The 57,671-nt window shown below is 50.0% G+C and carries 42 protein-coding genes (1 of these 42 cut by a window edge); 1 reads left to right on the top strand and 41 read right to left on the bottom strand.

Annotated features, from left to right (window positions below; genetic code table 11):
• Positions 1 to 149 precede the first annotated feature (149 nt).
• From IPK84_03870 to IPK84_03795, 16 genes are all read right to left on the bottom strand, one after another.
• Complete coding sequence (locus IPK84_03870) at positions 150 to 818, bottom strand: 50S ribosomal protein L25 (protein ID QQS15479.1); 669 nt, start codon at positions 816 to 818, stop codon at positions 150 to 152.
• A gap of 94 nt (positions 819 to 912) precedes the next feature.
• A complete protein-coding gene (locus IPK84_03865; GenBank protein ID QQS15478.1) occupies positions 913 to 1,233 on the bottom strand; it encodes a hypothetical protein in 321 nt (106 codons plus the stop codon).
• A 99-nt stretch (positions 1,234 to 1,332) separates the two neighbouring features.
• Positions 1,333 to 3,384 (bottom strand): DNA topoisomerase (ATP-hydrolyzing) subunit B, encoded by a 2,052-nt coding sequence (gyrB, locus tag IPK84_03860; GenBank protein ID QQS15477.1) that lies wholly within the window; start codon positions 3,382 to 3,384, stop codon positions 1,333 to 1,335.
• 22 nt (positions 3,385 to 3,406) lie between these two features.
• On the bottom strand, positions 3,407 to 3,820 hold the full coding sequence (locus IPK84_03855) for a hypothetical protein (protein ID QQS15476.1): 414 nt from the start codon (positions 3,818 to 3,820) through the stop codon (positions 3,407 to 3,409).
• Between the two features lie 186 nt (positions 3,821 to 4,006).
• Positions 4,007 to 4,564, bottom strand: coding sequence for an elongation factor P (gene efp, locus IPK84_03850; GenBank protein ID QQS15475.1), 558 nt, complete (start codon positions 4,562 to 4,564; stop codon positions 4,007 to 4,009).
• A 79-nt stretch (positions 4,565 to 4,643) separates the two neighbouring features.
• Positions 4,644 to 4,853, bottom strand: coding sequence for a 30S ribosomal protein S18 (locus IPK84_03845; GenBank protein QQS15474.1), 210 nt, complete (start codon positions 4,851 to 4,853; stop codon positions 4,644 to 4,646).
• 101 nt (positions 4,854 to 4,954) lie between these two features.
• The gene (locus IPK84_03840) at positions 4,955 to 5,446 is read right to left on the bottom strand and encodes a single-stranded DNA-binding protein (protein QQS15473.1); all 492 of its coding nucleotides are present in this window, start codon (positions 5,444 to 5,446) and stop codon (positions 4,955 to 4,957) included.
• 18 nt (positions 5,447 to 5,464) lie between these two features.
• On the bottom strand, positions 5,465 to 5,956 hold the full coding sequence (locus IPK84_03835) for a 30S ribosomal protein S6 (GenBank protein ID QQS15472.1): 492 nt from the start codon (positions 5,954 to 5,956) through the stop codon (positions 5,465 to 5,467).
• A 161-nt stretch (positions 5,957 to 6,117) separates the two neighbouring features.
• A complete protein-coding gene (locus tag IPK84_03830) occupies positions 6,118 to 7,302 on the bottom strand; it encodes a hypothetical protein (protein ID QQS15471.1) in 1,185 nt (394 codons plus the stop codon).
• 230 nt (positions 7,303 to 7,532) lie between these two features.
• Entirely contained in the window at positions 7,533 to 10,049 is a 2,517-nt protein-coding gene (locus IPK84_03825; protein QQS15470.1) for a DNA translocase FtsK, read from the bottom strand.
• Between the two features lie 200 nt (positions 10,050 to 10,249).
• The gene (gene rpoC / locus IPK84_03820) at positions 10,250 to 13,864 is read right to left on the bottom strand and encodes a DNA-directed RNA polymerase subunit beta' (protein QQS16260.1); all 3,615 of its coding nucleotides are present in this window, start codon (positions 13,862 to 13,864) and stop codon (positions 10,250 to 10,252) included.
• A gap of 62 nt (positions 13,865 to 13,926) precedes the next feature.
• A complete protein-coding gene (locus IPK84_03815) occupies positions 13,927 to 17,238 on the bottom strand; it encodes a DNA-directed RNA polymerase subunit beta (protein ID QQS16259.1) in 3,312 nt (1,103 codons plus the stop codon).
• A gap of 461 nt (positions 17,239 to 17,699) precedes the next feature.
• Positions 17,700 to 18,860 (bottom strand): tRNA guanosine(34) transglycosylase Tgt, encoded by a 1,161-nt coding sequence (gene tgt / locus IPK84_03810; protein ID QQS15469.1) that lies wholly within the window; start codon positions 18,858 to 18,860, stop codon positions 17,700 to 17,702.
• Between the two features lie 49 nt (positions 18,861 to 18,909).
• Positions 18,910 to 20,826 carry a hypothetical protein gene (locus IPK84_03805; protein ID QQS15468.1) on the bottom strand — a complete coding sequence of 639 codons (1,917 nt, stop codon included), beginning with the start codon at positions 20,824 to 20,826 and terminating at the stop codon, positions 18,910 to 18,912.
• Between the two features lie 136 nt (positions 20,827 to 20,962).
• Positions 20,963 to 23,113, bottom strand: coding sequence for a fibronectin type III domain-containing protein (locus IPK84_03800; GenBank protein ID QQS15467.1), 2,151 nt, complete (start codon positions 23,111 to 23,113; stop codon positions 20,963 to 20,965).
• Positions 23,114 to 23,164: 51 nt separating this feature from the next.
• Entirely contained in the window at positions 23,165 to 25,372 is a 2,208-nt protein-coding gene (locus IPK84_03795; GenBank protein ID QQS15466.1) for a LamG domain-containing protein, read from the bottom strand.
• 141 nt (positions 25,373 to 25,513) lie between these two features.
• On the opposite strand from IPK84_03795, the gene IPK84_03790 reads away from it, so the two are divergent.
• Positions 25,514 to 28,033: a fibronectin type III domain-containing protein gene (locus IPK84_03790; protein QQS15465.1), complete on the top strand. Its 2,520-nt coding sequence runs from the start codon at positions 25,514 to 25,516 to the stop codon at positions 28,031 to 28,033.
• A 122-nt stretch (positions 28,034 to 28,155) separates the two neighbouring features.
• On the opposite strand, the gene IPK84_03785 is transcribed toward IPK84_03790, so the two are convergent.
• The 25 genes from IPK84_03785 to IPK84_03665 form a co-directional block, all read right to left on the bottom strand.
• Complete coding sequence (locus tag IPK84_03785; GenBank protein ID QQS15464.1) at positions 28,156 to 28,632, bottom strand: prepilin-type N-terminal cleavage/methylation domain-containing protein; 477 nt, start codon at positions 28,630 to 28,632, stop codon at positions 28,156 to 28,158.
• 230 nt (positions 28,633 to 28,862) lie between these two features.
• Entirely contained in the window at positions 28,863 to 29,918 is a 1,056-nt protein-coding gene (locus tag IPK84_03780) for a type II secretion system F family protein (protein QQS15463.1), read from the bottom strand.
• A 10-nt stretch (positions 29,919 to 29,928) separates the two neighbouring features.
• Positions 29,929 to 31,641, bottom strand: coding sequence for a type II/IV secretion system protein (locus IPK84_03775; GenBank protein QQS15462.1), 1,713 nt, complete (start codon positions 31,639 to 31,641; stop codon positions 29,929 to 29,931).
• Between the two features lie 33 nt (positions 31,642 to 31,674).
• Positions 31,675 to 32,136, bottom strand: coding sequence for a response regulator (locus IPK84_03770; protein QQS15461.1), 462 nt, complete (start codon positions 32,134 to 32,136; stop codon positions 31,675 to 31,677).
• A gap of 18 nt (positions 32,137 to 32,154) precedes the next feature.
• Positions 32,155 to 33,300: a PAS domain-containing protein gene (locus tag IPK84_03765; protein QQS15460.1), complete on the bottom strand. Its 1,146-nt coding sequence runs from the start codon at positions 33,298 to 33,300 to the stop codon at positions 32,155 to 32,157.
• A 79-nt stretch (positions 33,301 to 33,379) separates the two neighbouring features.
• A complete protein-coding gene (locus IPK84_03760) occupies positions 33,380 to 34,036 on the bottom strand; it encodes a 3'-5' exonuclease (protein ID QQS15459.1) in 657 nt (218 codons plus the stop codon).
• Between the two features lie 307 nt (positions 34,037 to 34,343).
• Positions 34,344 to 34,691, bottom strand: a complete 348-nt coding sequence (locus tag IPK84_03755) for a hypothetical protein (GenBank protein QQS15458.1) — start codon at positions 34,689 to 34,691, stop codon at positions 34,344 to 34,346.
• Positions 34,692 to 34,791: 100 nt separating this feature from the next.
• A protein-coding gene (locus IPK84_03750) for an IS5 family transposase (protein QQS15457.1) occupies positions 34,792 to 35,573 on the bottom strand; the annotation gives its coding sequence in 2 pieces (ribosomal slippage) (positions 34,792 to 35,189 and positions 35,189 to 35,573; 783 coding nt in all).
• 19 nt (positions 35,574 to 35,592) lie between these two features.
• Positions 35,593 to 35,970, bottom strand: a complete 378-nt coding sequence (locus IPK84_03745; GenBank protein ID QQS15456.1) for a hypothetical protein — start codon at positions 35,968 to 35,970, stop codon at positions 35,593 to 35,595.
• Positions 35,971 to 36,068: 98 nt separating this feature from the next.
• Positions 36,069 to 39,086, bottom strand: coding sequence for a class I tRNA ligase family protein (locus IPK84_03740; protein ID QQS15455.1), 3,018 nt, complete (start codon positions 39,084 to 39,086; stop codon positions 36,069 to 36,071).
• A 608-nt stretch (positions 39,087 to 39,694) separates the two neighbouring features.
• Entirely contained in the window at positions 39,695 to 40,234 is a 540-nt protein-coding gene (locus tag IPK84_03735) for a DUF4349 domain-containing protein (GenBank protein ID QQS15454.1), read from the bottom strand.
• Between the two features lie 33 nt (positions 40,235 to 40,267).
• Positions 40,268 to 40,801: a hypothetical protein gene (locus IPK84_03730; GenBank protein ID QQS15453.1), complete on the bottom strand. Its 534-nt coding sequence runs from the start codon at positions 40,799 to 40,801 to the stop codon at positions 40,268 to 40,270.
• Positions 40,802 to 40,902: 101 nt separating this feature from the next.
• The gene (gene atpC, locus IPK84_03725) at positions 40,903 to 41,349 is read right to left on the bottom strand and encodes an ATP synthase F1 subunit epsilon (GenBank protein ID QQS15452.1); all 447 of its coding nucleotides are present in this window, start codon (positions 41,347 to 41,349) and stop codon (positions 40,903 to 40,905) included.
• Between the two features lie 5 nt (positions 41,350 to 41,354).
• On the bottom strand, positions 41,355 to 42,734 hold the full coding sequence (gene atpD, locus IPK84_03720; protein QQS15451.1) for a F0F1 ATP synthase subunit beta: 1,380 nt from the start codon (positions 42,732 to 42,734) through the stop codon (positions 41,355 to 41,357).
• Between the two features lie 722 nt (positions 42,735 to 43,456).
• The gene (gene atpG, locus IPK84_03715) at positions 43,457 to 44,371 is read right to left on the bottom strand and encodes an ATP synthase F1 subunit gamma (GenBank protein QQS15450.1); all 915 of its coding nucleotides are present in this window, start codon (positions 44,369 to 44,371) and stop codon (positions 43,457 to 43,459) included.
• A gap of 163 nt (positions 44,372 to 44,534) precedes the next feature.
• A complete protein-coding gene (locus IPK84_03710; GenBank protein ID QQS15449.1) occupies positions 44,535 to 46,037 on the bottom strand; it encodes a F0F1 ATP synthase subunit alpha in 1,503 nt (500 codons plus the stop codon).
• An 18-nt stretch (positions 46,038 to 46,055) separates the two neighbouring features.
• Positions 46,056 to 46,463 (bottom strand): HAD-IA family hydrolase, encoded by a 408-nt coding sequence (locus IPK84_03705; protein ID QQS15448.1) that lies wholly within the window; start codon positions 46,461 to 46,463, stop codon positions 46,056 to 46,058.
• A gap of 17 nt (positions 46,464 to 46,480) precedes the next feature.
• Positions 46,481 to 46,891 (bottom strand): F0F1 ATP synthase subunit delta, encoded by a 411-nt coding sequence (locus IPK84_03700; GenBank protein ID QQS15447.1) that lies wholly within the window; start codon positions 46,889 to 46,891, stop codon positions 46,481 to 46,483.
• Between the two features lie 3 nt (positions 46,892 to 46,894).
• Complete coding sequence (atpF, locus tag IPK84_03695) at positions 46,895 to 47,386, bottom strand: F0F1 ATP synthase subunit B (GenBank protein ID QQS15446.1); 492 nt, start codon at positions 47,384 to 47,386, stop codon at positions 46,895 to 46,897.
• 65 nt (positions 47,387 to 47,451) lie between these two features.
• Positions 47,452 to 47,700 carry a F0F1 ATP synthase subunit C gene (gene atpE, locus IPK84_03690; protein ID QQS16258.1) on the bottom strand — a complete coding sequence of 83 codons (249 nt, stop codon included), beginning with the start codon at positions 47,698 to 47,700 and terminating at the stop codon, positions 47,452 to 47,454.
• Positions 47,701 to 47,755: 55 nt separating this feature from the next.
• Positions 47,756 to 48,502 (bottom strand): F0F1 ATP synthase subunit A, encoded by a 747-nt coding sequence (gene atpB, locus IPK84_03685; GenBank protein QQS15445.1) that lies wholly within the window; start codon positions 48,500 to 48,502, stop codon positions 47,756 to 47,758.
• Positions 48,503 to 48,674: 172 nt separating this feature from the next.
• Positions 48,675 to 49,148: a hypothetical protein gene (locus tag IPK84_03680; GenBank protein ID QQS15444.1), complete on the bottom strand. Its 474-nt coding sequence runs from the start codon at positions 49,146 to 49,148 to the stop codon at positions 48,675 to 48,677.
• Positions 49,149 to 49,314: 166 nt separating this feature from the next.
• On the bottom strand, positions 49,315 to 55,575 hold the full coding sequence (locus IPK84_03675) for a tail fiber domain-containing protein (protein QQS15443.1): 6,261 nt from the start codon (positions 55,573 to 55,575) through the stop codon (positions 49,315 to 49,317).
• On the bottom strand, positions 55,496 to 57,163 hold the full coding sequence (locus IPK84_03670) for a hypothetical protein (GenBank protein ID QQS15442.1): 1,668 nt from the start codon (positions 57,161 to 57,163) through the stop codon (positions 55,496 to 55,498). The genes IPK84_03675 and IPK84_03670 overlap by 80 nt, the downstream gene beginning before the upstream one ends.
• On the bottom strand, positions 57,109 to 57,671 hold the end of the coding sequence (locus IPK84_03665; protein QQS15441.1) for a hypothetical protein. The gene runs 5,380 nt beyond the window's last position; 563 of the gene's 5,943 nt are visible here — the last part of the coding sequence; its start codon lies off the right edge, out of view — the gene reads right to left on this strand; its stop codon occupies positions 57,109 to 57,111. Before IPK84_03665 ends, IPK84_03670 begins: the two co-directional genes overlap by 55 nt.

The raw sequence follows: 57,671 nt of genomic DNA, 5'->3' as shown, positions 1-57,671 counted from the left end.
CGCCAACAAAGAAAAGCGGGTGGAAAGGTTCAAGAAATATTTTGCCGCCACTGAAAGCAGTTCCTTCCTGACATTCAAAACTAGCAAAAAAATAGAAGTCTGTCAAGAAGAAAGTCCCTCTAGTGTCAATTAATACGGACAAAAATCATCTACTCTGACTTTTTCTCGGCACTCGGAGCGCCTTCTGTTTTTACCACACCTTCCACTTTATTCACATCAGCCTCCACTTTTGTGTCCAGAGATGCCATCTCTTCATCTGTTCTTGGACGTTCCACAAGCGCAACAACCGCTTCTGCATCGCTTAACATTTCCACCCCGTCAGGAACAGCAATATCCGAGACATGAATCTGATCGTCGAAAGTAGCCAGAGCTGCAATATCAACAAGGAACTCGTGAGGGATATTCCCGGGAAGGCACGACACTTCCACTTCATCAAGCGCTTTTACAAGCACCCCTCCCGACCCGCGGACAGCCAAAGATTCCCCGGTAAATACCAACGGAACCGTTGCCTCCACTTTCTCATTCATGCGCACTCGATAAAAATCGACATGCAGAAATTTCCCAGACAAAGGGTCGGTCTGTACATCATAGATCAGCGTATTAATCGGCTTTCCCTTTGGGAGGATAAGCTCTACCAGTGTGTTCTCGCCAGCTTCTTTATATGCTCGAGAAAATTCAAGAGCGGATACGGTCACCATCTGCGATGTATCCCCGTGCCCGTACAATACTGCCGGAATTCGACCACTCTTTCGAATACTTGAAAGTGTTGACCCCGTCTTCATTCGTTCTTCAACCGAAAGTTGTATTGATGCGCTCATAAGTACGTTTCAAAAAGACGACTGCTAAAAAAGAAAGCGGGAGAATTCCCCGGGAAGTCACCATCGCGAGCATCGACTTCGCACCACTGAACTCTTATAGAATATCGCTCAAATGCCCCGACCGATCTTTCAGAAAGATGTAAGCGTCGAGCACCTGATCAGTCGAGACAATTTCTCGACCAAAATGCCTCTTGGACTCCTCGCCGCCAAGATCTGTCAGGATGCCCACACTGGCAATTCCCCACTGATTCATCGACACAAACAAGATGCTCGACACACCACATGACGGACATGAGATATGCATTGTCGAACGAGTCTCATTCTCGGCAAGAGGCGTCACAACGGCGGAGGTGTACTTCTTATTGCACACCGGACACTTTGCCAGCGACTTCAGATTTCCGATTGACCCATTCATATGTCGAGTATACGGGAAAAGAACCGCTCAAGCAAAGGATTCCTTCGCTCGAAAAATCGTAGCATAAACAGAGGGAGGAAGTCAAGAAGCACATCCCATCTACACGTCCAGGTTTTTCACACTTTTTGCGTGTGTCTGAATGAAGCGGCGGCGAGGTTCAACTTCGTTACCCATGAGAATATCGAAGATTCTATCTGCTTCTTCGGCATCATCGAGAGAGACGCGAAGCATCTGCCGATTCTCCGGATTCATAGTCGTTTCCCAGAGCTGCTCGGGATTCATTTCTCCCAAACCTTTATAGCGTTGAATATTCACTCCATGAATCGTCTCAGATCCATCTGTTGATGAAGATGTGCCGCTCTCGACGTTTTCTGAACCGGATTCTTTGCTTCCCGAAGACTTCGATTTCTCTGCTTTTGCAGCAGCATCTTTTGTCATACTTGACAACATACGATCCTTTTCCTCGTCCGTAAAAACATATTCTATCCGCTTCCCTTTCTGAAGCCGATAGAGCGGCGGCTGAGCGATATATACATATCCCTCCTTCACCATATCTTCGAAATATCGATAGAAAAATGTGAGAAGAAGCGTGCGGATATGCGAACCATCCACATCAGCATCCGCCATGATGATGATTTTGTGATAGCGAAGCTTCGCCAAGGTAAGACTCTCACCGATACCGGCGCCAAGCGCAATAATGATTGGCTTTAGCGTATCCGACTTCACCACCTTGTCAAGACTGGTTTTCTCAACATTGACGAGCTTCCCCCGCAGCGGAAGAATCGCCTGGAACATTCTATCTCGACCCTGCTTGGCACTTCCACCAGCAGAATCTCCCTCAACAATATACAGCTCCGACTTCGAAGCATCGCGACTCGTACAGTCAGCAAGCTTCCCGGGGAGCGTCATGCCATCGAGCGCCCCCTTTCGAAGCACAGCATCTTTCGCAGCACGAGCCGCAATACGCGCCCGAGCTGTCAGAAGACATTTCTCAAGAATCGCCTTCCCGTCGTCGGGATGAGTCTCAAGAAACTCCGCAAGTCCCGCCGAAACCACGCCCGACACAATGCCGCGCACCTCAGCGTTTCCCAGTTTCGCCTTTGTCTGTCCCTCGAATTGCGGCTCCGGAAGCTTCACGGAAATCACTGCTGTAAGCCCCTCGAACACATCTTCCGAAGAAAGCGACCCGTCTTTTTCCTTGAGAATTCCTCGCTTCTTCGCATAGTCATTGAGTGAACGAGTCAGGGCGCTGCGAAAGCCGGTCACATGCATTCCACCCTCGGGATTGAGAATATTGTTTGCAAAGGAAAAGAGATGCTCTTTGAACGTATCGACATACTGAAGCGACACCTCAACATAGGTATCGCCAACGGTCTTCTCAATGGAAACCGGCGTCGCATTCTTTATCTCCTTGCCACGATTAAGAAATTTTACAAAGGAGATAATGCCCGAATCAAAAACAAATGAGTATTGTTTGATCTTGTATGCTTCATGAACACCTGATGCATCACGCTCATCAGACACGCTGATACGAATCCCCTTGGTTAAATATGCCTGATAGCGAAGATAGTCTAAGATTTTGCTCCAACTATATCGAACCTCTGAGAAAATTTGACTGTCCGCCTTAAAAGAGATCGTTGTTCCGGTCCGCTTCGACGGTCCGATCGGCCGAACATCGCCTCGAGGCTTTCCTCGATCGTACTCCTGCAACCATACCTTGCCTTCTCGATGCACTTCGACACGTGTCCATTCTGAGAGCGCATTCACCACGGAAACACCCACGCCATGCAACCCTCCGGAGATTTTGTACCCGCCACCGCCAAATTTTCCTCCGGCATGCAGCACCGTAAGCACGGTTTCAAGCGTGGACTTCTTCGTTTGCGGATGAACTTCCACAGGAATGCCGCGCCCATTGTCCGTCACTTCAACAACCTCGCCCGGCAAGAGCCGTACAACAATATGATTGCCGAATCCCGCCATTGCCTCATCGATGGAGTTATTTACCACTTCCCAGATGAGATGATGGAGTCCTTCGAGAGACGTGCCGCCAATATACATGCCCGGACGCTTCCGCACCGGGTCAAGTCCTTCGAGAACCTGAATGGAAGCGGCGCCGTATTCGTTCTTGTTTTTTGATTCGGTTGGAGACATAGCAGTAAGCAAAACTGAAAAATCAATGACTTCCCCGAGCAGGTACCGATTCAATACCTTTCACTCTAAATTTTCGCAAAAAGAAAAGCTCTACTAAGAAAAGAAATCCGAAAAAAAGCGCAGCATCCCACCAAGCGAGCCATCCGGATCGAGCTAAAAATAATACTCCCACGCAAAAGAGAGCGAGAAATACTCCCTGACGGACACTGGTGCCGATGCGCGCCACGGCATATTCAATCCCAAAAAACATTCGCCGCGCCATGAGAACCAGCAGAGAGCATGAACCCGTAAGCACAAGAAGAAGCGTGAAGATAAAAGCGGTCCATTCGAATCCGGTTGCATCCTCCGGATTCACAAAGAAAAGCACTGCTCCCCACGCAAAAGCTGAGAGTACCGTACTCAAAACCAGTCCCCACAAAACAAGCGCCCACCTCATAACACCTGCCATCAAAAAAACAAAGGAACTCTTCCCTTCTCCACTCCCTATTATAGCCAAAACTCTGTTTTTTCGCAAACAGAAAGAGAAGCCAGGCAAATCAGACGCCAAACCTCCTCCTCAAAGATAATTTTGGAACAACTCCGGAAATTTTTAAAATGAACTCGCAATACAGAACCCGCGCCCCTACGCGCGAGACACGTATGTCCCCTTCTCAGTATTTACAATAATCCGATCGCCCTCCTTCACAAAGAGTGGCGTTGTCACCTCAAGTCCGGTCTCGAGTTTGACCAGCTTGTCACCGGAAGATACGCTATCACCCTTGATTCCCGGTGGCGCATCAACCACGGTAAGCGTTACTTTGGGCGGAAGTTCGATAGTCAGTGGCATCCCTTCAAACTGCAGGAGTATCACCTCAGTTCCCTCGACAAGATAGCGCTCCGCGCCGGCAAGTGTCTCGGCCGACAAAGAAACTTGGTCATACGACTCCATATCCATAAAGGCATAGGAATGTCCTTCTTGATACAAATACTGCGCCTTTGATTTCGTTACATCTGCCTCATCTGCTTTGTCCGATCCCTGAAAGGTTCGCTCCAAGACTGCGCCTGTCCGAAGATTCTTCAATCGAGTCCTCAGTACCGCTCCAGCACGTCCTGTTTTGGAATGCTCATGATAAAGCACTGCGTACGGATCACCCTCTAGTACAATTTTCTTTCCTGTTTTAATATCACTGATATTCAACATAATTCACCGCTCACAATAAATACACCCTGAGCAAACAGAAAGTAAAAAGAATTCCCACAGGTCAGCCCCCATCTCTGCCCTACTGAATAACATACGGGACAAGCGCCATATACCGAGCGCGCTTAATCGCAACAGAAAGATGACGCTGTTCTTTTACTGTTAATCCGAATTTCTTCGGAGGGTAAATCTTTCCCTGCGAATTGAGAAATTTTCGAAGAAAATACGCGTCTTTGTAGTCGAGTGATTCCAACTTCTTGCGCATTGCTTGTTCTTGTTCGCTGGTTTGCATAATACAAAATGTTACCGGAATAAATTCAATCGCACTACTATTTCTGTTGTGCAGTCAAAACTTGGAAACCAAAGAAAAATATGGGTACTGTAAACAAGTTCTCAGAACGGGACATCCTCAATCTTAATTTCTTCCTTTTCATCATCAAGATTAATCGTCGGGATATCATCATCAGCAGACACCGGCGTTGACCTTGATTGGCCATGATTCGCAGGTTGCGATGCATGAGCTGAATCAGACCGAGATGAGCTACTGCCCTGCCCCATCGGGCGACTTCCAAGTTGCATATTTTCCGCCACAATTTCTGTCACACGACGCTCAACGCCATCTTTCCCTGTATAACTCCTCGTCTGGAGCCTCCCTTCGAAATATGCCTCCTGTCCTTTCGTAAGGTATTGCGCAGCCACTTCCGCTGTCCGACCCCACAGGATAATCGTATGAAATTCCGTTTTTTCTTGTTTCTGACCGCTTTTGTCACTCCAACGATGACTCGTCGCCAGACCAATCGTGGCAACGGTCTGTCCGTTTGGCGTTGTCCGCGTTTCAGGATCACGTGTCAGCCTCCCAACCAGAATCACTTTGTTTACATTCATATGCGAGAGGAAAATAAATTAGATATCCAAAACCTCGCCAAGTTTTTTATCTATTTCCGTATCGGAAATAACTGATTTTGCTTGCTCCGGATCGGGCACGACCGGCGCCACTCCTCCCTGGAGGGAACGCTGGCGAGCAAATGCCGAGCGTCCCTGAGGCTTCCGTCTTGCATCCGGAACACGTCTCACTCGTTCCTGAGAATCTTCAAGTGTTGGCAATCCCTCAGCGCGAACAACCATGAACCTCACAATGTCTTTGTTGAACGAAATTGCTTTTGTAACCTCCGCAGGAATATCTCCCGCGCCCTCTTTCACTGTGAAACGCTTCGCAACATAGACCCCGCGAGACTCACCCTTGATTGAATATTCCATCCGACGCTCATCAACAAACTCCCCCGGTTGCACTTCTCCTCCCGATGCAGCGATTGTTTCCTCGATGCCCTTCTTAATCATCTCAAGCTGCGACTTCTTCGATTCCCCTACCAAATACAGAATTTCGTACTCCATCATATATGCACATTAAAAACAAAAGCCCGCAACGCAAAAAGACGCCACGGACTCTCTTCGAGCCTCGAACCTTGCCCGTATCCCCGCGGCACAATACCGTATCGGGGCGGAGCAAGAATGGCCTTTTTGGTTGTCCTCCCAACGTACCACATCCAGTATTCTTGTCAATATGACACCGTATCTGATGGGAAAGGTACGGGATATACTGTGTTTTTCTTCAGAACAACCGCCTCAGATTTGCAATTTCTTCCCGCCGAGTGAGCATTCCACTTAGAAGAAGGTTGGGAAGAATACATACCGCCGCCAGACTGCAACTGGATATTCTCGCTCGAATCCAAAGCAAATACCGCACACAATTCAAACTCTGCCTCACTCCCATCTTGGAGCGACAGAAAATCTTTGATGGGGCGATATTCATACGGAGCTTCTGTTTCGGGATCCTGCAAGGAGAGACAGTATCCAAACTGACTTGACCGATCCAGATCCGAAAGCGTGCCCGGCAAACGAGAGAACTCTTGCGCATAGCCGCTGATGCATCCCGCAAGCGTCACCAAATTACTGGCGCGCCGAACATCAAATGTCCGCATTCTCTCTGTGGCCGGAGACCCCACTGCCAGAAATCCCAGCACAATACCAAGCATTGCCACACTCACAAGCCCCCAACCAAATGACTGGAATGTCTTCCGGGGGACATCTTTCTTGTATTGAACCTTCCTTCTCTCGAGAAAATAAAAACCAAAGACCATACCGGAAATTCCCAGAATCACCAAAGCTTTCAGGAAAAATCGAGCGCTGATTTCACCCTGAAGAAATGTAAAGAGAATAGCAATAAAATCACCGACAATAGTGATAGCAGCGATAAGAAGCACGAGATATGTCACCCATTTCGTAAGACGGGATTCTGCCCGGGCATCATCTTCGCGAAAACGGCGAAACCACAGGCGAAGCGCGAAAAGATAGAGCGGCATCCCCACTATAAGAGCAGCGGTCGAATAGTGCACTGTGTCCGATGAAACAGCCGATCCAAGCGCTCCGTTTACCAAACGGTCGGGAAAATACTTATCGATTATCTCAAAGAACAGGGAACCGATTGCTGACAGAATAATACCAAGCAAAATAAACGCAAAGAACCCAATCATCACATCTGCCGTCGATGCTTTTCTCATAGCAAGCGATTTTCCATCCCCTTCCGGAACCGGCACGCCGGACGCAACCAATGCGCGGGCATAGGCCATGCTCACATCGTCTTCCGACCACCCAACAGCAAGCAATGCCTCTTGAATATCTGCCTTTTTCGCACCAGCCCGCACCTGACCCTCAATATACGATATAAGCGTTTCATTTTCCATATAACACATTGAAATAACATGACTACCCGCATTCTACCTCTTTCTCATCGTATACACCATGAAGGATAGGCCGATTGTTTAGGAAAATAAAAGGAACAGAAAATTGCAAGCGCTCCCAGCTCCACAAGAGCACCTCTCGCAGATATCATTCTCCCAGAACTCAAGATCGGGCCACCGCAACACCATACAGCAGCACTATCAATTGAAATATTCCAAAGAAGAATCCGTCATCACATCTGCCACTTGTCTTCCTGAGTATCTTCTGGGGAAGATGCCCCTTGTTCATCCGCTACATCGGCAATACCAGCTGAATTCTCCGGAGAAGACGCTTTGGCTGGAGAAATGCCATTGAGCGCAATAATTTCCCGGGGCTTGGAACCATCCTTTGGACCGATAACCCTGTTCTTCTCGAGACAATCGATAATCTTCGCTGCGCGGGAATATCCAAGTCCCATACGCCGCTGAAGGAATGAGGTGGATGCTTGGCGGAATTCAAGCACTACGCGACGAGCTTCTTCATATCGAGGATCCTGATCCTCTTCCAGATTCTCTTCATCATCAAGTGAGAATACAATGCTATCAGAGAACCTCTCGGGATGCGCAGGCGATTCCGGATCGGGTCCAACCGGAGCCGCCTCCAGATCGCCATTCGACCGAGGAAGTGGCGGCAAAGCGAATTCCCGCTCGCGTATGGGGGATCCGGTTGATATTTCCCCATCGATCGATTCTTCAAAACCGGCAGCGCGTTTCTGATCCCGGATAAACTCCACCACATTGTGCACTTCATCTTCGGACACAAACGGCCCCTGAATTCGCCGCGGCTGAGGGTAGCCAGCCGTCGTAAAAAGCATATCTCCCTGTCCGATAAGTTTTTCAGCACCACCCTGGTCGAGAATCGTACGAGAGTCGATCTGTGTCGCCACCTGGAAAGCAATACGCGTCACAATATTCGCCTTGATGAGTCCTGTGATAACTTCAACGCTCGGCCGCTGTGTCGCAAGAATCAAATGAATGCCAACTGCTCGAGCCATCTGCGCCAAACGCACAATCACGCCCTCCACCTCACGCCCATGCGACATCATGAGATCTGCCATCTCGTCAATCACGATGATAATATAGGGGAGCTTCGGCAAATCTTCTTCCCGCTGTCCGCCTCCGGGCAACGATACCGTTCGCTTTTCACCACGAGCAGAACGTACATGATAGGATTCGATATCTCGAGAACCGACTTGTTCCAAAAGCTTGTACCGACGATCCATTTCTCCCACCATAGAACGAAGCGCGTTCACCACTTTCTTCGGCTCAACAATCACGTCAGTAATGAGATGTGGAATACCATTGTAAAGTGAAAGCTCCACACGTTTCGGATCGATCAGGATAAGACGAAGATCGTCAGGCGCATTCTGATAGAGAAGCGACAGGAGAATCGCATTAATAAACACGCTTTTCCCGCTCCGAGTTGTTCCCGCGACGAGCAGGTGTGGCATTTTCCCGATATCAGCAACAGCATAGTCTCCATGCACGTCCTTTCCGAGTGCAACCGTCAACGGAGAATTCCGCTTCAAGAACGCCGAGCTCTCCAGAATATTCCGCAATCTAACCACTGCCTGCACTTGGTTCGGCACCTCAATGCCAATAAGAGCCTTCCCGGGAATCGGCGCCTGAATGCGAATGGAGGGCGCCTCCATAGCAAGCGCCAGATTATCCGACAGCGTTGTGATGCGAGAAAGTTTCACACCGCCCGCAGGACTAAACATGTATTGCGTCACCGTCGGTCCAACCATTGTTGCATGATGCACGACTGGGATGCCGAAATTTTCAAGCGTCTGCCGAATAATTTCCGCGCGCGATTCCGTATCACCGCCAAATCCCTCTTCGCTTGAAGCATCCAAAAGGTCCGGCGTCGGCAACTGCCAAAACGTTCGCTTTCTCGATGACCGGCGAGGTTCCACTGAGAACGGCTTTCGCTCGCCGGAAAGAAAGTATGCCGGAACCGATGCAAGATCCGAACCTTTTCTCATGTCAGCTGATGCTGTTCCTGACTGCTTCTCATTCTCCTCTTGCGGAAAATGGATATGTTTTATATTCTCTTGTTCTAATTTTTCTTTCTCGATAACCACCGGGTCAACGGTTGCCGGCGCCTCCGTCCCGACCTGAATTTCAGAGATTGGCTCATCCGGAGAACCTGATTCGGCTACAGTTCCTTCTCCGTCTTTCTCGAAATCAGGTCGGTTCGCATCCCGACGCTTCGCCCACTCGCCAAACGAATCCGAAAATTGAAGCAGTGAAAAATTAAACGCCGCAATAGTGCCTACCAAGAAAATCGCTACAAACAAAATCGTTCCCCCGACCGTTCCGGCAAGTTTTTCAAAAAGCATTGCCAGCCAAAACCCGATATACCCCCCGCCCCGACCCTCCAGAGCCAGCTGCTCCAAATCGCCACTTTGAAACGAATGCAAAAGCCCGAGAAAACTTAGGAATGCCACCGTGAGTCCTCCCAATTTCACAACATCTGACCACGAGCTTGTTCGACGACGAAAGAGAAAGACGCCCGCAAGAAACAGTAGAAATGGAAAGACCCACTTTCCCCACCCCAGACCGAGCCCCGCCATACGATCGAAGAACAATCCAAGCATCCCCGCACTCTTGAAAAACCCAAGCGCGAAAAGAATGCCCGCTGTAAAAAGAAGAATAGCAACAATGCTTCGCTTCACATCATGATGAAGGATGCCCGGAGATTCATTCATCTCCGTTTCCTCTTCGGGATCCTGAGAGATGTCTTTTGTTTTCTTTTTCCTTCCCATAATGGGGATATTATACCAAATACCTTACAGAAAAGAAAAAATACGACCTGCGCCGAGAGACATACCTACCCACAAAAAATGAAAACGATCCCAACTTGGGATCGTTTTCATTGTGTATATTCTCTCTTTGATTCTTCCCCTCACTATTTCACAGAAGAATCCGCTTCCGGAGATAGTGAAGAAGCTGTCGCCATCTGGCGATCCAGAAATCCTGTTCCCGCAGGAATCAACCGACCGATAATCACATTCTCCTTCAAACCACGGAGTTTGTCGGCACGACCAGTCACCGCCGCATTGATCAACACGCGAGCCGTCTCCTGAAAAGATGCGGAAGATAAGAATGATTCCGTCGAGAGAGCCACTTTGGTGATACCGAGGAGGAGTTGTTCCCCGACAGCCGGTTTCCCGCCAAGTGTTACTGCTTCCTCATTTGCCTCTTCGAATTGGTCTTTCTCGACAATGTCTCCCGGCAAAAGATCGGCATCTCCGGAATCCAGAATACGGACACGAGAAAGCATCTGACGAATGATGACCTCGATATGTTTGTCGTTTATGCCCTCGCCTTGCGAAGCATAGATCTCTTGAATTTCCCGAAGAATATAGCGGTGCAATGCCTCGCGACCCATCACTTCGAAAAGCTTACGAAGATCAAGGCTCCCCTCGATAAGCGCCTGCCCCTTTGCAATGAGGTCTCCCTTCTCAACGCGAATACCGCTTCCGTTCGGCACAAGATACTCTTTCATCTCGCCATCAGTTGTTTCCACTTTAATAGACGTGGTCTTGGAACTTTCACTCAAGATAGAGATGACTTTCCCATCTACTTCAGAAATCACCGCCTCACCCTTCGGCTGGCGAGCTTCGAAGATTTCCTGAACACGCGGGAGTCCTTGCGTAATGTCCGACCCGGCAACACCTCCGATGTGGAAGGTCCGCATCGTAAGCTGCGTTCCCGGCTCACCGATAGCCTGTGCCGCGACGATACCAACCGCCTGCCCCTCTTGCACCAGAGATGCTCGTCCCAAGTCAACGCCGTAACATTTCTGACAGACACCTCGACGTGTCCGGCACGTCACCACGCTGCGAATATGCACTTTCGGAATCTCGCGACGCTCAATCTCTTGAGCCTGCATTTTGGTAATGAGTTCGCCCTTTTTCACAAGAATCTTCCCGGTTTCCGTTTTGATTTGCTCGAGAGACACGCGACCCTCGACTCGAGAAGCAAAAGAAACACCCACGCTATCGCTATCTTCACGATACAGCGTCGCACCTTCGGTGTCGCCGCAGTCTGCCTCGCGAACGATAACGTCTTGCGACACATCAACCAATCGGCGAGTCAAATAGCCAGCGGTCGCCGTGCGAAGCGCGATATCCGCCATACCCTTTCTTGCGCCGTGTGTTGAAATAAAGTATTCCAACACATTGAATCCTTCTTTAAAGGAGCTCTTTACCGGAAGTTCAAGCGTCTCACCGGTCGGACCCGCCATAAGTCCCTTCATACCGGTCATCTGCACAACGACAGATTCGGTACCACGAGCCTTCGAGTAAATCATGGAATAGACCGGTCCGTCTTTGTCGATCGACTCCCGAACCAACTCGGTAATCGTATTCTTCGTCGCATTCCAGATTTCAATCACTCGATTCCGACGCTCTTCATTGGTGAGCAATCCCATCTGATACTGCTCTTTCACTTCGGCAATCTGTCGCTCTGCCGCTTCGATCGTCGATTTCTTCTCAGCTGGCACTACGAGATCATCCATTCCCCAGCTAATACCGGAATGCGACACAGCCTTGAAACCAAGATCTTTGACGCGATCCGCAAAGAGCGCCGCCTGCTCGCTTCCTTCGGTTGCCAATATTTGAGCTACCAAACCCTTCAAATCCTTTTTGGTCATTTCCGCATTTACAAAGCGAAGCGACTCCGGCAAAATGTCGTTCAAAAGAATCCGCCCGATAGACGTATCGATAACCTCATCGTTGAACAAAAGTTTCACCCTCGCATTCGCATCTGCCAATCCTGAGTTGTAGAGATAAACACCCTCCTTCATGGAGCTCAGTATTTTCCCCTCTCCCTTCGCGCCTTTCTTGATGTGTGTCAGATAATAAATTCCAAGCACCATATCAAGCGACGGAGTCACAACCGGTTCGCCAGATGCCGGCTTCAGAAGATTCTTCGACGACAGCATGAGGTTGGCACTCTCCGCACGCGCTTCATCGGTCAACGGAACATGAACCGCCATCTGATCACCATCGAAGTCCGCATTGAACGCCGAGCACACCAGAGGATGCAAGCGAATCGCCTTCCCCTCGATCAAAACCGGCTGGAACGCTTGAATCGACAAGCGGTGAAGCGTTGGGGCGCGATTCAAAAGCACATAGTGATGCTCGATGATCTCGTCCAAAATTTCGTAGGCTTCTTCCGTCTCCGCATCCACCATTCGCCCTGCCGTGCGGACATTGTGCGCATACTCCTTCTCGATCATCTTGTGAATGATGAAGGGCTTGAAGAGTTCGAGTGCCATTTTCTTCGGCAATCCCGCTTGATGCAGCTTCAGCTGCGGACCAACGACAATAACCGACCGACCGGAATAGTCAACGCGCTTTCCCAAGAGATTCTGTCGGAACCGACCTTGCTTTCCTTTGAGCGCATCGGCAAGTGATCGAAGCGGGCGACGCTGCCCCGTAGAGGCTGCCGTCGACGCCTGGCCGCGCCGGGCACTGTTGTCAAAGAGCGCATCCACCGCCTCCTGAAGCATACGCTTCTCATTGCGCGTAATTACCTCTGGCGCATTGATCGAAAGGAGTCTCCGGAGACGATTGTTTCGATTGATAATACGACGATAGAGATCATTCAGATCGGATGTTGCGAAACGTCCACCGTCGAGCGCCACCATCGGGCGAAGATCCGGAGGAATAACCGGGATCATCGTTGGCAACATCCACTCAAGTTTCAGTTCCGATTTCTTGAACCCTTGAAAGAGCTTGAGTCGCTGAAGCGTCTTCTTCTCATCGTTCATACCGTTCGCCTCGAGTTCTTCTCTGAGGCGTTCGATTGTTTGATCAATATCAAGATTCTCCAGAACTTTGCGAATTGCCTCAGCGCCGATACCGGCTGTAAACATCTGTCCAAAACGCGTCGAGAGATTGAAATATTCCACTTCGGACAACACGCGGAAGAGTTCGATTCCCTTAATATCGTCTTTTGCTGTCCGGTATTGATCTTTCAGCGCATTGAGACTCTCTTCGAGATGCTTTGTTGTTCCAGACTCTTCTTTCACGTCGCCTTGTTTCGATTTGTACTCGCGCTCAAGCTGATTAATCGCTTGCTCTCGAGCTTCCTCGTTGACCGACGTGACAATATAAGACGAGAAATACACAACCTTCTCCACCTCCTGCGGAGAAAGGCCCAGTGCCAGACCGATCTTTGATGGCACGCCGCGCAAGAACCAGATATGCGAAACAGGCGCTGCCAGCTTGATATGACCCATCCGCTCGCGACGCACCACCGACCGTGTCACCTCAACACCGCACTTGTCACACACGATACCCTTGTAACGCACGCGCTTGTACTTGCCGCAATAGCACTCCCAATCTTTCGACGGACCAAATATCTTTTCGCAGAAAAGTCCGTCGAGTTCATATCGCTGAGTTCGATAATTGATCGTTTCGGGCTTTGTCACTTCTCCGCTCGACCACTCGAGCATCTGTTCCGGAGAAGCAAGCGTGAGCCGCACACTCTCGAAGTCGCTTACCTTAGTAATGCCAGTTTCTTCCATCATAGTGTTGGAAAATTAGAGTTGAAGAATACGAAGTGTGTATTGTTTTATGAATGATCATCCTCTTCGGAGGCGACCGGTGTCGCGCCCACCAAATCAACATTGAGACACAGACCCTTCAATTCATTCACCAACACATGGAATGACGCCGGAATATTCGGACTCTTAATCGGCTCTCCCTTGATAATAGACTCGTACGCCTTCGATCGACCAAGCACATCATCGGACTTGATGGTCAGCATTTCCTGCAGCGTATGCGCGGCTCCATATCCTTCGAGCGCCCACACTTCCATCTCTCCAAACCGCTGCCCGCCAAACTGCGCCTTGCCGCCCAAAGGCTGCTGCGTAATAAGTGAGTACGGTCCAATGGAACGCATGTGGAGCTTGTCATCAATCAAGTGATTGAGCTTCATCACATACATAACGCCGACAGTTGATTCATTGTCAAAGTATTCCCCCGACTTTCCGTCACGAAGTCGGACCTTTCCGTTTTCGGGGAGTCCGGCTTTGTGGAGCTCGGCCTTGATATCCGCTTCAGTCGCGCCATCGAGCGCCGGCGTCGCCACTGTATAACCAAGCTTCTTTGCCGCCCATCCGAGATGTGTTTCAAGAATCTGCCCGATGTTCATACGACTCGCTACGCCGAGCGGATTCAAGATCATGTCAACCGGCGTACCATCTTCGAGATACGGCATATCTTCGATCGGCGCAATGCGAGAAACCACGCCTTTGTTTCCATGGCGGCCGGCAAACTTATCCCCTACCGAAACCTTTCGAAGCTGCGCCACCGAAACCTGCACCTGCTGAAACACGCCCATGGAGAGCTTGTCGCCCTGTTCTCGAGAAAATATCTTCACATCCACTACCTTTCCGCGCTCACCGTGTGGAAGGTACAGCGACGAATCTTTCACATCGCGCGACTTCTCACCAAAGATAACGCGAAGCAATCGTTCTTCCGCCGTGAGGTCACCCTCCCCCTTCGGGGAGATTTTCCCAACCAGGATGTCACCGGAAGACACCTCGGCACCGATACGGATAATTCCCTGTTCATCCAAGTTCTTCAGACGATCTTCACCGATATTCGGGATATCGCGCGTCACTACCTCGGGACCAAGCTTCGTGTCGCGCACATCAAGAGAAAAGTCTTCGATATGAATAGAGCTGTAGCGATCCTCATGCAGCAATCGCTCCGACATGATGATGGCGTCCTCAAAGTTGTAGCCCTGCCACGGAACAAATGCGACAACCACGTTCTGCCCGAGCGCCAACTCGCCGCGATCCGTCGAGGCACCGTCCGCAATGAGATCACCTTTCTTGAGCAGTTGCCCTTTCGCGACACGCGGCACTTGGTTCATGCTCGTGAAATTGTTTGACTTGGCAAAACTCTTGAGCGCGTATACATAATCAAAATGAGCCTTCTTCGAACCGATCGGCGCCGATTCCCTTACCACCACATGACTCGCATCCACCTCGATTACTTCGCCATCTTGCCGAGCAAGAATCACCTGTCCGGAATCAGCCGCCGCCTTATCCTCAATACCCGTCCCCACGAGCGGCGCGTCAGGAACCACGCAAGACACCGCCTGGCGCTGCATATTCGAACCCATGAGCGCGCGGTTTGCATCGTCATGTTCCAAAAATGGAATGAGCGAGGTTGCCACGGAAATGCACTGCTTCACAGAAACATCCACATAGTCTACGCGCTCCGCCTCAATCATCTCCGGATGACCATTCACACGAGCTTCAACAAGCGGCTCCAGAATATTGTTCTTCTCGTCAGTTTCGATACCGGCATGTGCGATAATTTTTCGATCTTCGACAATAGCATTGAGATAATCGATAGCGAGAGTAATGAACGGTTTTACTCGAACCGTGCCACCCTTTCGCTCCCTTGCGATTTTCCCGGCAAGTGATTCGTCGATCAATGTACCGACTTCATTGCCGGCAATTGGCTCGTTCAGAATCCTTCCTACCAATTCCTGAGCATCTTCAACAGCGATATCTTTCTGGACGCGCAAGTAGGGAGTCTCGAGAAATCCGTATTCATTGACGCGCGCATAGGTCGCCATATGTCCAACCAAGCCGATATTCGGTCCTTCCGGCGTCTCCACCGGACAAATACGCCCATAGTGCGATGAGTGCACATCGCGCACTTCGAAACTCGCTCGCTCACGCGTAAGTCCGCCCGGCCCCATTGCCGAGAGACGGCGCTTGTGTTCAAGCTCTGCCAGCGGATTCACCTGATCCATAAACTGCGAAAGCTGCGAACTCGAGAAAAATTCTTTCACCGCTGCCGCGACCGGTCTCGGGTTGATGAGCTGTCCCGGAATCACCGTCTCAACATCACAAGTACTCATGCGATCCTTGATATTTCGCACCATGCGATAGAGCCCTACGCGTAGCTTGTTCTGAATAAGCTCACCCACGGCGCGCACGCGGCGATTGCCCAGATGATCGATATCATCCGGTCTCGCCTCCGGATCGTTGTTAAGCCTGATGATTTCGCGGATAATAAGCACCAAGTCATCGACATTCAGCACGCGATTTGCCTCGAGGTCTTCACGGTTCGTTTCGAGCCGCTGATTGAGGCGATACCGCCCAACACTTCCAAAATCGTAGCGCTCGTAATTGAAAAACATCGAGTCAATCATCTGCTTCGCATTTTCTTCGGTCGCCAAGTCACCCGGACGAAGTCGCTTATAGACTTCCTTGTATCCTTCACCCTGGGTGCGAGTCGGATCCTTCGAGAGAGTTTCCTCGATATAGCGCACCTCCCCCGTATCCGTATCGGCAAACAAACCTCGGAGCGTCTCGTCATTGCCGCAGCCAAACGCCTTCAAGAGCGCCGTCACCGGCACCTTCCGCTTCCGATCTATCTTCGCAGAGATCACTCCGTCGAGATCGGTCTCGAGCTCAAGCCACGCGCCACGATTCGGAATGATTTTTGCACCGAAAAGCTTCTTACCTTTCTGATAGTTCATGGTGAAGAACGCTCCCGGAGAACGAATCAACTGACTCACAACGACGCGCTCAACACCGTTTATAATAAATGTCCCCCGATCGGTCATGATCGGAAATTCGCCAAGATAAATCTCCTGATCTTTCACTTCTCCCGTTTTCTTGAAAGTAAGCGTCGCCTTGGCGCGAAGCGGCGCCTCATAGGAAATGTTCTTTGCTTTGGCGGTCACTTCATCGTATTTCGGCTCGTCAAGATAGTAGTCACCCAAGCGAAGCTCCAGATCTTTATTGGTAAAATCACGGATAGGATTCACTTCTTCGAGCAATTCTTTGAAACCCTTCTCCCAAAACCACATGTACGAACTTGTAAGCACGTCGATAAGGTTCGGAAGCGACACCATAATGCGCCGCTTGAAGAATTTTCGCGTCGAAAGGGACGATCCCGAACGAAACGAATCGCGAATCTTCAGTACCTTCTCTTCTTTTCTGACCGCTTCTTTTTTGGGCATAGAAAGACGCTCATCCCTTCTCCCGCCTCTCGGAGAACAAAAAACGCTCCCGAAAGACGGCAGGAGATGAGAAATTAGATTCGCTTACAATGAATTGTTATATCTCCGAGACAGAAGCGTTGACATTCGCTTGAAAAAGACCCTTTCGTACACTTCCTCCTTCTATCATATCTTCCCCTTCCTTGCTTTGCAATCTTTTCCTTTTCCGGCTCCACTTCAAACCGCTGCGAATTCCGAGGGGCTTCTGTCCATGATCGTGATTCCCTGAGAGTTCGCTCTCATTTCGACTGTCATGGGAGTATAGAGTGTTCCTTTCAGATTGTCAAATCCCAGACACACTGAGACAGTCCCTCTCAGAATGTCTTTTTCTCATTCTCACCAACTGCCTTCCCGCGCAATTCATCCATGAGTTTGGCATAAAATCGAAGATTGTGAATCGACAGCAGCCGAGACCCAAGCACCTCTCCGGTCGCAAAGAGATGTCGGATGTACGCGCGAGAGAATCCGCCAGTACACGCCAAACAATCGCACGATACATCAATCGAGGCCGTGTCATCCCGAAATCGTTCGCCGGTTATATTGGCAACCTCATAAAAAGACTCCTCAAAGATACTTCGTCCGAAACGACGGAGGAAGGCGCGTCCATGCCGCCCTTCTCGAGTCGGAATAACACAGTCGAACATATCCCAACCAATCGAGTGGCAGCGAACAATATCTCGCGGCGTTCCAACGCCAAGCGCAAACCGGATCGCGCCGGACGGGATGCTCTTCGCCGTCTCACGAAGCACTTCCTCAAGAAAATTCCCTTCCATATCAAGGTGTCGCGCCCCAAACCCATATCCATCGAAACCGATCGCAGCAAGTGCATCAACACAATGCCGGCGAAGCAATATATCCATACCGCCCTGCACAACCGAGAAGAGAAGTGGCCGACCTTTTTCCGGATGAGTCCCCGCCCGCTCAGCCAATCGCTCTTCATATCGAGCCTTACACCGTTTCGCCCATCGAAGCGTCCGCTCAACAGCAAGTATCGCCTCATCGCTTGGCGCATCATTCGGACGAGGATCGTCAAGACACACCATCATGTCAACGCCGAGATCGAATTGGATATCAATCGCACGCTCAGGAGTCAAGAGGTGGTTCGAGCCATCAATCGGGGAGCGGAAGAGCGCGCCTTCTTCGGACACCGCGCCGTATTCCGGATGTCGATGAATGAGCGAATATACCTGATATCCTCCGGAATCAGAAAGCACCGGAGCATCCCAGTTCATAAACTTATGCACACCGCCCAGTCTGGCGATATAGTCCGATCCCGGACGAAGTAGGAGATGATAGGTATTCACAACAAGCGCTTCAATCCCCAACTTGGCAACCGTCGCCGGCTCAATGCCACGTACTGCCGCGCGAGTCGCGTCTGGCATGAAAAATGGCGTCTCCAAAACGCCATGTTCCGTGTGAATCTGACCCTTTCGCCCGAATTCGCTTGTCGACAAAAGGTTAAAATACGAACTCATATGCCTTCACCCTACCCCGAAACAAAAGTCTCGGTCAAGAACCAGATCACTATTCTCCATTCACGACCCGAGAGCTATTCGAAGGAAGAGAATCGTCTTCTCGGAGGTTCGTTGTTTTCTCCGATGCAGTCGATTGAATCGTCTCATTCGTGAAGACGTCTGTTGCCTTGGCAGATGACATACCGAGCAACAACGGTGACGTATCCACCTGGTTTACCTCCGGACGGATTGACACCTGAAAAACCACGGTTCGCTTTGGCGAAAGGATTCCCTCTCCAACACCAAGACTCCCGACATTCCATATAATCTTATTTGTGCGTTCGTTATAAGAGATGTTCTCAGTATTCGGAAACGTTTTCCCGGTCCACGCGACGCCGGTTGGAAGATCAGCCGACACCTCCACTCCCGTCACATCATTTGTCGTATTCGACAACAACCAATGCATCGTATAGGTAGTGCTCTTGCCGACTGCCGGAGGAATAGGACCCGTGTTCGGCAGCGTGCTGTCCTGGTAATACCCAGCGGTTTCGAGAAGGAGTCGGGAATTCACTTTTTCCCACATTGTATCGGTTGCAACAATTTTATTGGCTCCGGCTGGATTGGGAACATCGGGACTCTCAATTCTTGCTATTGTCCTTATTTGGAAGTTCTTTGTCAGCACACTCTTCGGGACAAGATCATCTCGAACTGGCACAGCAAACTCGACTTTCCCTGAAGCACCCGAGGTAAGATTTGCGAGTTGTTGGATATCAGAGGCTTTCCAAGTAATCGTTTTCCGAAGACTATCATAAGCCCCTTTCTCCGGACGAAGCTGGGAGAAATCAAGGGCATCCCCCTCCAATTCCACGGTGATGATAGCTTCTCGCAAGGCTATCTCGCTGTCATTTCGATAGGACACCGTATACCGCAAAGAATCACCGGGATTTACCGCTCCCGGCATCGAACCATTCAAAGACTGTCGAATACTGAAAGGTGCTGCCACTATTCTTGTTGTACGCTCAGCATCGCTATAGGCAAAGAATGTATTATCACCCTGAAAGGTTCCAAACTCAACTTTGAGCGTCTTCGTTTCATTGGGCACGCCACTCATATTTCCGGTCAGGCGAATTTTCCCGCGTTCGCCCGCAGCAATACTTCCCAGATACCATACTACTTCCCCTTCAGACGGCTTCGGATCGGAATCATTGAGAGAAAAACCTGAGGGAAATGCCGCTTTCATGCGTATGTTCGAAAGCGTTGCATCGCTCGTATTTTCGTAATTCACTAAATAATTCACTTCTCCCGATGGCGGTACCGAAAGCGGCGCTTCCAGCTCTACTGCAAGTGATGCGCTCCTCAAGTTGACGCTCTTCTGTCCGGCTGATGAGAATTGACTCTGCACGTTGTTCGGTCGATACCGCAATTCAGCGTGAATATACGCGATTGAATCTTTTGACCCATAAAACTTCCCGGAGAAGTCAAGCGTCTTTTTCTCAAAGGCATTAATAGTGCCGATCGTAACCGTGCTCGATGAAGCGTCATTGCGGAAGGTGCTTTCATTCCCTTCCGGAATAAATCCCGGCGGATAAGAAACGATCAATTCCGCATCAGCAAGTCCCGATCGGTTGGCATTCTCGTAGGAGATGACGAAATCCGTGATATCCGAACTATTCACATTGCTCGGTCCCGTCACGGAAACAGTCACACGATCTTGCGAAAATAAAGACTGTTGAATCCGAACGAATGTTCCCGCAAGAAGCGCTACCAGGGTAATCACGCCGATTGCCCACATACCGAGATGAACCGCCTTTGTTTGATCGACTGCAAACCGCTTACGAACAGCGCTCCATCCGCTTGTTTTTTCAAGTGACAACTTTTCAACGTCATTCGAAACACGACTCGGATCGAATTCTTTTGTTTGATATAACGGCTCACGCGGCGTTCCATCGTGTTTATGAAGCTGCTCATCGAGGTCTTGTATGCCCATACGATATTTTCTTCATACAATCCGAACTTGTTTCAAGTATACCACATTCGCACTTCTATAAGTCAGACTCTCCATCCAAAACAACACCGCGCAAGACTCTCGCTCCCATTTCACATTTTATCCATCCCATTCACCCCTACATCCCCGCCCCCTGCACCTGCCAGTAGAACGTAGAACACGTTGTATCTCTGCATCCGCATTTCCATCGGCCTCCCTGTATGCTGCAGGTCATACCGACCAGGTAGGCGGGATCGGAAGCGCTCGCTGTAGAGATATCGGTATCGGTGAGAGTGGCAGAGACACTTCCTTGGCACCAGTCTCCATTCAAAGCTCCGGTACAGGTTCCGGTGAAGGAGGTCCAGTCAGATATACCGGGATCGTAGTAGTAGCCTTTGGTGTAGACGATACGGGTAGTGTCTCCGGTGATACCGAGGGTGGCGTTTATCGTGTGGGTATCACTGCTGGTACAGGTGGTGGAGATGAGAGGGGTGTTACTCGCAAAGACGTCATAGGGAGCACCGTAGCCGGTGTAGGTTGAGGTGGTGAAGTTGGTGGGAGTGACAGTGGAGCAGGGTTGTGGGGTGGAGGATGTCACTTTGAGGAATCGTACGGCGTCAGCAGCGGTTCCCTCCCATCCGGTTGCAGTTCCAATCACTTTGACCGCTCCGGTTGTATTGAAGCTGTAAGTACCGAGAAGATTCCATTGGGATCCGTTTATCTCCTGATTAACCGGTCCGACTGTTGCGGCACCGGAAGCATGGGTGACTTGATAGTTCACATCAGTTGGTCTTCCGGTGACTGCCAGCCATCGGGCATACACCTCGTAGGTTCCTGGAACAAGAGAAGATGCGGTCCATTGGAACCATTCTCCGGCTGTGGTGGAAGAGTAGAAATAATCGCTTCCATAGTATCCGGGATAGGCAGTTGATGGAAGCCAGCTCCCAGAAGAAGAGACAGATGCGGTGTCGGTGTTATCAATGATAACTTCGTTTGGATCAGAGACTGTTACCGTCACACTCTGGTTTGCACTCCCTCCCGTTCCGGTGCATGTGAGGGTATAAGTGCTTGTCGAGGTTGGCGAAACGGACTGAGTACCGCTCGTTGACTTGGTGCCAGACCAGCTTCCAGAGGCGGTGCAGCTGGTAGCATTTGTACTACTCCATGTGAGCACAGAAGAAGACCCTGACGCGATACTGGTCGGATTTGCCGAAAGCGTGACAGTAGGAGTTTGTGCAACATCTTGAGTCGTGGCACCAACCACATTGCTCCAGCTGCTCGTGTTTCCGGCAGCATCTACCGCTCTCACATGATAGGAGTAGCCAGTAGAAGCAGAAAGATTTGAATCAACAAACGGAGATGAAGAAGGAGTTCCGACTTGAGTAAAATTCGAGCACGAGAGTCCGGTACAGCGCTCAATCTGATAGCCAACTACCCCAACATTGTCAGTAGCCGAATTCCAAGAGACCGAAATACCGGAGGCACTCGTAGCATTAGCGGCAAGATTTGTGGGACTGGAGGGAGGAGTAGTGTCGGAGGTGCCGCCGCTTCCACCACTTACCAATACATCCCCATTAGCCATGGTACCAGAAGCAGATGGAGTGCCAGAGGTAGCATCAGAATAAATCTCCACATCATCAAAATAGACGTAGTTCAAACTATCTCCCGATGGCACCTGTTCATAATTTGAAGTGATATACAAAGGGTACCATTTCCCACCGAGATTTCCCGTTGTTTCATCTCGGATAAGCACGTCATCATGCCACTCTCGAAGCTTCCTGTTCGAACTGTTATAGTATACCTCGACTTTCCCCCATTTCTGCGATGATGCTGTGTTATCTCCGGGAGCATCACCCCAATACGACCCAGATGTAATTGGCCCCTCATTCTTGAAACCTGAAGAATCATGGATTGAATCGAAGTAGTCAATACTCCCGGTAAACCAACGGAGAATCTTTTTCGGAGAATCACCGCTTCTCGCGTGATTTTTATCCACTCGAACTTCTGCTCGAAACAAGAATTCGTTCGTATAAGGAAAAGAATTCAGTGCCATTGTCTCAAACCATTTCGGCGTATTCCAAGCAACCGTGCCATCGGTATTGCAGCGAATCATTCTCGACCCGGAATATGGCCCCGTAACACCATCGGCAGCCGAAGTAACCGATGTGCACTTATCCCGATAATCAGCCTGACTCCACAGGTTGGTATTTCCCGCCTCAGAGCCGTCATAGAAAACTCGCGTGGCAGCGCTCGCTTTCGACGCGCAAATACAACCCAGAGCAACGAACATAACTACGCGAAGCGTTTTCACAACAAAAGTCCACTAAAAAATTAGCATGTTCTACATTATACGATATAAGTTCGAAATTTCATCGGAAGAAAGCACTCTATTATAAATCCGAATATCATCGTAGGAAACAACATCGCCGTTTCCGTCAGAATACCCGAGACCGGGATATTCCGACGCGTTCGTTATATCAGTTCCATTATACACACTTGTTCCATCCATATCGAGAAACGTTCCGTCGAGATAGAATGAGATTCCAGCGTCCCTATCGACAACATATGAAACCATATGCCATTGATCATCCTGGAGAGAGGCTGTCGAAGTGTCGTAGTATGTATGTGCCGATCCGGTTCCGATTAAGACGACTAGACTCGAAAGAGAGTTGGAGTAGTAAAAAGAATATCCTTCTCCCGATTCAAGGCCAGAGTCTTTTTTGTTCACAAAGTATGTGTCGGCATTACTGCTCACCAGACGTACCCACACGTTGACGGTCATATCTCCAGTGCCCATCTCCAAGTTTCGCATTGAAGCTAATGGGATAAATTCCCATCCGGTTCCGTCAAAAGAGATGCCCTGTCCCGATTTTCCGACAGCCGGCGAGACATACGGCGTATTGAATGTTCCGTCATTCCCGCTTCTTGACTTATCGCGAACAATACCGTTCGCCGAGTCAACATCCGCCCCATCGAAAGTCCAATGTCCAACAAGACTTGTATCGATCGGTTGCGTGGGACTGGTGGTATTATATATCTTCTTCACCTGATCAGCACTAAGGGCATAACCATAGATACGGATATCATCAAGTTTTCCGTCGAAAGGATTCCCAGCATCGGTTTCAGCACCAATATAGAAAGCATTGGTGTTGGAAAGATTTCCCATACTGGCAAAGACGGTTCCGCTTCCTGACCCATCAGGTTTACCATCGATATAGAGAACGGCATCGGGAGCGCTTTCATTCCAAGAGAGAGCAAAGTTATGCCAACCAGTAGCGATAGTAAAGGTAGATGAAGATGTAAATGTTCTTGCCTCAGTGGTTCCATTTTCATCAAAGCGAATGATAAGCTGACCGGTTGCATCGTCAATATAGGCAATATATCCATCACTTTCAGTGGATTGTCCGCTCTTGGTGGAGAGGATGGTATGGTCACTGGTGAATGTATCTCGATTAAACCAGCCAGTCAGAGTGAAGCTCGCTCCATCGGCAAAGTCGAGAGCGCTTGAGGGAGAGGCGATGGAGAGGTATTGTCCACTTCCGGAAAAGTCGAGGGCATAGGGACCGATGTTTCCGGTGACCCAACCGGGAGAACCAGTCATAGCAAGGGTGTTCCCATTGCCGGAAGAGTCCGTGGCAGAGGTGCCGCTTCCGGTGTCGAGTTTCCAGTAGCCACGGAGGGATTGGGAGAGGGGGTCTTCTGTCGGCGCGTTTACTTTCGCAGTTCCAGTAGTATAAAGTTGGTAGACTTCGGAAGCGGAGATCGCGCGATTGTATATGCGGACATCATCTATAAGGCCGCCGAATTCCTCTGAACTATTCCTGCCAATTTGATATTCCTGACTCCCTCCCACGTTATCAAAGAAGAAATCTACCGATGAACTTCCCGATGTATAAGAAAGCGCCTGAGGACTGCCATCAATATAGACAACATGCCCTGAAGAGCTGTCCGTAAAAACTATATGATGCCATGCTTTCGGATCTGAAATTGCAAGCGTTGTCTCTGCGTCGACAGTTGCTGAGCATCCCGCACTCACGGCAGTCATCCAAAGACCAATAGCGCTTGCTGCCATATCCATATAGAGCTGGAATTGGCCATTATTCGACCCACAGTCTCCTCGATCAAGGAGTGTCCCGCTAGTTCCTACGCTTGTTCCATCCCACTTTATCCACATTGATATCGATCCGGTGGCAAGAGCATCAAATGCTGCCTCAGTTCTAAGTAAAGAGGTAGCGTTACCCGGAATAAAATTAAGCGCCTGTCCTATATGCCCCAGCTCGAGATTAGATTCGCCTAAGCCAACTGCATTGAAATGGTACCCATTTCCTGTGTGATCCTTAATTTCACTTATCGCGTCTGACCACACCACATCCGGCGGATCAAAAGTGTAGTGTGCTATGAGCCCACTCGTTACTGTAGTATCTGTGATGCTGGGAGTATCAATACTCACTCCTGCTTTGCTTCCGTACCAAAAATACAAGCCTGCCACTATGGACAGAACGAGAGTGATAAGTGTCCACTGAAGAAATCGTGAAGTGTTTTTATACATATTGATAGTATATCAGATTATTTCCAGAGCTACCCTCATCATTGACAACTCTCAGTCAAACTCTCTCACCCTCCATACGGATTGTGCTACAATTACTTCATATGCTTCATAAAATTGTAGAATATGAAAAATAGAAATCTTATGAATATTTCTCGAACAAGTTCACTCTTTTTGCGAGCGAGTTTTTTCGTATTGTCCATCATGGCAATGCTCTTTCTGGGAAACAGAAACGCTTCCGCTGCTACCCGAGTCTTCTACGACGACCTCGAAAGCGGAAATACCAACTTATGGAGTCAGGGTGGCTCAAATGACAAATGTACCAATGTCTTAACGGCTATTGATGGTAACTCCCCGCACGGAGGATCTCACATGATGCAATGCAACTGGAATGGTTCTGTAGCATGGAATGACCCTGCGTCATACAGTAGTGCCGTCCTTGGATCATGGAGTTACACTAATGAGTTCCTCATACGCATGTGGGTAAGAGTTGACAATGATGTTGATCATAAATTTGGATCAAAATGGATTCGGATAACTGGGAATTATCCAACAAATAGCTTTATTGCTGACGGACAGATGGAGCAAACAGGAGGTCCTATATACACAAACATCGAGTGTCTTGACGGAACCTGTAACAATTGGAATAATTACGGTTCAGGGCTGATAGGAAATACCCAGTGGCACAAGTTGGAATTCTACTCTAAAGGAGGAGGTAGCTCGATTTTTCGTATTTGGGTAGACGATTATTTGGAATGGGAGAAGACAGGATTTAGTTCATCCCAAAAATGGAATGAGTTAAACATAATATCCAACTGGTCAGATAATGGTCCCGAATGGGCTCACGATGCCAACAATCATACCTATTGGGATGATTTCGAAATCTACTCTGACTCCACCTCAGGCACCCCAGCCAGCGGTACCATGGCAAACGGTGATGTTGCTCTCAATACCACCCCCGACACCACCCCTCCCACTTCTCCTATCGGACTCGCTGCCAATGCCACCTCAGAGTCCAGCATCACTGTCTCATGGACCGCTGCTACCGATAATATCGGAGTCGTCCGCTATGACATCGAACGTTGCACTGGTCTCTCTTGTGGCAACTTCGCCCAAATTGGAACTACACAAAACTCTCCCTACACTGATTCCGGTCTCACTGCTTCTACCGGCTACTCCTACCATGTAAGAGCCGTCGATGCTGCAGGGAATACCAGCGGATGGAGCAATGTCGTTGGAGCCACGACTCAGGCTCCCGATACCACTCCTCCTACTACTCCCACCAACCTTCAAGCCGCTACTCCGACCACTGGCGGATCCAGCACCATCGATCTCACCTGGACCGCTTCCACAGACAACATTAGTGTTACCAACTATCAAGTTGAACGCTGCCCAGGATCATCCTGCACAACTTTCTCTCAAGTAGGAACTCCCACCGCGAACTCTTACCAAGATACCGGACTTTCTGCCTCTACTACGTACCGCTACCGAGTACGAGCCACAGATGCAGCAAACAATACCTCTTCCTACTCATCCGTATCTCAAGCTACGACTGATCAGGCGCCTCCGGTCTCTGATTCTCTCATGCTCGGACTTAACTTCAATGAAGGATCAGGAACTACGACTGAAGATGTTTCCGGACACACGAATACGGGGGCGCTCCAAAACGGCACGAGCTGGAATACGACCGGAAAATACAGCGACTCTCTCACTTTTGATGGAGTGGATGATCTGGTGAATATCGGCAACCCAAGCACGCTTAATCTCACCTCATCCCTCACGCTCTCTGCCTGGGTGTATCCCACGAGTTTCTCCGGAGATCGAGATATTATCACCAAGGTAAACGATTCTTCTTCCGACTACCACCTCCAAGAAACCAACAGTGGACAAATACAGGTAGGATTCTCCAGTGGAGGAATCTGGTATACCGCAACTACCACAACCACGCTCTCCCTCAATACCTGGACTCATGTCACTGGCATCTTTGATGATACAAACAATACGCTCACGGTATACTTGAATGGTGTTCAGAGTACTCAATCAACAAATATCACTGCTACACTTCAATCCTCAACCAATCCCGTCCATGTCGGTATGGGTTGGAGCAATCAGAGTTGGAATGGAAGAATCGACGACGTAAGAATCTACAACACTGCCCTCACCCAGTCAGAAATACAGACCGACATGAACACCCCACTCACTACAGGAGGAACCTCCACCCCCACCTCCTGCTCCACCGTCACCCCCACCAACTTCACCACCTCAACCTACACCGGCTACGGTGCCCCCTATGACGTCTTTGTGAGTAACACCCCTCTCATCTCCACCACCTGTACCAGCAGTGATACCCACACGATAAACGCCACCCTCGGTATCACCGGAGACACTACCCGTATCGTCTATACCAAAGGCTACTACTATGATCCCGGTATATCTGACTGGACCTCCTTCACCGGAACCTGTACCGGAGCCTTGAATGGAGACTGGTGCCAAGGAAGTGTCTCTACCACTCTCACCGATACCGATATCTCTACAACCAGCGCTTCCGATCCCGCCTACCTGGTTGGTATGACCTGCAGTATACAAGGAGGCCGATGGAAGTGCGGATGCAGAGACACAACGTGTTCTACGTTCTACTGGCAGGTGCAGGGGGCGGGGATGTAGCATGTAGAGCATTGAATTTAGATAGGGCAGCAAAAAACAAAACAGGGACGTTTCAACGTTCCCTGTTTTGTTTTTATGAGCACAATTATTTACCCTCGCTTCAAGCAAGGCATTTATCGCCCTTATTCCCGACTCACCACGCCAAGTGAGTTCATGAGAACGCTGCGCGACACGCCGCCAGAAGCAGTAAGAGAAATCGTGAGCGGCGCTGTCGGCATCCCTGACACACGAGCAAAAACGGTTTCGCTGAGTCCACTTATTGACACCGATGAAGGCAGAGCAATTTGCCGATCAAGTGCTGTATTCCGAGTGGCGAATGAATTGCCCTGAAACAAAACAACCGCATTACCATTGAGAGCTACTCCCCATGGAAGACTCCCCTTCCCAGCAAGCGAAAATCCCTGTGCATTTCGGAGTGATCCCGCTATGCGATCAGCCGCTTCAACTACCGCATCTTGTAAAAAAAACCGGTTGTAAAAAGCTGGAGCAAAACCAGCAACAGCAAAGAAAATTGCTACAACGAGTAGCAATTCAATGATTGTAAACCCCTGAGAAGAACTTTTGGGGTACCGAATATTAAATATCTGACATTTTGCCATATTTTTCATTTCCCCCTCTCCTACCTTCCAACCCCCATCTTCTCTCTCCCGCATCACTAACGCGATTGAGATCCCTCCACTTCGGTCGGGAGATAGAAAGGAAGAGTTGAATTGGAATAGCGGAAAAAGAGTTAATACAGTTAATATAATAGGTAGGATGATTCGTAACCTAGTATCCTGAATTCCAAATTTCCATCTTCCACCCTCTATCTCCCATCTTCTGACCTTCCTTATCTCTGCAGTGATCCCGTCAGCGAATAGATCGGGGTAATAATAGAGAGCGCGATAAAAAGCACAATGCCGGCAATCCCGAAAAGCAATGCCGGTTCGAGAAGTGTTGAGAATCGCTTTGCCACCGTATCTACCTCTTCATCAAAAAATTGACTCAGAAAGAAAAAACTCTCATCAAGCTTCCCCGTCCGTTCGCCAACCGCCACCATCTTTGTCGCAAGAGGTGGCACATGTTGGAATCCTGAACGTTCGAGTAGCGCCGAAAGCTCTGTGCCTGTTGAGACACCCTCTTTCAATTCGCGAGCATATCGCTGAAAGACGCGATTAGTTAAACTCTCTTCCTCAACGCCAAGTGCGTGCACCAGAGGAAGTCCACTTCGCATCATAATTCCCAGCCCGCGAAAAAGCCGCCCCAAAGAAACAGCCGCAATGAATCGGCCTATTATGGGCAATGAAAGAAGCAATGCATGCCATCTCGACTTGATGAGATGAGTATGCACCATGAAACGAAACGCAAAGAAAAAACCGAAACACGCCAAAATAATGAGGATGCCATGCGATTTCATCAAAGCGGCGAACCACAAAAGCGCTTGCGTCGACCATGGAAGCGCCACATCGAGCGAATCGAAGAGATCGATCAGTTTCGGCAGTATGAATATGCTAATAAAACTCCCCATAACAGCCGCAACACCGAGGATAAGCGATGGATAGAGCAAGATTCCCCGGATATTTTTATGGAGCATATCTTCTTTTGAAAGTTGCTTTGCAAGAAATTCCAGATTCTCGGAAAGCGTGCCCGATTCCTCACTCACTTCAATAACACTAACGAAAAACGGATCGAAGTCTTTCGGGTGGATTCGAAGCGCCTCAGCAAGTTTCTTCCCACTCTCGACATCGGCACAAATTGCTTGAAGGATATTCCGAAAAGCCACGTTCTTTGTTTCCATCTCCAATACGCGAAGCGCCTCCGCGAGAGAAATACCGCTCTTGAGCATCATTGCAAGATGCTTTGCAAACACTGCCCGGTCCGACAATCGAATATGAGAAGAAAACATATTTTCTTATTTATTCCCGGGCAACTCGGATAACTTCGTCGAGCGTCGTTATTCCTTGGCGGACCTTCTCGATGCCATCCTCAATCATCGTTCGCATGCCGGATTGCTTCGCGATCGCCTGGATTTCACTTGCCGTTGCACGCTCCATAATAGCATGGCGAAGCGCCTCATCCAGTAAAAGCACTTCGAAGATACCGATGCGCCCCGCATACCCGCTTCCATGACACAGCGAACAACCCTTGCCACGATACACGCGAGTCATCCCCTTTTGCAGAGATGCTTTCCTTGGAAACATTTTCCGCACCAACTCCTCGCTGAGCTCCTTTCGAAGCACATCCAAAGAGACTTCCTCGCTCACCCGACACGGTTCATGGATTTTCCGGACCAGCCGCTGCGCCACAACAACCGACACGGTCGAAGCGATAAGGAACGGCTCAGTGCCAAGATCGAGCAATCGCGGAATCGTGGTCGCCGCATCATTGGCATGGAGCGTCGAGAGCACAAGATGCCCTGTCATTGCCAGATTAATTGCTATGCCGGACGTTTCTTCATCGCGGATCTCCCCGACAAGAATAATATTCGGATCCTGGCGCAGGATACTGCGCAGTCCCGTCGCAAAGGTAAGATTGGCACGCTGATTCACTTGGATCTGATTGATACCTGCCATATCATATTCGACCGGATCTTCAATCGTCATGATATTTATATTCGGCTTGTTCAATATTTTCAGTATGGCGTAGAGTGTCGTTGTCTTTCCGCTTCCCGTCGGACCCGTCGACAATATCATTCCGTGAGGTTTTCGATAGGCATCGGCCATTTTCCCAAGATCCGATGCGGAAAGTCCAAGCGTCGAGAGCGAGAACTGCCGAACATGCTCCGCCAGGAGCCGCAAGACTATTTTTTCGCCGTCTGTCGTCGGCACGACGGAGAGTCGAATATCTATAGGTGATTCGCTTCCTTCAAGAGATGCTCGAATTTTCCCGTCCTGCGGCACTTGATGCTCGTCAGTTCGAAGTTTTGAGAGCACTTTGAGTCGAGCAACCACTTGTTCGTGTATCTTCCGGGAAAAAGAAAGGACATCATAAAGAATGCCGTCTATGCGAAAGCGGACAATCGCTATCTCTGCACGAGGTTCGATATGAATATCCGACGCCTTATTCTGATAAGCATACAAGAATAACGTATCCACAATACGGATAATCGGCGCATCCGGCACTTCCCCGCTCTTTCCGGAACGTTCTTCCGCCGTCGCAACATGCGCCGTCATCATCTCATCGAACGTTTTGCCGATATCTTTGGTATAGAGACTCAGTCCCAGGTCAATATCGGATGCCGTAGCCAGAAAAACACGGAGTGGCATACCGGTTTTCTTCACCAAGAAATCGCATACCTGCAAATTGGTCGGGTCTTCCATGGCAACAGCAAGTCCTCGTTCGTCACATGATATGGCGATGATGCGCTGGGCGCGCGCCACAACGATCGGAATCATCCGAAGCACATGATCGGGAATCGCAATATCCGAAATACGGACAACAGAGACTCCCAGAATATCGCCGACCATTTCCGCCGCCTCTCGTTCGCTCATGTGCCCATCGGACACCAAGAGAGACAGGAGTGGCACTTTGTTTGTTGCCGCCGCCTTCTGCGCATCCTTCAATGCCTCATCCGATACCAGATGCATCTCCGCAATGAGCCGTACAAGAGCTGATTCATCGATAATCATAGAGACAGAAAATTCTCTGGAACTTCCGGAAAGCTACTTCGATGCCTGCCGAGCCTGATCAGCAGCAGATGAAAGCGCCTCTTCAACACTCTCCACCATCTGATGAATGGAAACGTTCGACTTGATGATATATTTGAAAACACCAAGCGATTGAGCTCGTTCAATATCCTCCTGCTGTCCGAGATTCGACAGGATGATAACCGGAACATCTCGCAGAGCATTATCTTCTTTGATTTTCTTCAATACCTCGAAGCCGTCCATCTCCGGCATCACGAGATCAAGAATAATCAAATTCGGATGGTGCTGTTTTAGAAGTTCCAACGTCTCCTTGCCATTGGCAGCAGTCACTACGCCAAACCCTTCTTTCTCAAGTTTCGTCCGATAGAGATTGGCATAAAACTGATCATCTTCCGCTACCAAGAGAAGTGCTGTTCTCTCCGCATTCTCTGCCGTACCGTTTCCTTGCGGTGCGGTTCCAACCATGTCTTCTGTCATACGCGTACGCGTTAAAGATTAGCTCGACTTCGAATCAGCATCCGATGATTTCTCGATTTTCCGATTGATAGGAAGCTTGATAAAGAATGTCGTTCCCTTCCCTTCGGTGCTCTTAAAGGATGCAGCCCCTCCCCATGATTCAATAAACATTTTCACGACAGCAAGACCAAGTCCCGACCCTTCCGTTTGCGAATGAACTGCGTTGCTTGCCCGGAAAAATTTCGAGAAGATATTCTGTTGCTCATCAATCGGAATGCCGATTCCATCGTCTTTGACCGAGATAAGACACTCATCGCCAGCTTTTGCAATTCCCACCAAGACATGCCCTCCGGGTTTACTGTATTTTACCGCGTTCGAAAGAAGATTCCGTATCACTTCGTAAAATCGCCTCCTGGGCAAGAGAATCTTTGGAACGCCCGTGTCACCTTTCAGACCGAATACTACGCGGCGACGCTGCGCATCGAGTTCAAGAAACCGGAAAATACTCTCGACTACCTCCGCCACATCAACCGGCACAGATTCTTCAACACCGTTTGTCCGGTTGAATTTTGCCATATCAAGCAGATCGTTTACCAGCTCGATCATCTGCTGATTACTCGCGTAGAGACTGATTATTGCTCGTCGAGCTTCTTCCGGCAGAGCGCCCAGATCCCCCGACAGAAGCATATCCATACACCATCGAGCGCTCCCCAAGGGCGTCCGCAACTGATGCGCCACTATGGAGAGGAAATGATCTTTCGCCTGGATCAACCGGTGCTCGATCGTTGCATCCCCCAAGAGAATAATTGTCCCTTGTCGATTTCCTTCTTCATCAGAAAACGGCACTGCTCGTCCTTTTACCGGACTCTTTGAATGACCATCTTTCTTTACCAAAGAAATCCTCCCGGTAAACTCCTGCGGCGACTCCGAAGGCGCATAGGGTGACGAGGAAAGCACCGTTTGCAAATCATCATCGATAGAAAACTTCACGACCGATCCAACCGGCTGCCCAATAGCCTCCTCAGCGCTCCATCCGGAAAGCGCAACGGCTTTCGGATTCACAAATGAAATCACTCCGTGAACATCTGTCACGAAGATCGCATCGCCGACTGACTCGAATGCTTCAATCATCCATCGGTCCTTGCCGGCAAGATCGCACGCAATATGCTGAGAAGACGCGGTCATGGGAAGAAAAACAAGAAAGCCGACGTGTTCAGTATATCACATCGGCTCTCTTCAGAGGAGAATGATGAGAGACATGAAACTAAAACAGAGTCCCACGCGGCACTTGAGGAGCTGCCGATTCCACTTCAACCGACTTACGCCGCCCAAGGAGATCCATCACCGCATCCCAGTTTCGAAATTCCGGGTACCGTTCCAATTGTTTCTCGAGCACCTTGACCGTCACAGCCACATCACCTTCGGCTGTGTGTGCACTTGTATGCGTCTCGCCACAGTATTCCTTGGTAGCCGCCGACAAATCCCGCCGAGATACCATATCTCGCGGTGCAAATTTGTGGAAAATAAATTTCGCATCGAGAATTTTCCGGTTCGAATAATCAAAGTTTTTTCCCACTGTGGCGAATTCCGCCCGCAAGAAAGGAAGATCGTACCCGTACACATTGAACCCGCCAACATCCACTCCTTCGAAAATACTCCAGAGCTCATAGCAGAGCTTGGCAAAAGACGGCGCATTGGCAACGTCTTCGTCGGTGATACCATGCACGGCTGTCGAATCCTTCGGGATCGGCCGCAACGGATTGAGCCGCTGCACCGCTGCAATCACCTCCCCGCTCGGCATAATCTTCTGATACGCAATCTCGACTGTCTTGTCTTCTCCCGGCGTAAGCCCGGTCGTTTCAAGGTCAAACACCACCAGCGGCCGTTCAAGTGGAAGAAGATCGGGAATTGTAGAACGCATATGCGAGAAAAAAAGAAAAATACTTGTCAAATGGTATCACATATTACCGCTCCCGTCACAAAAAAAATCGGGGCAGCGCTTGATGACTGTCCCGATAAACAGGCTTTTTCGTCTTTTAGAAGAATCCATATTGTTCTCGATATGATCGAATTGCATCTGCCTCTCGATTCATTCCGAGGTCATCCAACATCTGCAAAAGTCCGGAACATGTTGAGACCGCATGAACCGGGGTACCAGCTATTTCCTCCACTTTAGAAAGTGAGAGAGTGTCTCTGATGCTCTCTCGACACCTAAAACTCGCTAGCTATCAGTGAACAAGCTGCGTATAAGCACGTTTAATCTCTGCGTTCGTGCGATTCACCCGATCTTCCTGAAAAAGCCCCGCTTTCAAACCCTCCTTGAGCTGCGAACCGATAACCAAATATTCCGCACCAGCCAGAAGTGCGTCGTATGGACTCGCCACCCGTTTCTGATGATCCGGCTCCATGAATAAACTCCGAACTCCGGGGACAATTGCCTTGAATCGGTCACCAAATTCATCCTTGAGACACCGTACTTCGAGCGGACTACATACAAAAGCACCTATCGGATTCTCCTCACCAATTTCATCTTCGAAGAACAGGAGCATTTCTGCGATATATTCTGCAGGAGTCATTCCATGCTTCCTCCTGAATTCATCCTCCGAGATATCCGTAAGAGCTCCAACCAAGGCAATGAGTGCACTCGGAAATATTTCACGTATCCTAAGAACCTGTTTACAATCTTTTCAACAACAATCGAGCAAAACTTAAAACCATCATCTGTAAGCTCGAATCCAGTGTCCGTTCGCAATTCTTCCAGAGCCTTCGGCATTTCTCCAGCCAGGAGAAGCTTCTCTCGACCACCCAGCGCTGAGGAAGAACGGCAAACGTATGCAATTCGTTTCGTTTAGCTACTCCCACTTCCGCACCGATACATGCTTTGATCGCTTTGGCGAAGTTTTCTCCGGTATAACTACCATCAGTCAAGAGTTTCTCCACCCGTGAAAGGTGTTTTTTGTTTGCCTTGACGGCTTGGATAGCTCCATTTCGATCAGTGACGTTAGCAGTGGTTACCGTGAACGCATGCGGCAATCCGTTGGTGTCAACGAGAATATGTCGCTTGATACCGGAAACTTTTTTCCTGCATCATAACCTTTTTCTCGAGCCGTATCTGTATTCTTGACACTTTGAGCATCAACGATGCAGAAACTGGTTTTGCATTGTTTGCCATTTTTCATACGTTCTTGTTCGACCAATTTTTTTAAGACTTGCTCAAGCATACTCTCTGTCTGTTTGTTTTTTCGTTCCTTCCAGACAAGGAAGTGTCGATAGACACTCTGCCATTTTGGATAATCCTTGGGAAGTGCCCTCCATTGGCAACCCGTGACCAGAATGTAGAGCAGAGCGTTGAATACGTCATAGGAATCAAGTGTCTTTGGTTTGGTTCTCTTCCTGGTTGATTCGAGAAATGGTCTGATGTGTTCGAATTGTTCTCGGGTTATGTCGCTTGGATACATGGTTCTTTTGGTTTGAGGATTATGTCCTCAGTGTACCAGAAGATTGTAAACAGGTTCTAAGGAGCGATTGGCATGAAACCTCCGATGACACCGTAATAACTGCTGGGGACATTTCAGCATACTGTTTTAGCATATTACTAATCGTCCCCGAGACATCGAATAATTTCAGATCAAGGAAAATTTCCGCCATACTCCATCCATTCTCTCTCGAAACATCTCGAATTCCAGTGATAAGTTCCTTGCCTCCACCAGGAGAGATGTGCAACGCATCGTTAAACTTAACCATCCCAACCATTTCTCTTGCCGCATCATGTTGGAATAGATTGAAAAACGAATCTATCACATTCGTATATGTCGTTTGTCCATCAATCGGGAAAATGACTGGTTTCTTGATCATCTCGAATCTCCTCAACAAATTGGTAAATCAACTGCCCCGCCTTGCGGTTTCGCAAAGCTCACCGCTATCCTAGCCAAATTCCCGGACGCCTGTCAACTTCAACCCACCACGAAATTCACCAGGCGGTCTTGGACAAAGACGGTCTTTCGAACTTCTTTTCCATCGAGATGCTTCGACACAAGAAGATCAGCACGTGCCGCGCTCTCCACTTCTTCTCTCGTCGATCCGGAGACAATACGAAGCCGCGCGCGAAGTTTTCCGTTGACTTGCACTACCACTTCCACTTCATCTGCCACGAGATACTTCGGGTTTGCTTCCGGCCACTTGGTCGAGAGAATTGACCCCGCATTCCCGACAAGACTCCAGAGCTCTTCCGCAACATGCGGTGCAAACGGAGAAAGTAATACGAGCAGCGTTTCAAAATCTTCTCGCGACATCGACTCTGTTTTCTCCATCTCATTCACCAAAATCATGAGCGCGCTAATCGCCGTATTAAACCGCATCGCCTCGATATCCTCAGACACTTTTTTGATCGTTTTATGCAGCAGAGTTTTCACGGAAACATTTCCCGCGTGAGCATCTTCCTTCTTTCTTCCCGTTTCCTGATTCTTCATTCCAATACCCAATTTCCACACTTTCTCCAAAAACCGTCTTGACCCGGCAATACTCTCCGTACTCCAGGCGACATTTTGATCGAATGGTCCCATGAACATTTCGTACACCCGAAGCGTATCCGCGCCGAACCGCCGCACAATATCATCCGGATTCACCACATTCCCTTTCGACTTGCTCATCTTGACGCCGCCCTCGGCAAGGATAAGCCCATGCGAGGTGCGCTTCTGATACGGCTCGGAGGTCGGCACTACGCCGATATCATAGAGAAACTTGTGCCAAAAACGAGAATACAAGAGGTGAAGCGTCGTGTGCTCCATGCCGCCATTGTACCAATCGACGGGCGTCCAATATTCGAGCGCGCTCTTTGATGCAAGTGCTTTCGTATTTTCCGGATCGGCGTATCGAAGAAAGTACCAGCTCGATCCCGCCCAGTTAGGCATCGTGTCCGTCTCGCGCTGTGCCGGTCCGCCGCACTTCGGACACTTCGTCGCGACCCATTCCTCCATCGCCGAGAGGGGCGACTCCCCCGTGTCCGTCGGTGTATACGACTCGACTCTTGGCAATTCGACAGGAAGCTCGTCTTCGGAAACCGGTACCCATCCGCACGCATCACATTTCACCAAGGGAATCGGCTCGCCCCAATATCGCTGCCGAGAAAATACCCAGTCTCGAAGTTTGTAATTCGTCTGCTTCTTCCCGAGTCCTTTTTCCTCCAGCCATTGGATCATTTTCTCCCGCGCTTCTTCGGATTTCAGACCGGAGAATTCTCCAGATTCAATGAGGACGCCGCTTTCAGTAACAACCTCATTTTCCTCAGACTTTAGGCGAGCAAACCAGAATGGAGCATCGACATCAAACATTACATCCGGACTAAGAGACGATTCCTCAATCCATATTGTCGGATGTTTTTCTTTCTCCTCTTCTGAAACAGATATTCTGTCTTCACTCTCCAATTCAAACAACACGGCATGTATATGTGCCATGCGATTTTCGTCTTTATGTGACACGAAATATTTCGCCTCTACCGGTCCGCCCAAAGTCCGAATATATTTGAGATCGGTATAGCCTGTTTCCTCTCGAACTTCTCGCTTTGCCGCATCAATAACATCCTCCCCTTGTTCCACCCCGCCAATCACGAATGTAGTCCAATCATTTTTTTTCCACTTCAGAGCAAGATACTTATTTTTCTTCGGGTCATACACGATGGCACTGATAGTCTCTCGAAACACGACTGATTTTCCTGGAACCGGGAGATTCTTCTGATTTACAACACTCGGAATAACTACCGATTTCAAGGGAAGTCGGTACTTCTTCGCAAATTCCCAATCCCGTTCGTCATGCGCCGGGACTGCCATCACCGCACCCGTGCCATAATTTCCCAATACATAGTCAGCAACGAATACCGGCACACTTTCACCGGTAAACGGATTCACTGCCTCAATCCCTTCGAGCTTTACGCCGGTTTTTTCTTTCGTCGCATCGAGCCGATCTTCCTCGGATTTCTTTTTCACCTCTTCTATATACTCTCGAATCTTCTCTGCATTCTCAACCAAAAGTAAGCTGTCATCCTCGGGCTTGACCCGGGGATCCAGAATGTTCGCAGAGCCTGGATTCCCGCCTTCGCGGGAATGACATTGCAAAAGATGTGCAATAATGTGGTGCTCCGGCGCCACCACCACATATGTGCACCCGAAAATCGTATCCACTCGCGTCGTGAATACCTCGATATATCGTTCCCGATCCTCTAACCGAGAAGAACTCTCATCTTGATGAGGGTGGGAGGAGGAAGAAATTTTAAATTTCACCAGCGCTCCCTCCGACCTCCCGATCCAGTTTCTTTGTTGAACTTTTATCTTGTCGAGATAGTTAACACTGTCCAAATCCTTGTCCAACCGATCGGCGTATTTTGTAATCGCCAACATCCACTGCTCTTTCTCTTTTTTTTCCGTTGGACCACCACACCGTTCGCACACGCCGCCCTGCGCTTCTTCATTCGCAAGACCGATCTTGCATGACGGACACCAGTTGATTTCCATTTTCTGTTTATATGCCAACCCTTTTTTGAAAAGCTGAAGAAATATCCACTGCGTCCACTTATAGTATTCTGGATCGGTCGTATTTATTTCCCGCGACCAGTCAAACGAAAACCCGAGCGACTGCATCTGTCGCCGGAAATTATCCGTGTTTTTCTTCGTCACCACTTCCGGACGCACGCCGTGCTTGATAGCAAAATTCTCGGTCGGGAGTCCAAACGCATCCCATCCGATCGGATAAAGTACTTCAAATCCTTCGTGCCGCCGCTTCCGTGCGATCACATCCATCGCCGTATACCCGCGCACATGCCCGGTATGAAGCCCGTCTCCAGACGGGTATGGAAACTCGACCAACCCGTAAAATTTCTTCTTTTTCGATCCGGTCTTCGCATGAAAAAGCCCCTGCTCCTCCCAATATTTCTGCCACTTCGGCTCTATTTCTTTCGGATCATATGAAGCATGTTTCATAGGCCACAGTTTAACAAGTAGCTCCATCCTAGCCCGAAGAAGGGGGTTTTTCAAGATAATAAATGAGGAGCTGGCCAAAACTGACACAGCTCCTTTCACTACAGTTGAGATATCACCTTCCCTGAATTATGCGGGAGTGGGATATCGTGAAAGTTACTACGGCAAAGAAGGCATCCTCGTTTTGCCCCCTCCAAGAAACACCGCGTTGCTTCGTTTCTATCCGGAGACATCCCTATACCGTGCAAGTAACACACTCCGAGAGAATGCCATGCCGATGGACAACCCCCGATAGATGTTACTTTGCGCAATAAAGAAATTGCCTCCTCATCGTTCTCATCGGATATTCCGTCCAACCCGACAAGCAAAGCGACTGCAAGGATGTTTGCAGCCCATGGATCCACAATTGGACATCTGAAAGATCTACATTGGCGAATGAATATGTGCGCATCTCCTTGCACATAGGCATCCTTGAGAAGCCCTATATTCTTGTCTGCCAGTAAGAACAACAACACGAACAAGGCATTGCCTCGCCGCAAATAAACGGAGAACGAACTTGGCATCTTGAACACTCCACAGTTTTACCTACCGTCAAAAAACGTGCCAATGAACTAAACTCTTGGATACAATCTCCGATATATTCCTTTCCCAGCTTTGTATACCACGTACACTCCCAAAAGGTACAGCAGAAACACCGGAACCACCGAGACCACGAAATAGATCGCGCCGTCGATGAAATTTCGACATTGGGAGATCAGAGCATTCACAGCCGACTTCACGGTTTGCCATGGCCGCCAGGAATTTGTCGTCGTGCCCACCTTCACATCTTCACTCAGAGAAACCGAGATCGACGCCATGTCGGTCTGCGACTCCATATACTTTTTCTGTGTTTCGAGCTGTTCGATCTCACTGCGAACCCGTGAAAGCTCGCGCGTCACCTGCAAAATATCCGCCACCTTCCCCGATGTCGTATTAAGAATCTTGGTAAACGCTTCTTCCTCGGCATACTTATTCTTGATACGTGCCTCAAGATCGGCAAACTGTGCTGTCACATCGCTCGCCGACGACGATTCATTCAATACAACACTCGCGATGCTACGAATCGCCGCATTTGCTTCGGCAAACTTGTCAGAAGGAATTTTGATTGTCACCACTCCGGTTTGCGGAGCGTTCGACGACTGTTTTTAAATACCGTATCCCATTGATTCATCCTGCACCATCGGCATCGGATACCCCGGCATGCTGCTACTGATCGACCGAGATGCCGTAAACCCGCCGAGCCGCGTCGCGATGCGATCGATTTCGTCCGCTGACCATTCGGCGTCTTCGACGCGAATTGATAGATCTCCGTTCCGCACCACGCGTTTTTCCGTTTCAGCTACAGCACTATTCCCCTCCATCATATCCGGCGCGACCGTCGAGAAGTCGGGGTTTCCCGCTGCCATCATTTTCCCGGCATACCCCGATCCAGCCGCATCTGCCGCAACCGGAACCGACGATTCTGTCGTAACCCCAGATTCATCAGCATCTCCCCCCATCATATTGCTCATCCCCCGCCAAGACGATGCCTCGCCGGAAACTCCCAGCCCATTCTGTTGGTACGACGTTCCGCGGTTGATTCCCTTCCCGAAAAAGACAATGAATATTGCAACCAACAATACCCCAATCGCCGCATACGCTAACCATCGGGTTATTTTCACAAAAACCTCTTGATTCATAGATATTATTTAGGATGTACTTCTCAAGTATACACCCGGGAGAGTAACAAAGAAAATTCCCGCGCATTTCGCAGACGGGAATTTCAAGATACGCAGAGGTTTTACATAGCTGTCTCCGGATTCGAATCGCGGTGGCTTCGGTGTTTCTTCCCAACATGAAGCCGCGCCCACGCGCGCTCAAGCGCTGCAACATGCATTTCATGTTCCTCGGCAGATACATCGATGTGCTTCTCGCGAAGTTCCCGTGCACGCTCTTCGGCGCGCTCCGCCCGTTCCACATCGATCTCATCCGCTCGCTCCGCTGCATCCGCCAGAACCGAGAGCTTGTTGTCATGAAACTCGACGAATCCACCTAAGACTGCGAAGCTCTGCACCTCGCCACGCGCCGTCTCAACGCGAGCCTCACCCGGCTTGAGCGTTGCGATATATGGAATATGATCCGGCAATATCGTCACCTCGCCCGTTTCCGTCGGCAGCGTCACTTGCGCCACCGCTTCTTCAAGCAGTTTCCGTTCCGGCGTCACGAGTGAAAGGGTAAAAGATGTCATAATAATTATTTTGCGGCGGCAAGTACTTCTTCTATAGATCCTTTCATATAAAAGTCCTGCTCAGGAACAGCATCGAGTTCGCCGGAGAGGATTCGTTCAAAACCGGACACCGTGTCTTCGAGCTTTACATATTTCCCGGGCTTCCCCGTAAATTGCTCCGCCACGAAGAACGGCTGCGAGAGAAATTTTTGAATCTTCCGCGCGCGCATCACGGTTAATTTGTCGTCTTCAGTCAGTTCTTCCATACCGAGAATCGCGATGATGTCCTGCAAGTCCTTGTATCGCTGGAGTACACGCTGAACATTTCGCGCGACCGAGTAGTGCTTCTCTCCGACAATATTCGGATCGAGAATAGTCGAACTCGAATCCAAGGGATCGACTGCCGGATAAATACCAAGCTCCGAGAGCGCCCGCGAAAGCACGACGGTTGAGTCAAGATGACCGAAAGTCGTCGCCGGCGCCGGATCAGTGAGATCGTCTGCCGGTACATAGACCGCCTGCACCGAAGTGATCGAGCCATTGCGCGTCGAGGTGATCCGCTCTTGGAGCGCGCCCATTTCTTCGGCAAGCGTCGGCTGATATCCCACCGCCGACGGGATGCGGCCCAAAAGCGCCGACACTTCCGATCCCGCCTGCGTAAAGCGGAAGATATTGTCGACGAAGAGCAGAACGTCTTTGCGCTCGTCATCACGGAAATACTCCGCCATTGTAAGCGCAGAGAGCGCCACGCGCTGGCGAGCACCCGGCGGCTCGTTCATCTGTCCGAAAACAAGCGCCGTCTTCGCCAAAACGCCCGAGTCTTCCATTTCATGGTAGAGGTCATTTCCCTCGCGCGTCCGCTCGCCGACCCCGGCAAAAACCGAATACCCACCATGTTCCTGCGCGATATTTCGAATAAGCTCTTGAATCACCACGGTCTTCCCGACACCCGCCCCGCCGAAAAGCCCCACCTTCCCGCCCTTCATAAAGGGGCATACCAGGTCAATCGATTTGATACCCGTTTCAAACACCCTCGCTTCCGTCGCCTGCTCCGAAAACTTCGGCGCCTTCCGATGGATCGACTGCAATTTCACATTTTTCAGATCCGGTTTTTGATCGATTGGTTTTCCCAGAACATCGAACATCCGACCCAAGACTTCCGGCCCGACCGGAACCGATATTGGCGCGCCTGTCGCTCGCACGCTCATCCCGCGCTTCAGTCCGTCTGTCGGACCCATCGCAACTGTCCGCACGCGGTTTCCACCCAAGTGCTGATGCACCTCGGCAACCAATTCGCCGCCATCAGACAATGCTACTACTACCGCATCCAAAATCTTCGGCAATTCCCCCTCCGGGAATTCCACATCCACCACCGGCCCGATTACCTGCAAAAGTGTTCCGTTCATAGAAATACGAGAATTAAGAATCAGGAATAAGGCTTAAATGAGTATAAACAATCAATGTATATTGACAAACTTTTTGTAACATGCTATAAATACAAATCGCTCTTGAACAACCCTGCTTTCAACTACAGCCCCAAGAAAGGAGTACCGAGATGATTGAGATGATCGAAGTCGTAGTAGTAAATGAACTACCATCATATGCTATTTTGACGCTAATATCGCTCATACTAGTGTCAATCAGTATACTGCTCATGGGAATACTCCTGCGACTTTTTACGTGGTCAAAAGACCATAACTGGAACTTTTTCTACAACAAGGATAGCCTATCAGGTGAAACTCCCACCGAAAAAGTACGACTCAGCTTCCAAGAAGATCGTCTAGAATATTTCCTACCTGTCCTTCTAAAGGCGTGGCTAGGGTATGTAGCCGTATTCGCAACCCATGCAGCGCTCCTTGTGGGAATAGGTGTCGTAACTTACGGCATTTACAAGTTGTGGCACATGTCGGTCTGGTAGACACCAGACACACACGCTCCGAAAGAAACCTCATCATTCAAATTGATGGGGTTTTTACTTTCCCCAGATTCTCAAAACAACGGTTCGAAATTTCAGAAAGCTCTCCTAAAATCCCGAATGATGGTTTTGAGTCAACCTTTGAAAGTATATTTCTCTCACACCTCTCCACCAATTTATTCCCAATTTCTTCTCCCTCTCCTTCTTTCCCATCTATGACACTGCCGCCATACCCGCCGAGAGTTCGGCGATTTCTTGCGTCACTTTTGCCTGGCGGAGTTGGTTGTAGAGAAGTGTGAAGCTCTCAGTCATATCCTTTGCGGCGTCGCTCGCATTGCGCATCGCGGTCATGCGCGCCGCTTCTTGCGAAGCGTTCGACTCCAGTACGGCATGAAGCACCTGCATCTCAACCAAGCGGAAGAGAAGTGCGTGAAGCACTGACTCAGGCGCCGGCTCTATCGCATACTCGGCTTTAAGAACATCCGCCGCTCCAGTCGGTTCCTCACCGCCCATCTCGGCGATCTGCTCCTCGGCGTCACGCTCGAAGAGCGGCAACACCTGATGGACACGCACCGTTTGCACAAGCGCCGAAACAAAGTCGGTATACACCAGTGAAACGCGATCCCATCGTTCGGATTCAAATCCTTCAAAGAGAAACTTCGTGATCGAACGGATTTCCGAAGCGGACGGATCCGCGATCACCTCCGGAAAAGACGCGACAATCTCTCCGTTCAGAAATTTCAACCCCGCGTCACCCTTCCGCCCAAGCGACACAAAATCGATCCCCGCTCCCGCATAACGCTCCCGAGTCAAGGCTATTTCCGCCCGAAGCTGGCGAAACACCTGCGTATTGAACGATCCGCACAAACCGCGATTCGATGTCACCACGACGAAAAGCTGTCTCCTCACCGAGCGCTCTTCAAGAAGCGGCATTGATTCCCGCACATCGCGCGCACGCGATACCACAGAGAGCACATCCCACGCACTCTTCGCATACGGCCGGAGCGCCGCGACACTTGCCGCCGCCTTGCGCATTTTGACCGACGAGATCATTTCCATGGCACGGGTTATCTTCCCCGTGTTTTTCACACTCTTGATCCGCCGCCTGATTTCACGTGTCCCAGCCATAAAGCAAAATAGATTTTATCCACACTCGTCATCCCCGCGAAGGCGGGGAACCAGGTTCCACTCACCCTCAACAAATATCGTTGCAAGTTTCATTCACAGAATGCAATCCTGAACGAGTCGCAACTGGATTCCCGTTTTCACGGGAATGACGAACAAAAAAATATCACATCGAAAAGCTCTTTTGAAATGTCTCGATATGTCTCTTGAGCATTTCTTCCGTTTCTTCATCGAGCGATTTCTTGCTCCCAAGCGCTCCGAGAAAATCATCGCCATCCGTCTCGAGATACTCGAGAAATTTCTCTTCCCATTCGCCCATCCTCTCAACCGGCACCTTGTCGAGATGTCCGCGTGTGAGCGCGTAAAGCACAGCAACTTCCTGCTCAACCGAAAGCGGCGAGTACTGTTTCTGTTTGAGCACCTCGACACCGCGCTTGCCGCGTTCGATCTGTTCTTTCGTCTTCTCATCGAGATCGGAACCGAACTGCGCAAAGGCTTCAAGCTCGCGGAACTGCGCCAAATCCAACCGGAGTGTCCCCGCGACCTGCTTCATCGCTTTGATCTGAGCCGAACTCCCGACACGCGACACGGAGAGTCCCACATTCAAAGCCGGACGAATACCTTTGTAGAACAGGTCGGCCTCGAGGTAAATCTGTCCGTCGGTAATCGAGATAACATTGGTCGGGATATACGCCGACACATCACCCGCCTGCGTCTCAATAATAGGAAGTGCCGTAATGGATCCGCTCCCCATATCTTTGGAAAGTTTCGCACTTCGCTCGAGAAGTCGCGAGTGCAAATAAAACACATCGCCCGGGTATGCCTCGCGCCCCGGCGGCCGACGAAGGATGAGCGAGATTTGTCGGTAAGCAGCGGCATGTTTCGAGAGATCGTCGTAAACAACAAGTACGTCCTTTCCCTGCTCCATGAAGTACTCACCCATCGCGCACCCCGCATAGGGCGAGAGAAATGAGAGCGCCGCCGGCTCCGATACACCAGCAACGACCACCGTCGTATATTCCATGGCGCCACCTTTTTCCAACTCAGACACAATGCGCGCTACTTTGGATTCTTTCTGTCCGATTGCAATGTAGAAGCAGAGAACGTTTTGACCCTTTTGATTCAGGATTGTATCAATTGCAACTGCGGTTTTCCCGGTCTGTCGGTCACCAATGATGAGTTCGCGCTGACCGCGCCCGACCGGGATGAGCGCATCGATCGCCTTGATACCGGTCTGCAAAGGCTGCTTCACTGACTCGCGCGCCATCACGCCGGGCGCTACCCGCTCAACCGAACGGAACGCATCGGGCACCATCTCGCCCCTGCCATCAATCGGAACACCCAGAGCATTCACTACGCGCCCGATCACATTCTTCCCGACCGGCACCGAGAGAATTTTTCCCGTTGATTTGACACGGCTTCCCTCTCGAAGATCGCCCGCCTCACCCAAGAGGATAACCCCCGCCATATCTTCCTCAAGATTGAGCGCCATTCCTAAAACGCCATTTTCAAACTCCACCATCTCTCCCGCGGCAACATTCGCAAGTCCCGAGACGCGTGCTACGCCATCGCCCACTTCGAGCACGGCGCCCGTCTCTTCGCGTTTCACTGTCGACTCAAATTGTTCTATTCGCTTCCGAATCTCCTCCACGATTGAATTCTGTGTCATAAGATATCGCTAGATAAGCTATTTGAGATGCGCTCGCAAGAATTCCTCCAATGATTTCAAATCACGTTCTTTAGAATTATAGAAGTACGTTTTAATTCCAACAGATTCCGCACTTTTTACCGCCTCCTTATCGTGTTCAAAATAGATAACTTGATCCGGTTTCAAACCAAATGTCTCCAGGAATGTATGGAAATACGTCGGATCGGTTTTTTCCGGATGATGTTTCATTGTAAAAACTTCGTAGGGAACAGCATCCAATCCGAATTTCTTATACTGATTGTCATCCGCTCCCGTAAGAAGAATCTTTCTCTGCGGAAATTTCTCCAAAAGTGCAAACATTTCTTCTGAAACAGAAAAATTCTCATTGTCTTCAATAATGAAGGTATGAACCGCATCGACAAGAATAACCAAATCAAGACTTTTCATGGCCGAGAGTATATATTTTACAAACTGCCCTGTATAAACCGTGCCAACTGCCCAAACCGCCCGCCAATGCTCATATCGACTGATTCGTCTTCTGTCTGAAGCAGCGCTCCACCAAGGAGCGTCGCACTCACCTTTTGCCGCAAACGTACCTCTTTTCCGCCGAATAGTTTTTCCCCAACTCGTTCCAGTGATGTTTTCGATGTGGCATGAAGCGGCTTTGCAGACACAGCTTCAACAAACTTCACGCCCGTTTCCCGCTCGGCTATCCGATCAAGGTGGCGGAGAACAAGCGGGATGTCGCTCCGACGGCGATCGCGCACAAGCATCAAGAGAAACCGGTCAATGAGTTTCGTCCGACGATCGGAATCACCGACATGTCTCATTGCCTCATATAATCCCTCCGCATATTGTCTCGGCGTGATACGCATAGATTAAAGCTTTTCAACAGCTTTCCGTATCAAAACTTCATCATCCGCTCTGTTGAGTTTCTCGGCCAGCACTTTCTCTGTTGCCAAGAGCACCAGTCCGACAAGCTCGCGCTTCATCTCCACTCGCACACTCTCGCGCTCTGCTTCCAACTTCTTGCGTGTTTCAACAAGGATCCGTTCGGATTCTTCGCGCGATTCAGCCATAACCTTGTCTGCTATCTTTTCCGCCGATTCCCGAGCACGAGCCACGATTGCCGCCGATTCCTTGCGCGCCTCTTCGAGCACTTCGCGCTCCTTCGCTTCGATTTCGGAGAGTTTCTCCGTCGCGCGCTTGGCATCGCGAAGTCCGGATTCTATGTGTTTTGCCCGCTTCTCAAGAAATTCCAACATGGGGCGATAGGCAAACTTCCGCAGCACCCATAGGAGCACCAAAAAGTTTATCACTTGCGCGACAAGCAACTTCCAATCAATGCCGAGTTTGGACAATACATCCATAACAACAAGAGAAAACCAGCTCTACTTATATCTCGTAGCCCATCGTCTCCTTACTTACCGGAAAACTAGCTAAAAAGTATGATAAGCGCCACCACGAGCGAATAGATAGCGATCGCCTCGGTAAACGCAACACCCAAAAACATCGGGATTTGCATCTTCGAACTCGCCTCCGGGTTTCGCCCCAAGGATTCCATCACCTTGCTAAAGAAAAGGCCCATACCAAGCCCTGTCCCAAGCGCGCCCAATCCAATTGCCAGTGCCGCGCCGATATACTTCAGCCCTTCCGAATTCCCCGCGAGCGTCTCCGCCGCCATCTTTGCTTCTTCCATAAACGTATTGATTACCACTTAAACAGTTAATAAACATTCCTCAATGAGCATGCTCCGGTTCGAGAGTTGCCATCTTGAGGAAAACCAGCGTCAAAATAGAAAAGACAGCCGCCTGCACCACGCCCACAAAGAGCTCGAGGAAGAGAAAAGGAAGCGGCACAAAATACGGAACTAAGTTTAACACGACAATGAGGAGCACTTCGCCCGCGAAAATATTCCCGAAAAGACGAAAAGAGAACGAGATAACACGTGTCGCTTCGCCCATAAGCTCCAGAATTCCCATAAATGTCCCGACGCCATAGGGTTTCCGAAACGGACTTACCAAGAACTTACTCGCATATTTCGCCGTACCGATCGTGGCAATTCCGATGAATTGCACCGAAAAAACTACTACGAGAGAGATCGCAAGCGTCATATTAAGGTCCGCAGACGCGCTCCGCAAAAATGGAATCACCTCATGTCCCTCGCGAAGACCAATCGTACCGAGGCCTGGCACCAATTCGATCCAGTTCGAAAAGAGCACAAAAAGAAAAATGGTCGCCACTATCGGGAAAAATTTCCGTGCCAATCGCTCATTCCCGGCAACATCTGCCACAAGATTCCAGAGTGCTTCAAATACCGCTTCAACCCCCGCTTGCACTCGGCCTGGCACCAGGGAAAGCTTCTTAAAAAAAAGCGCCGAAAACAACATAAGTGTGACACTGATTATCAGTGTCAGAATAATGGTATTTGTGACCGGAAACCCCCACAAATGAAAGAGTGTTTCCGCCGCAATGGATATATTCATACCACAAACAAAAACATTCTGCTCAAAAGCAGATAAAATTCAAACCTTCCCTTGCTTCCAGTATCTTCGAAAATAGCGGGAAAGTCAATAAGACTACCATTGAGAAACAGGCTGACACGTGTCTTCTCAAAGAGAACAGACACAAGCCACAGAAACGCCCCCATTTCACATTTTATCCATCCCATTCGGTCCAATCGCTACCGGCGTCGCAGTTGGTGGCGGCGATATCGCAACGGTAGATGATGCCCGCACTCCCGCTACTGGCATAAATGACATTATTGGTAGAGTGGTTGGTGGAATCAGTGGCGAGAGAAAACACGTTTGATGCCGGAGAATCATACGATGTCCCCCAAGATGGCACCCGATTGAACCAGCCTGAGAGCGTGATATCGCTCGAAGCATCGACATCGAGTGTTGCATTGTCGGCAATAGAGACGTATTCGTCGACTCCATTGAACTTCATCGCCTGCCCTATCTTTCCACCTGTCATGTTGCTCGTATCGATTGCGGAGCCGACATCTCCATCATTGCTATTGGCTGTTCTATCAACCACTTCATTCGCTGTGCTCCAATCCATATCAGCCGCATCGAATGTCCACTGTCCGGCAAGGCCGCTGGTTACAGTTTCGTTGTAGCTATCGTTCACATTTGTAGTAATACCCGCTTTCGACTGGTACCAAAAATACCCCCAACGCCAAGGATGAGGAAGAGAGCAATGAAGAACCATTGTACAAACCGATTTTGTCTTTTTCTTGATCGCATACTGTGAAGTGCCGTTTTACGGAATAAGGTTTCCTCTATCAATCAATCACTTATTCAACATCACGCTCCTCCACCAGGAACCAGTCCGCCCGGACCGGCGCCGAAACCGGCTCAGCCAGATGAATCAGGAAGCCGTCATATTCCCCATCCCCACCGCGAGAACGCTCGCGCCATGAAGTGGAGCCGGGATTATCTACAAAGTTCACGAAGACGCGAGAAAGATTTGTAACTGCGCCCGTCAACACCTTTGCCGTCTTTCCATCGCGCGCTACCACTTCCGGATCGTCCAGAGCGAGCTTCGACCAATCATCGATTCCGTCGCCGTCTTCGTCTTTGGCGACTGGTAGAATTTCGAGCGTGCCAATGGTGGGATTGGCACTGTCTACAATCTCGATTTCGAGTGCACCGGTCCGTACTGTCTTTGCGCGGAGCCGTCCGTTCAAAAGATCCAGATTGCCTTCCGTATCCTTGGCAAGCACATTCCCAAGCTCGAATGCATTGTAGAAATCGAGAAGCGCATCATTTGTTTCTTCAAGTGTCGCGAGACGCGATTCAAATCCGGTAATCGCCGTCTCATTTGCTGCGAGGCGCGCTTCGTAGTCAGTGCTCGCCGTCTCGAGTGTTGAGAGGCGCGCACTCATCGCATTGAGCTGTGCTGCCGCAAGCGCGAACTGCTCATCTACTGATATTTTCAGTCCAGAAAGTGTTGTTGCTTGACTATTTGTTTCAAGCACAAGACTCGTCAATTTGCTCGCATTCCCTTGAAATAGGGTGTCCACCTTTGTTTCAATACTATTAACACGAGAGTCTTCTTCTTGGAGTGCTTTTACAATAACTGGAATAAATTCGCTCTTTGCAATACCAAAGTATCCGCTCGAACTGATAGTTACTGCTTTCGGATATACCGATAATACCTCTTGCGCAATAAATCCTGTAATTTCTGGTCCATCAGGATTGCTCAAACGATTAAAATCAACAACTCGAAGAGCATTAATTATATCAAGCCCTTCAAAAGTGGTACTCTCTATATTTGTCTTTGTTCGAACATCAGAAACATCAGTAAGTGCGAAAGTTCCAGATGTATTGGCAATATATCCAACTTGCCCGCCATCACCATCAAGAGCATTTAAATAATAAGTGGTACCACTTGCATCATCAGCTCCCGCCTGAATCACAATGCCATATCGATTTGCATTGTTTCCATCATTAAAGAACCGTGCCGCATAGTCTGATGCCGTATCGTCATACACATCAAGCATATAAGACGGCGCTGTCGTACCAATGCCGACACCTTTGTTATCGATACTCCCTGCTCCATCAGAAAGCGCATAAATTGTGAGAATCGGATTACTATCAATCTGCGCCGAATAGCTCTCAACCGTATTATCAGCCGAAGAGCTGGTCACGCTCATATCCACCCAGCTCACGATACCCGCATCCTCCGGAAAACTCTGTGCACCCAAGACGGCATTCGCAATCGTAGTTTGTCCGGTCGAGTCGATCTTGAAGTCTGGCGAGGTAGAAAGTCCATCATTGGAGTCAATCTTGAACGTATTGGAATCACTCGTGTCGACACCGAGCGAGAATTGAACAGCTGGTGTTGTACCAGTACGGAATTTGAGGAGTGGATCATTCGTGGCTGTAGCGGATGTCAGTGTAAAAATGTCGTCGCTTGCGGCGGAAGAATAGAGCTCGAGACCGGAGACCGGCGCTGTCGTACCAATACCAACACTTCCTGCCGCAACAAGGAGTCCGTAATTTGCTGTCGTTCCACCACTAGCACTGAAGTAGCCACCAACAGCTGTTGAGGTTGTTCCGGAAGTGGTCGAACTGAAATATCCCGCGTAATTGACTGCCGAGGTACCGGTATTCGTCACTGAGGAATATATGCCGTATGCTGTATGGCTCGAATTGGAATTCGCACCGCTTCGGGAGAGATTGAGGAGATAGGAAGATCCACTCGCACCGCCAGCGGTCGACGTCGAAGCAATACTCACACCCGTGCCGGTCGAGATACTGTTTGCCGTGATAGAGACTGCTGTCCCGGTTGCCGTTGCATCGCTTACGGCAAATCCTGTCCCCGTGTGTGCTCCACTAAAGGTAAAGTTCACACCTCCGGTTGTCGAGAAGTTCCCGGTCGAGGCAATAGCAACGTTCAAAGCTTTCGCAACACTGTTCGCACCGGAACTATTGAGATAGAGAAGATTGCCTGTGTTTGAAGCATTGCTTCCGGAAAGCGTGATGGACTGGAGAGAACCGGTCATAGCGGCAGAGGAAGAGGCAATAGCAAGACCGGTACCCGACGAAATACCGTTCGCTACGATGCTTTGAGTAATTCCTGTGAATGAAGCCGTGTTGTTGGTAATAAGCGCAATCGTTCCGGCAGTTGATCCGGTGGAAGAAAGATCGAGAAGTGTCCCCGTTGTCGTACTGGTATCAACCGAACTTGAAGAAAGACGCAAAAGCGATCCACCATTAGCAATGACACTTGTAGTATGTGTAACGCTTAAACCCGTTCCAGTTGTAAGCGCATTCGCCGTAACAGAGAGTCCTGTCTCCGTATCGATTGAGTTGGCAGTGATGTTGACAGCATTCGCATTGTTTGATGACTGAATAATGTCAAGCGCAACAACACCAGCGGTCGTATTAGCCTGATTAAGCTGGAGCAAAAACGCGGAGTCCGTCCCGCTTGAAGATGGATTGGTAAAGATAAGTGAATCATCGGCGGTTGTGAGAGAAATCGTTGCGTCAGATCCATCAACATCATTACTGTACGCATCTTGAAGTGTAGTTGAAGCACCACCAATGCTCAGCCAAGAGGTGCCATTAAACATCTTTACCGTATTCGCCGTCGTATCATACGCGATATACCCTGCCCCACCGCCAACGATATTTGTGAGCGTTGTGTTCTGTGGGAGTTTCAAACCTTGTGGAGCCGAGTCATCATGAGCAATTGATGAGAGATCGAGCAGTGTTCCGTCGGAAAATGAAAGCGTGCCGCTCGTGAAAGAGTCACTCGTGTCGGATCGGAGGAATGAGAGCGAATCGATACCGTCGAGTGTGCCCGCACTAATAGAGGACTGATTGATCCATCCCGGCGTGCCCGATGAATTGGAAAGTATTTGCGTATCTGTTCCAGCTGCTGTTACCGCAATAGCACTCGTACCATTGCCATAGAGAATACCATTCGTGGTAAATGTAATCGCGCCCGTCCCCCCATTCCCCACCGGCAGTGTCCCTGTCACATCGGTCGTAAGGTCGATTTGTCCTCGGACGATGTCTTGTCCAGAGAGGGTGATGTAGTCGTAGGATCCAGAGAGGGTAACCGCAGAGTGAAGATCACTGGTGAGCGCTACTGTCCCTGTACTTGCCGGAAGGGTGATGGTGTTGGTACCTGCAGTAGCGGCTGCTTGGAGAGTAATCGTGCCAGAGGTAGATCCATCAAGCTTGAGGGTGCGGGAGTAAATATCTTTCCAGCCAATAGCAGCAGAACCGAGATCATCGGTATTGTCCGTATCGGAGATAAGGCTCGTGTTGATGGCGACGGAGGAGAGATTAGAGAGGGCGGCGTAAGCGAAGTCGGTGTCTGTTGTAGCCGCATTGATCTCGGCAGCGGTATCCCATTCGGTATCGCGAGTGATACTGGAAGCAAGAGAGAGAGTATTGTAGGTTCCGGAAGCGATATCTCCGCCGGCAAAGGAAGTAGAAGTGGTGAGGTAGGAGCCGGCGGCTTGGTAGCCGGAGCAGACGCTGCCAGTGGTACAAACTGTTCCTCCTGTTGCGAACGTATAGGTTTGGTCAGCAGCACCCGGTTGAGTGAAAGAGAGTATAGAATCGTATGTTCCCTGCTCGATAATAATAGTATCGTTGGTCGCGCTGGTATCAACCGTAAATACCGTAGTGCCATCCCCAACCGTGAATGTCGTGCCATCTGTTCCTGTGTCCGTATTCTGTGTATGAAGCGTATTTGTAACCACTGAAAGCGTTCCCGATGTTGAAAGCACCAGTCCACTTCCGAGTTCGGAGAAGATATATGAGCCTTTGGTACCATTGGAGGTTGTCTGGAATGTGAGGTCATCGCCCGCACCTGTTCCGCCAATAATGGTCTGCCCTCCGCTTCTTCCGGCAAGAAGTGCATACTGAGTAAATGTGTCTGCAGAAAGCGCGGCAAAGCTCGGCACACCAGAACCGTTCGTGGTCAAGAATGAAGAATTTGCAGTCGCAATCGATGCAAGCGTATTAGCAGAAGAAGTATAGAGAAGTGTATTCGTCCCGCCGAAGGTCGCTACGCCCGTCCCCCCATTCCCCACCGGCAGCGTTCCTGTCACATCGGTTGTGAGATCAATTTGTCCAAGAGTGATTTCTTGTCCGGAAAGGGTGAGATAGTCGTAAGATGAGACTCCGAATGTGACAGCGGAGTGAAGATCGCTCGTAAGCGCTACTGTCCCCGTGCTTGCCGGAAGGGTGATAGTATTGGTACCTGCAGTAGCAGCTGCTTGGAGAGTAATCGTGCCAGAGGTAGATCCATCAAGCTTGAGGGTGCGGGAGTAAATATCTTTCCAGCCAATAGCAGCAGAACCGAGATCATCGGTATTGTCCGTATCGGAGATGAGGCTCGTGTTGATGGCGACGGAGGCGAGGTTGGAGAGGGCGGCGTAAGCGAAGTCGGTGTCTGTTGTAGCCGCATTGATCTCGGCAGCGGTATCCCATTCGGTATCGCGAGTGATACTGGAAGCAAGAGAGAGAGTATTGTAGGTTCCGGAAGCAATGTCTCCGCCGGCAAAGGAAGTAGAAGTGGTGAGGTAGGAGCCGGCAGCTTGGTAGCCGGAGCAGACGCTGCCAGTGGTACAGATGGTGCCAGTTTCGTCGGGGAGGGTCCATGTGCGACTTGCTGTTGTAAGATCGGCAGTAGTCAATGTCCCAGAATGGGACGTTGTTCCCTTCGTAACCGGAGCAATAATGAATGTGTCAAAACTTGCCGCCGCGCCAATATTGAGCTTTGTGGTAGTCACATCAAAATCAAAAGCACCAGCCGCTTCCGTCGATCCACCTACCACCAAATGTGCACTCGTATCAGTGAGATAGGAGAAATTCGGCGTCCCAATCACTGCTGTCCAGTCGCTCGTGCCAGCAGTTTTGTCCGAACATTCCCACACATCGGATGCTTCGTTCCAAGAAAGCACTTGTTCATTTGAACAACCCTGTAAAAGTGAGAGTCCAGTCGAGAGAAGTTCCATGCCTGATCCGGAGCTCGTGGTCGAGGAGAGCGCGTCCGTCGAAGGCTGAAGAAGAATGCCGAGACTTCCTCCAGCCGTCCCGGTCATCGTGAGTCCCCCACTCGCCGTTGCCGATGCGACATAGTTCCCGGTCGTATGCGTCCCAAGCACTACCTTTCCCCACAATGGCGACGAACTAACGCCACCCGAGAGGAGCACGTTTCCGGTGGCAATATCGGCGAGCCCGGCGAGCGTTGTTGTATTGGAAGCATAGAGAAGATCGCCAGCAGTATAGGAACTCAAGCCCGTACCACCATCCGCAACCGACACATCAGTCCCGCCCGCACGATAGATATAGGAAGAGCCGATAGTAACTGCTGTCGGGATATCGGTTGCAATGGATGGAACACCGGAGCCATTCGTAATAAGAATCGAGCTGTTTGCCGTAGCGAGTGATGTCAGTGTATTGGCGGAAGTCGTATAGAGGAGCGTATTCGTCCCGCCAAAGGTAGTAACGCCTGTTCCGCCATACGCCACTCCGACTGTCGATCCGTTCCACGTAGCACTCGTAAAGGTCTGTCCGCCATTCAGTGTTGCAATTGTGCCACTCACATCCGGCAACGTATACGTCCGTGCCGCAGAAAGATTGGCAATCGTGAGTTGTCCTCTGCCGTCCGCATCATAGAAGTAGAGACTGGTTCCCTGGGTACCACTTGCCGTAAAGGCATCCCCACTCGCTACATCTCCGATCGCGGTAATGTCACCGATGCCGCCAGAGCCAGCGGATGTCCAGGAGAGTATGCCCGTCCCATCCGTAATAAGCACCTGTCCGCTTGTTCCATCATCATTCGGAAGCGTATAGGTAATGTTTTGTGACTGTGCTCCCGGTTGGAAGGTAGTGGTATAGTCAGTTGCCCCTTGTTCGGAGTAGATGATGAAGGAGCCGTCGGAGCCGTCGGTGCCGAGTTGGAGAGTATTGATGTTTACGGAAGAAGCGAGGTCAAGAGTGGTTGTACTAATAGAGAGAGTTGGAAGAAGGAGAAAGCCAGGTGACCGCTCCGGCAGAGTCGTCCCAGAAAAGGATGCGGTCAGCATTGGGGTCGGAGAGCGTTGTTCCTGTTCCACCGCGAGTTAAGGAGAGGTATGGCTCGCCAGCAATCGAGTTCGTACTATCCCAATAGACTGCATACCCGCTCGTGCTTGTCCCTGTCACACCGCCCGCACCGGAAACACTCGACCACGAGAGTGCTCCCGTCCCATCCGTAATAAGCACCTGTCCGCTTGTTCCATCATCATTCGGAAGCGTATAGGTAATGTTTTGTGACTGTGCTCCCGGTTGGAAGGTAGTGGTATAGTCAGTTGCCCCTTGTTCGGAGTAGATGATGAAGGAGCCGTCGGAGCCGTCGGTGCCGAGTTGGAGAGTATTGATGTTTACGGAAGAAGCGAGGTCAAGAGTGGTTGTACTAATAGAGAGGTTGGAAGAAGGAGAAAGCCAGGTGACCGCTCCGGCAGAGTCGTCCCAGAAAAGGATGCGGTCAGCATTGGGGTCGGAGAGCGTTGTTCCTGTTCCACCGCGAGTTAAGGAGAGGTATGGCTCGCCAGCAATCGAGTTCGTACTATCCCAATAGACTGCATACCCGCTCGTGCTTGTCCCTGTCACACCGCCCGCACCGGAAACACTCGACCACGAGAGTGCTCCCGTCCCATCCGTAATAAGCACCTGTCCGCTTGTTCCATCATCATTCGGAAGCGTATAGGTAATGTTTTGTGACTGTGCTCCCGGTTGGAAGGTAGTGGTATAGTCAGTTGCCCCTTGTTCGGAGTAGATGATGAAGGAGCCGTCGGAGCCGTCGGTGCCGAGTTGGAGAGTATTGATGTTTACGGAAGAAGCGAGGTCAAGAGTGGTTGTACTAATAGAGAGGTTGGAAGAAGGAGAAAGCCAGGTGACCGCTCCGGCAGAGTCGTCCCAGAAAAGGATGCGGTCAGCATTGGGGTCGGAGAGAGAGGAGCCGGTGCCGCCGTCGGCGAGCGATATATCAGTACCGCCCACACGGTAGATATAGGCAGAACCAATAGTAACCGCCGTCGGGATATCAGTTGCAAGCGAAGGAACATTCGACCCGTTCGTCACCAGAATACTATTTGCCGCAGCTGAAATAGACGCGAGCGTATTAGCAGTTGTCGTATAAAGAAGCGTATTTGTCCCGCCAAAAGTCGTAAGTCCCGTGCCACCATGTGCCACGGCAAGCGCTGTTGAGTCGACGCTCCACGCCCCGCCATTTATATATGGCACACCGGTTGAACCAATCGTATTGATACCTGTACCGCCATAGGTCGCACCGATCGCCGTGCCGTTCCATGTGGCGGAAGTAAATGTTTGACCGCCATTCAGCGTTGCAATCGTTCCGGTCACATTGGGAAGTGTCAGTGTTCGATCTGCCGTTGGGTCAGTCAAAGTGACATAGGTCTCAAATGTATTCGCGGTCGCCCCTTCAAATATAAGGCCGTTTGTTCCAAAGATTGTATTATTTGCCGAAAGCGCCGGATCACCCGTAAGCGGAGTCGTGTAGTCAAAAGCGAGCGAGAGCGACGCGCCCGCCGATCCGCCGGATCCGCCCGTAAGACCGGTCAAGGTCGACGTGCTCGCATTTGCAACATAATTCCCCGAGGTATGCGTACCCAATGCCACCTTCCCCCAGCTCGGTGCCACTCCCACCCCTCCGGAGATAAGAACATTTCCGGTTGCGACATCAGCAAGTTTGGCAAGAGTTGTGGCTCCTGACGCATAGAGAATGTCTCCGGTGGTATAGCTTCCGATTCCCGTTCCCCTTGGGCAACAGTTACCTGATCTTCTCCGGAGAGCGTTGAGGTTCCGGTCCAATAGGCAACCTGTCCGCTGGTGGCGCTTCCGGTAACACCGCCTACTCCGGAGACGCTGGCACATTGCCAGACATTTGTAGAGTCGTTCCAAGAAAGGACTTCGTTGTTAGCACATCCTTGGAGGAGAGAGAGTTCATTGGAGCTGGTGCCTTGGAATTCGAGGCCGGAGTTGGAGGAGGTGGAGCCGGTACCGTCTGCGGAGGTGAGGAGGTTGAGGGAGAGGGTGATGGAACCGGCGCCATTTGTCACCGTAACCCCATCCCCTTCCGAAAGCGTCGCAAGTGTCGGCACGCCCGTGCCATCGCCGATAA

The sequence above is a fragment of the Candidatus Moraniibacteriota bacterium genome (assembly GCA_016699875.1).
Lineage (GTDB): Bacteria > Patescibacteriota > Minisyncoccia > Moranbacterales > UBA1568.
The sequence above is the reverse complement of the archived record's forward strand: the minus strand, read 5'-3'. Positions and strand labels throughout refer to the sequence as shown.

Bases quoted from the DNA above. Each gene is read 5' to 3' on its own strand.
- IPK84_03855 (QQS15476.1), bottom strand. From the start codon at position 3,820: ATGAGGTGGGCGCTTGTTTTGTGGGGACTGGTTTTGAGTACGGTACTC.
- IPK84_03765 (QQS15460.1), bottom strand. From the start codon at position 33,300: ATGACCGCGTCTTCTCAGCATATTGCGTGCGATCTTGCCGGCAAGGAC.
- gyrB (QQS15477.1), bottom strand. From the start codon at position 3,384: ATGTCTCCAACCGAATCAAAAAACAAGAACGAATACGGCGCCGCTTCC.
- IPK84_03700 (QQS15447.1), bottom strand. From the start codon at position 46,891: ATGCGTATCACGCCGAGACAATATGCGGAGGGATTATATGAGGCAATG.
- IPK84_03825 (QQS15470.1), bottom strand. From the start codon at position 10,049: ATGAATGAATCTCCGGGCATCCTTCATCATGATGTGAAGCGAAGCATT.
- atpC (QQS15452.1), bottom strand. From the start codon at position 41,349: ATGACATCTTTTACCCTTTCACTCGTGACGCCGGAACGGAAACTGCTT.
- IPK84_03745 (QQS15456.1), bottom strand. From the start codon at position 35,970: ATGATCAAGAAACCAGTCATTTTCCCGATTGATGGACAAACGACATAT.
- IPK84_03730 (QQS15453.1), bottom strand. From the start codon at position 40,801: ATGAATCAAGAGGTTTTTGTGAAAATAACCCGATGGTTAGCGTATGCG.
- IPK84_03675 (QQS15443.1), bottom strand. From the start codon at position 55,575: ATGCTGACCGCATCCTTTTCTGGGACGACTCTGCCGGAGCGGTCACCT.
- IPK84_03780 (QQS15463.1), bottom strand. From the start codon at position 29,918: ATGTTTTCTTCTCATATTCGATTGTCGGACCGGGCAGTGTTTGCAAAG.
- IPK84_03790 (QQS15465.1), top strand. From the start codon at position 25,514: ATGAATATTTCTCGAACAAGTTCACTCTTTTTGCGAGCGAGTTTTTTC.
- IPK84_03795 (QQS15466.1), bottom strand. From the start codon at position 25,372: ATGTATAAAAACACTTCACGATTTCTTCAGTGGACACTTATCACTCTC.
- efp (QQS15475.1), bottom strand. From the start codon at position 4,564: ATGTTGAATATCAGTGATATTAAAACAGGAAAGAAAATTGTACTAGAG.
- IPK84_03705 (QQS15448.1), bottom strand. From the start codon at position 46,463: ATGAAAAGTCTTGATTTGGTTATTCTTGTCGATGCGGTTCATACCTTC.
- IPK84_03865 (QQS15478.1), bottom strand. From the start codon at position 1,233: ATGAATGGGTCAATCGGAAATCTGAAGTCGCTGGCAAAGTGTCCGGTG.
- IPK84_03785 (QQS15464.1), bottom strand. From the start codon at position 28,632: ATGGCAAAATGTCAGATATTTAATATTCGGTACCCCAAAAGTTCTTCT.
- IPK84_03800 (QQS15467.1), bottom strand. From the start codon at position 23,113: ATGTTCGTTGCTCTGGGTTGTATTTGCGCGTCGAAAGCGAGCGCTGCC.
- IPK84_03870 (QQS15479.1), bottom strand. From the start codon at position 818: ATGAGCGCATCAATACAACTTTCGGTTGAAGAACGAATGAAGACGGGG.
- tgt (QQS15469.1), bottom strand. From the start codon at position 18,860: ATGAGTTCGTATTTTAACCTTTTGTCGACAAGCGAATTCGGGCGAAAG.
- IPK84_03835 (QQS15472.1), bottom strand. From the start codon at position 5,956: ATGATGGAGTACGAAATTCTGTATTTGGTAGGGGAATCGAAGAAGTCG.
- IPK84_03740 (QQS15455.1), bottom strand. From the start codon at position 39,086: ATGAAACATGCTTCATATGATCCGAAAGAAATAGAGCCGAAGTGGCAG.
- atpB (QQS15445.1), bottom strand. From the start codon at position 48,502: ATGAATATATCCATTGCGGCGGAAACACTCTTTCATTTGTGGGGGTTT.
- IPK84_03815 (QQS16259.1), bottom strand. From the start codon at position 17,238: ATGGTGTCGCTTCCGAACCTTATCGACGTGCTTACAAGTTCGTACATG.
- IPK84_03710 (QQS15449.1), bottom strand. From the start codon at position 46,037: ATGACACAGAATTCAATCGTGGAGGAGATTCGGAAGCGAATAGAACAA.
- IPK84_03775 (QQS15462.1), bottom strand. From the start codon at position 31,641: ATGATTATCGATGAATCAGCTCTTGTACGGCTCATTGCGGAGATGCAT.
- IPK84_03840 (QQS15473.1), bottom strand. From the start codon at position 5,446: ATGAATGTAAACAAAGTGATTCTGGTTGGGAGGCTGACACGTGATCCT.
- atpE (QQS16258.1), bottom strand. From the start codon at position 47,700: ATGGCGGCGGAGACGCTCGCGGGGAATTCGGAAGGGCTGAAGTATATC.
- IPK84_03770 (QQS15461.1), bottom strand. From the start codon at position 32,136: ATGACAGAAGACATGGTTGGAACCGCACCGCAAGGAAACGGTACGGCA.
- IPK84_03845 (QQS15474.1), bottom strand. From the start codon at position 4,853: ATGCAAACCAGCGAACAAGAACAAGCAATGCGCAAGAAGTTGGAATCA.
- atpG (QQS15450.1), bottom strand. From the start codon at position 44,371: ATGGCTGGGACACGTGAAATCAGGCGGCGGATCAAGAGTGTGAAAAAC.
- IPK84_03830 (QQS15471.1), bottom strand. From the start codon at position 7,302: ATGGAAAATGAAACGCTTATATCGTATATTGAGGGTCAGGTGCGGGCT.
- IPK84_03755 (QQS15458.1), bottom strand. From the start codon at position 34,691: ATGACTCCTGCAGAATATATCGCAGAAATGCTCCTGTTCTTCGAAGAT.
- atpD (QQS15451.1), bottom strand. From the start codon at position 42,734: ATGAACGGAACACTTTTGCAGGTAATCGGGCCGGTGGTGGATGTGGAA.
- atpF (QQS15446.1), bottom strand. From the start codon at position 47,386: ATGGATGTATTGTCCAAACTCGGCATTGATTGGAAGTTGCTTGTCGCG.
- IPK84_03760 (QQS15459.1), bottom strand. From the start codon at position 34,036: ATGCGTTCTACAATTCCCGATCTTCTTCCACTTGAACGGCCGCTGGTG.
- IPK84_03805 (QQS15468.1), bottom strand. From the start codon at position 20,826: ATGGGCATACAAGACCTCGATGAGCAGCTTCATAAACACGATGGAACG.